Here is a 57,671-nt window from a genome sequence, read left to right on the forward strand (position 1 = left end):
GTAGCCCCTTTGCCTGCTACATGTACGGTCTGTTCATGTCCGGCGTAGAAGTTGAAATCGCTACCGGTAAAGTTCAGGTAGAAAAGATGAAACTCATTGCCGACATCGGTAAGATCAACAACAAACTCGCTGTTGACGGCCAGATGTACGGCGGTCTTGCACAGGGTGTAGGCCTCGCACTTACCGAGGACTTCGAAGACATCAAGAAGCACGCAACCATGGTCGGTGCCGGCTTCCCCTACATCAAGCAGATCCCCGATGATATCGAACTGGTCTACGTTGAGACCGATCGTCCCAACGGCCCCCACGGCGCATCCGGTGTCGGTGAGCTTCCGCTGACCACCCCGCACGCTTCCGTTATCAACGCTATCTACAATGCCTGCGGCGCACGCGTAACCCACCTCCCGGCTCGCCCCGAGAAGGTTCTCGCTGCCATGAAAGGCTAATTAATTGAACTTAAGCCCGGACTCTGGTTTGATGCCGGAGTCCGGGCTTTTCTTGCCTCCGGCGGATCTGCCGACGGCCTCTCCGAGGGCCAGAGAAACTTTTTAAAAAAGCTTCTCTGGACTCTTCAAAAACTTTTAATAGGGCTTCGCCGTTATGGATCAGAAGAATTTACGCGATTGGGAAGCAAAGTGTACTCAGGAAGAGCCGCCTAAATGTAAAGCTCGTTGTCCGCTGCATGTGGATGGACGGGAATTCTGCCGTCTTATGGCTGCGGGACAAATTGACAAAGCTTGGGCAGTACTATGTAAGACCATGCCTTTTCCTTCGGTCAGTGCCAGAATCTGTGACGGGGACTGTCAAAACGACTGTCTGCGTGAACAAGTGGGCGGGGGGATCAACCTTGCCGCGCTGGAACGGTTTGCCGCCGAAAATGCCAAACGCTCCCCCATGATCCGGGCGTTGCCCCCCAAAGGCAAAAATGTCGCTGTTTTCGGTGCCCATCTTTCCGGGCTGTCCGCCGCTTGGGACCTCGGCAAAAAAGGCTTTACCGTTATTGTGTTCTGTGAAGACAAGTTACAGGGTTTCGAGAGTCTCCCGGCGGACCGGGTCAGCAATAAAATTATTGAAAAAGAACTGGCCCAGCTCGGCAAAATGAATGTTTCCTTTGCGGAGCACGGCAAACCAGATCCGCAAACTATTATGGCGGCCAACGAGAGCTTCGACGCTGTTTTTGTCGATCCCCTTGCATACAACAGTACGCAGCTTGGAATAAGTGAAGTGGACCTAGGCACTTTGCAAACCAGCATTGATTTCCTGTTCGCCTCTCCGGATGTGGGCGATAAACCCCCCATTGAACTCATTGCCCTTGGGCGCAAGGGCGCGCTTTCCATTGAACGTAAGCTCCAGAATGCCTCCCTCACTGCCGGACGTGACCGCGAAGCCCCGTTTGAAACAAAACTTTTCACCAACATCAGTAAGACGGAAACAATCCCCCCCGTTGCAGTCCCTGATGAAGGCTACTCACCGGAACAAGCCCTCGAGGAAGCCTCCCGCTGTCTGCTCTGCGAATGCATGGAATGTGTGAATAATTGTGCTTATCTGGAGGAGTTCAAGAGCTATCCCAAAGCTTATGCCCGCCAGATTTACAACAACGCATCCATTGTCATGGGCACCCGCATGGCCAATACCATGATCAACTCCTGCATGCTCTGCGGACTGTGCGAGAAGGTCTGTCCTGAAAATTTCGCCATGCAGGATATCGTCCTTGAAGCACGGCAGGATCTGGTGGAAAAAGGACACATGCCGCCATCGGCTCATGAATTCGCCTTCCGCGATATGGATTTTGCCGATTCTTCCCCCTGTGCGCTGGTTAAACACCAGCCGGGAACAACCCAAAGCAATCAGGCTTTCTTTCCCGGCTGCCAGCTGAGCGCGTCCGATCCCGGTGCAATTGAGCGTACCTACGCCCATCTCTGCTCAGTGCTGGACGGCGGAACCGGACTTCTGCTGCGCTGCTGCGGAGCTCCTGCGGACTGGGCCGGGCAAAAAGAGATGTTCGGACGCAAAATGGAATCCCTGAAACGGGATTGGGAATCCCTCGGTCGTCCGCAGATTATCGCCGCCTGTCCCTCTTGCATTGAAAGCCTGCGCAAAGGATTGCCCGAAGTGGATGTCATTTCCCTGTGGACAGTCTTGAGTTCAGAACTAGGGCAGCTGAAACAGCACCCGGAAATGGCATTGCTTTCCCTGCAAGATCCCTGTTCGGCCCGCAACAATCATGAGCTGATGAATGATGTCCGCCTGCTGCTCAGCGGTCTGGACATTACTTTTGAAGAGCCGGAGCTTTCCGGTACTCACACCGAATGCTGCGGCTTTGGCGGTTTGCTGGCTAATGCCAATGAATCGCTTGCAGACAAAGTTGCCCGGCGCAGAGCTGAAAAGCTGGATTACGATGGCGTAACCTACTGCGCCATGTGCCGGGACATGCTTTCCAAGGCAGGGAAACGTTGCCAGCACATTCTCGATATTATCTTTCCCGACGGCAGCAAAGACCCTGCCGGACGTTTGGCACCCGGCTATTCCGCACGGCGTGAGAATAGAGTTCGCTTGAAGGAAACTCTTCTCCGGAAAACATGGAACGAACAACCGGAATCGCGCAGCGATTATGAATCCATCGCTGTTAAATTCACTGAAGAAGCCCGCAAAATGATGGAAGAGCGGCGCATTCTTTTATCCGATGTGCAGAAAACTCTGCATGCAGTGCAGGATTCAAAGCAAGTGCTGGAAAACACGGAAAACGGACACAATCTGGTACAGTTCCGTCCTGTCACGGTAACCTACTGGGTTGAATACGAGATGAAAGAAAATAACTATCTGGTCCATCGGGTCTGGTCCCATCGTATGCGGGTACTTGGATAAAAATATTTTTTTAAAATGAATTCATAAATATGCTTTTTATAGATGAGTGCTGGAAATAGGAGGTAGTTCATGGGTACTTTAAAAGTTCTGGATGAAGATTTTTCCTCGTGGAAGTGCGCCACATGCGGCAAAGCACTGCATCCCTCTCCTGTAGAGCTGGAATATCTGGACAGCAGATTTAATGTTGAATTGCCCAGCTGCCCGGATTGCGGATTCGTGCTCATTCCCGAAGATCTGGCACTGGGTAAAATGGCCGAAGTGGAGCGGATGCTGGAGGATAAATAATGAAGGGAACCCCGCTCTGGGAAAGATCCATTCTACGTGACGCAGCCGGAAACACTCTGCGCCCCGGAGGATTCACCCTTACCGACCGGGCCGTAACCTTAACCGGACTTCCCGTAAACGCACGGGTACTGGATGTGGGCTGCGGACTGGGCGCAACAGTTGAGCATCTGCGTACAAAACACGGCCTGAATGCCTGCGGCATGGATTACTCCCCGCGCCAGCTTTCGGAAGCCCCGGCAGATTTACCGCTGACCCGCGCAGACGGTGCACATCTACCTTATACAGACTCCTGCTTTGACGCCATTTTTTGTGAATGCGTACTCTCTCTCATGCCGGACAAGGAACAGACCATCAGCGAATTCAAGCGGGTACTCACAGATGGCGGCAAGCTGATCATCAGCGACCTTTACCGTCGCGGCAGCGGACAAATTCAATGTCTGGACGGTTCCTGCGCCAATTCTCCGCTCTATCTCGGGCGGATTGAACAAATTTTAAAGCAACAGGGTATGCACATAACTGCCATAGAGGATTATTCCCGACTATTGGTGGAACTGGCTGCCAAATTGGTCTTTGCAGGAGACCCCCCCCCGGCGTCCGGGGGAAACTGCTGTGACCGCCCCGGCTACATGCTGATGATAGCGACTCAGAACTAACCCACCCTCAAATATTTACACGGCGAAGCCAAATAAAAGGTTTTGGGATTCTTAAACCCTTTTGCAAAAGGGTTTAAGCCCTCGGAGAGCCGCCGGAGGCATCAATAATGACAGACACAGACCTTAGAATAATGCAACTTAACGGCGCGGGTTATTGCTGCGCCCAGATCATGATCATCCTTTGCCTTGATAATTTGCAGCAGGACAATCCGGACCTTGTGCGTGCAGCGCAGGGGCTGTGCATGGGCATGGGCGACTGTGCCGGGACCTGCGGCATTCTAAGCGGCGGACTCTGTGCGCTGGGACTATACGCGGGCAAGGGTACGGACATGGAAACAGCCGAAGACAATTACCCCCTGCTGGTGGAAACTTTTAGGGAATGGTTCAAGGAACGGGTCAGTAGAGAATTCGGCGGTATAGCATGCAGCGATATTCTGGACGGAGAATGCGGTCAGCCACGGGCGGACCGCTGCGGTGTTCTGCTTGGTGAAGCCTATACCCAGCTGGTAAACATTCTGCTGGAAAACGGATATGACCCGGCTGTAGGAAGGGAAGAGGCCGATGGATATTAGCTTTGATATTACTGAGACCGAATCCCTATGCCCGGTCTGTCTGAAAAAAATTTCGGCCCGCAGGGTCACGGAAAACGGCGAAAGCCGCATTGTAAAAAAGTGCCCTGAACATGGGGAATTCAGCACCCCTTTCTGGCGCGGAGAACCGGCTATTCAAGGCTGGTCCCGGCCTAAAATCCCCTCAACTCCCCCGGTGATGGATACAGCTGAAAGCAAAGGCTGTCCCTTTGACTGTGGACTCTGCCCGGACCACAACCAGCACACCTGCACCACTCTGCTGGAGATAACATGGCGTTGCGACCTCAAATGCAAGGTATGCTTTGCCTCGGCAGGACAGAAAGTCCCGGCTGATCCCACGATTCCAGAACTGGATAAACTGCTTGAGAAAGTCCGCAACACTGCCGGACCATGCAACCTGCAACTTTCGGGCGGAGAACCGGCAGTGCGCGATGACCTGCCGCGTATTGCCGAACTGGCAAAAAGACATGGCTTTCCATTTGTGCAGGTCAATACCAACGGTGTACGAGTGGCCCGCGACCCCGGCCTTGCCAAACGCTGGGCAGCGGGGGGTGTGGATTCTGCATTTTTACAATTTGACGGCACCTGTGACCATATTTACAAAACCATCCGTGGTCGCAACCTGCTGGAAGAAAAAATCAAGGCAATTGAGAACCTCACTGCAGCGGGAATCGGAGTAGTGCTTGTTCCTACCATTGTTCCCGGTGTGAATGATGATGATCTCGGAGATATCTTAAAACTAGCGGTATCATATGCCCCGGGTGTACGCGGGGTCCATTTCCAGCCGGTAAGCTATTTCGGACGCTACCCCGCACCGCCATCAGACGATATGCGCATCACCCTGCCGGAAATCATGACCGCTTTGGAAGAACAGAGCGAACATCTGATCCACCGGGACGACTTCATGCCTCCGGGCTGTGAACATTCCCTGTGTTCCTTCCACGCCAACTATCTGGTTATGGAAGACGGAAGCTTGAAAAAACTTTCTGCCAAAAAGGAAGGATGCTGTACCCCGCAACCGGCTTCTGAAGGCGCGGATAAATCCAAGGCTTTTGTACGCCGACAATGGTCCGCCCCGGAAACTGCCTGCGAATGCGAAGAACCGCAGGATGACCTTGACCGCTTTTTAAACAGAGCCAAGACCCATATTTTCGCCCTTTCCGGTATGGCATTTCAGGATGCATGGACACTTGACCTTGACCGCTTAAAAGGGTGTTGTATCCATGTTGCCGCTCCTGACGGCAGACTGATTCCTTTCTGCGCCTACAATTTGACCGCCATGGACGGCTCAACCCTGTACAGGAGAATGATTGATGACTGACCGCCCGCTGGGTAAATGGCTCAATCTACGCATGGGCCGTGCTCCCGATATGAAACCTGTCTCCGTGCAAGAACTTCAGGAATGGCAGTTCGCTTCGTTACGACAAACAATGTTTCAAGCAGTAAAGAACTGTCCTTTCTATCACGAACGACTGGCCGGGATACAAACCGGGGCCGTACACACACCTGCGGACCTTGCTCAAATTCCATTCACAACCGGCGACGATCTGCGCAATGGTCCTGAAAATTTTCTCTGCGTTTCGCAGGATGAAATAGCAAGAGCGGTCACTCTTGCCAGTTCCGGCTCCAGCGGACCGCCCAAAAGGCTGTTCTTCACTGCCGGAGACCTTGAACGGACAATCGAATTTTTCCAGTACGGAATGTCTTCCATGCTGAGGGAAGGAGAAACCATTCTGGCAATCCTGCCCGATTCACGCCCCGGCGGGGTCGGCTCCCTGTTTGCGGAATCCATTTCACTGCTGGGAGGGGAAACCGTACTTCCGGTCAACCCGTCATATATCAGTACCCTGCTCAACCTGCTGCTCGACACCCATGCCAGCTGCATCTTGGGGCCGGCAATTCAAGTACACGCTCTGGCCCGCATGCTGGAAAGCAAGGGCATCACGATCAAACATGTTCGCTCGGTACTGCTCTGCTGGGATGTGCTTCCCCATGCCAGTATGCAAACCATCTCACGTGTCTTCGGCTGCGAGGTTTTTTCCCATTGGGGCATGACCGAGACCTGCCTCGGCGGCGGGGTGGAATGCTGTTCCGGTTCGGGTATGCATCTTCGGGAGCCGGATTTCTTTGTGGAAATCATCAATCCGGCAACGGAAAAACAGGTCCCGGACGGCCATAAAGGCGAAATCGTCATCAGCACCCTTTCGCGAAGAGCCATGCCCTTGATCCGTTACCGCACAGGGGATGTGGGCTGCATCATGCCTGATGAATGCTCCTGCGGGCTGCCCCTGCGCAGGCTGGGTGCGGTGGAAGGCAGACTTGATGACGGCATAATCCTCCCCGGAGGAAGCAGGCTTGACTTAGGTGAACTGAACAACATCATTCTGGCACATAAAGAGATCCTCGATTTCAGAGTAGAATACCAACCTGCTGATCTGGTCCTCTCCTTTAAGCTGGATGTACTGCCCGGAGCAAAACCCAGCCCGGAAGTAAAGCAAATGCTCCTCGGGTATCCCAAAATCCAGCAGGCTTGCGCCAATCACAATTTAAAAATCTCGACCAGACTTGCCAATCAGGACGGAACCATCCACTCCGGTTTCGGCAAACGTTCCATAACAATCAACCCGACAAAGGGTGCTACCCTATGAAAAAACTCATTTCCAATCTCTGTTCCAAACTAGAATCCGGCAACGACCTCATTCTGGCTTCCATTATAAAAAGCTCTGGTTCCACTCCCCGCTCATCTGGCAGCAAAATGATCGTCATGCGTGACGGTTCCATTGACGGTACCATCGGCGGGGGACTGGTTGAAGCACTGGTCCAGAAAGCCGCAGCCAAAATTTTTGACGATCCGGCTAACACCGTAGCTTTCCGTGAATTTGATCTTTCCAACGAGCTGGCTGCCAATGCGGACATGATCTGCGGCGGTCACGTTGAAGTCATGCTCGAACACCTCCCCGCGGATGAGCCGACAATTGCTGTTTTCAACGCTGTGAATGAAGCCTTGCGTAAGGGCAAACATGCCGTGCTATTCACTGTCTCTGAAGGGAGTATGGTCCGGGAGCGGCAGACTGTCCGCCCTTGCTGTCAACTTCCGGCACTGCAATTTGCCGAAGAAAAAGAGGCTACCAGACTTCTTGAAGCCGCCCTAAAATCAGGAACCCCGGTAATAGAAGAGATCGACGGTGCACGACTGACAACAGAAGCCTTCATCCCTCAGCCGGACCTTTACATTTTCGGGGCCGGACATGTTTCCCGGCCCACAGCCGAGCTGGCAACATCAGTCAACTTCCGCACCGTGGTACTTGACGACCGGGCGGAATTTGCCAGTGAAGAAAGATTCCCGCAGGCTGCGGAACTACACGTGTTACCTGACTTTGATGATTGTTTTTCCGCACTGGATGTAAATGATAATTCATACATCATAATTGTCACCAGAGGGCATTTGCATGACAAGACCGTGCTGGGGCAGGCCCTTGCCACCCCGGCCCGCTACGTGGGCATGATCGGCAGTTCCAAAAAACGCAATGCAATCTACGATGCCCTGCGTGATGAGGGAGTTGCGCAAGAAGAAATCGACCGTTGCCACTGTCCCATCGGCCTGACAATCGGAGCGCAGACACCTGAAGAAATCGCGGTATCCATTGTGGGAGAACTGATCCAGAAACGAGCCGGGGGCTGAGCATGAAAATCTACGGACTGATTCTGGCGGCGGGCTTTTCGTCGCGCATGGGAAAACTGAAAGCTTTGCTGCCGCTGGACGGCTGCACCGTGCTTTCACGCTGCATCCGCTCGCTGGTAAATGGCGGAGCTTCCGATGTCTTTGTGGTCACCGGACACAAGGCGGATCAGGTCGGGTCCGAGGCAAATGTGCTGGGCATGCATGAAATTTACAACCCGGATTATGAACAAGGCATGTTTTCCTCGGTGAAAGCCGGGGTACAGGAACTTCCGAACGATGCTGACGCATTTCTGATTCTCCCGGTGGATATCCCGCTGGTGCGGTCCTCAACCATCCGGGCCCTGACCTTTGATTATTCATCCGAACCCGCAGACATTATTTACCCCTGCTTTCGCGGGGAAAGAGGCCATCCCCCGCTGATAAGCGCAAAACTCATCCCCGAAATTATGGCCCATGACGGAAAAGGAGGACTGCGCACAGTCCTTGAAAGGCACGACAAGAATGCCCGAGAGCGAAATATGCCGGATCTCGGTATTCTGCGCGATCTTGATACCCCTGAAGATTATGAACAGGCCCGGCTCATTTCACGCCGCCGCGTTCCCCTGCCTGAAGAATGTGAAGCCCTCTGGGAACTGGCAGAAACCCCGCTCCAGACCCGTGAACATTGTAAAACCGTAGCCGAAGCGGCCTGCTTGATGGCCAAAGCCCTGAACAAGGCCCGCGACAACCAGAAAACCCTTGACCTCAATGTGGTCAAATGCGCGGCCCTGATGCACGATGTAGCCAAGCTCAAACGCAACCATGAAGCCGCCGGCGCGGCCATACTTGCAGGCTACGGCTTTTCAGGCATTGCCGATATTGTGGCCGCCCACCGGGACACGGATATCAAACCAGACTCCCCGCTCACAGAGCAGGAAATAGTTTTTCTGGCCGATAAACTTTTTCAAGGCACCAATCCGGTCTCACTTGACCAGCGTTACGGCAAAACCCTTGCAAGGTGGAAGGATGATCCCGAAGCCGTAGCCGCCATAAACGGCAGGCTGGCACGGGCCAAGGATCTACTTCAAAGATATGAACAGGAAGCAGGACTAAGCGTCCCCGAGCTGCTGCCCGGTATAATGGCAAAGGAACTTGTATGATCATACTCATCCGCCACGGGGAAATTGAAGGCGCAAAAGGTCGGGCTGTGGGTCAAATTGACCTGCCTCTTTCCGCAAATGGATTCAAACAGGCTGCACAACTGGCTGAATCCTTGGAATCCTTCCAACCTCGGCGTATCTATTGCAGTCCCCTGACCAGAACCATGCAAACAGCATCTTTTATTGAAAAGCAATGCGGGCTTGAGGCAATCCCGGTCCCGGAGATTAAAGAGATTAACTTGGGAGAATGGGACGGGCTCGACTTTTCGGAACTAAAAAAACTTTACCCGCAGGACTATAAACAACGCGGGAAAGACATCGCAGGATTCCGTGCGCCCGGAGGTGAAAATTTCACGAATGTGAAGGAGAGGGTCAGTTCTTTTCTGGGACAACTTAATGGGGACAGCCCGATCATGGCAGTAACCCATGCGGGGGTGATCAGGGTCGTTATGCATATTGTGCTGGACTTTCCACTGGATAATATTTTCAGGATCAAACCGGACTACTGCCATGTCACGGTCATCGAAAGTAAAGGAGATGGATTCTTCCTGAAGGCATACAACCTGCCCGCGAGACCGGGGCTTGTTGAAGAACTGGCTGAAATGATGCCGAAACAAGGCTGATTCCCATATCCTTGACTTATTTTGCATGCAGACCGACAATGAAATAATACAATAATTATATAAAGATAGGCATAATTTTAAGCAAAGGAAATATATGCAGGTTACCAAATTCGCCATCCCGGAAGTTATTTTCGGAAACGGCAGTATCACCTATCTGGCTTCATGCGCCCAAAGACTGGGAGCCAAACGGGTCCTGCTGGTCAGTGACAAGGGGCTTGAAGAATCAGGCTGGGTAAGAATTATCATCAATCTTCTTAAGGCCGCCAACCTGGACTGCGTATATTTTGACGGACTGACCTCCAACCCTCGGGCCTGCCAGATTCAGCAAGGCGCAAAGCTTTACCGGGACCACAATGCCGATGTTATCATCGGACTGGGCGGAGGAAGCCCCATTGATGCAGCCAAAGGCATCGCCACCATTGTCAGTAACGGCGGAGAAATCCACGATTACGAAGGAGCCAACCGCATCAGTCGTCCCCTGCCGCCCATGATCCTGATCCCCACCACAGCCGGAAGCGGCTCCGATGTATCGCAATACGCCATCATCACCGACAAAAAGCGCAAGGTTAAAATGGCCATCATCAGCCGTTCGCTGGTGCCCAATATTTCAATCATCGATCCCGATCTGCTGGTGACCAAACCCCGTGAACTCATTCTTGCCTCAGCAGTGGATGCTCTGGCCCACGCCATTGAATCCTATGTTTCAAGACTGGCCTCCCCCTTTACTGAATCACAGGCCTTGACCGCCATCAGGCTCATTGCCGGTAATATCAAGCCGGCAGCCAACTCCAAGGACCATGAAGCATTGAAAAATCTTTCCATAGCCAGCACGGCGGCCGGTATGTCCTTCAGTAATGCCGGACTTGGGGTCGGTCATTCGCTGGCCCACTCCCTGGGCGGACGTTATGACGTGACCCACGGTCTGACGCTGCCCATCCTGCTGCCCAATGTAGTCAGATTCAACAAACCCTGCGCAGAAAGAAAAATGGAAACTATCGCCCGGACCATCAACGAAAGCTGTCCGGCTCCGGCCAAGCAGAAAAAGCACGATTTAAGTGAAATTCTGCAATCAATGTTCGAAGAACTGGGCATCCCCATGCGATTACGGGAAATTGTCCCGGACAACGACCAGATGGAAGAAATCTGCCGACTAGCGGTTAAAGATGCCTGTTCGGTGACCAACCCAAGGGAAGCGGATTGTGACGACCTTCTCAAAATTTGCGGAGAGTCATGGTAATGCCTGAAAAAACAGCACTGCACGATCTGATAGGCATTGAACACCACAAGCTTAATTTTTTTCAGGAACTCCAGAAAAACATCAAAGAGCTGAAAGAAATCAACCGTGAATCCGAAGACCAGCGTTGCGAAATTGCAGCCATTCTGGACGGCATAACCGATGTAATGATGGTTCTTTCCGAGGATATGAAAATCATCTCGGTGAACCGCGTGTTCGAACAGCTTTTTCCCGGCATCAATCCCATCGGAAAGAAATGCTACACCCTGTTCAGGGACAGCGAACACCCCTGCCCGGAATGTCCGGCTTTCAAATCCCTTTCCACCAACACAGTCTGCAAAAATACTGCTATCTTCCGCATTGAAGGCAAAAACCAACAATTTGATATGGTCGCCTCTCCGCTGAAGACTCCCGGAACCGAAGAAGACCGCATCCTGATCTTTAAAAGGGATGTGACCATGGAAAAGGAATATCAGGCAAAATTTTATCAGGCCGAAAAAATGGCTACCATCGGGGTTCTGGCTGCTGGGGTTGCCCATGAAATAAACAACCCCATGGCTGCGGTGGCCGGATTTGCCGAAGGCATCCAACGCAGGCTGACCCGGCTCGACAAAGATATTCCCGCCGAACTGGCGGAAGATCTCTACGATTACACCAATACAATCCTGAAAGAATGTTTACGCTGTCAGGACATTGTAAAGACCCTGCTGTCATTCAGCCGCCCGGTGGCCTCGGAATTCATTCCCGTGGACCTGAATCAGGTGGCTGAAGATACCCTGCGGCTGTTGGATCACCAATTCCGCCGTTATCAGCAGGTGAAACTAGAGGTGAAGCTGACCTCGCCCATGCAGTCCATCCTTGGCAACGAAGCCCAGCTCAAACAGGTCATCCTCAACCTGCTGACCAATGCGGTGGATGCCATTGAACATAACGGGAAAATCAGCATTGAGACTTTCATTGAGGACGAACACGTGGGAGTACGGGTCAGTGATTCCGGCTGCGGTATTCCCGAAGAGAATCGGGACATGCTCTTTGAACCATTCTTCACCACCAAACAGGTGGGCAAGGGAATCGGCATCGGGCTGTCCACCTGTTTTAACATTGTAAGAGAACACAACGGCGAAATCATAGTGGACAGTGAAGTGGGCAAAGGTTCCAGCTTCACCGTACTTTTCCCCCTGCAAAGAGATTAGAGAATGCCTGAATCATACAAAGTACTTGTGGTGGACGATGAAGAATCCATCCTCAAACTGCTCAGCAAAGAACTCGCAAGCCCGGAACGGGTACTGCATACAGCCAACTGCGCCAAAACCGCACGGGAAATGGTCCGCAAGGAACGCTACGAAGTAATTGTTTCCGATATCCGTCTGCCGGACGGGGACGGCCTTGAACTACTCACAGAATTTAAAGATATGGAACCGGACGTGGAGGTCATCCTGATCACCGGGCACGGCAATATCGACAATGCGGTTGAAGCCATCCGCATCGGAGCCTACGACTACATAACCAAACCATTCCGTCTCGACCGGGTGGAACTGGTAGTGGACCGGGCCTGGCAAAGGGTCTGCCTGACCCGTGAAAACCGCAGTTACAGACACTCCCAGCAATGCGAAACAGCAGGCTCGCAACTCATCGGCAGCTCCACGCCCATCAAACAGATTCGCCACCTGATCAATAAAGTCGCGCCCACCAATGTCCCGGTACTGATCACCGGGGAATCCGGGGCCGGTAAAGATGTGGTGGCCCACTCCATCCATTGCGCCAGCCAGCGCGCGGGCAAGCCCATGATCGTCAAGAACTGCGCCACCCTGCAAAAGGAACTTTCACGCAGTGAACTTTTCGGACACACCAAAGGGTCCTTTACCGGGGCCACGGAAAACTGTGACGGATTGATGACCTTCGCCCATACCGGGACCCTTTTTCTTGACGAAATCGGGGAACTGCCCATGGAAGTACAGGCCTCTCTGCTGCGCGTTCTTGAATCACACACCTTCCGCAGGGTTGGGGAAAAAGACGAACGCACCGTGGATATCCGCTTCCTTTTCGCCACCAACCGCAATCTCGCCAAAGAGGTGGAGGAAGGCAGATTCCATGAAGCTCTTTTTCACCGCATCAATGTCTTCAACATCAGCCTGCCGGAACTCAAAGACCGCCGCGAAGATGTACCCCTGCTCATAGACTTTTTCATCAACAAGCTCGGTTTCCAGATGGGACAAGGTGAATACACGGTCAGCGAACGGGCCATGCAATGCATGCTCTCCTACCACTGGCCGGGCAATGTGCGCGAACTGCGCAACGTGCTTGAACGCAGCATCATCCTTGCGGACAACAACAACATTACCTGCGCCTGCCTGCCCAAGGAAATCGCCGACCAGCCGGAGCGCGAAGGCGAGGCCGGGATCCTCTCCCTTGAAAGAATGGAACGCGAACACATCATCAAGGCTCTTGATTTCTTCAACGGTAACCGCCAGAAGGCCGCACAGGCTCTAGGGATCGGCAGAAAAACCCTTTACCGGAAGATTGATAAGTATAATTTGTAAAGATAATCCTATTGCTCATAAATTATGCATGCCGTCCCGGTCCTTCGGGGCGACTTTCTTATTTAAATTCCCTACCACTTTAGTGCCAAATCAACCCCAGCTTTGCTGCAACTGGACTAATCCCCCCATTCAGGCAGGATACACTTTCCACAAACTCCAAAAGGGAAACATCATGCATAAAATCATCTTTGTTTTAATAATTCTTTCATTATTTGTAAGTTCAGCAGCTTATGCTGCCCCGCTCCAGTCCGGCACAAATTTCCCGGATATCCGGCTTGAAGGCAAACTTACCGGGGAGCAAAAAAAGTATCTAGACTTAAAGGGCGACGGCCCATGGAAAATCAGCGACATTGAAGCGGACTATCTTATAATAGAAGTATACAGCATGTATTGCCCTCACTGCCAGAGAGAAGCCCCGGCAGTGAACTCCTTCTGCAACCTGCTCAGCAAATCAAAAGAATGTGCAGAAGTAAAATTTATCGGCCTTGCCGCTGGCAACACTGAATTTGAAATAGATTTTTTCAAAGAAAAATTCGGAGTGGAATTCCCGATATTTGCTGACCCGGAACTCGAAATCCATGATGAAATAGGTCAACCCGGAACTCCGCATTTCTTCATGCTCAAAAATGAAGACGGAAACTTTAAAATTATTCTGTCCCATGAAGGACCTTTTGAATCAGCAGATAAATTTATAGAACTGATCAAGGACAAGCTTTAGGAGAATAGAGATGAAAAAAACTATTCTCTGCACTATTTCCATACTCCTGCTCGCTTGCGCCAATACTCAGGCCGAAGTTGCCAAAGAGCAGATATTCAAATCAGCAAAACTGAAGCCGGTAAACAGTGTCCTGAAAGTCAAAACAGGAGAGATAGCCCCGGATTTCAGCCTGCCCGCTATTTCAGGAAACAAGATCAGCCTGTCTTCATACCGGAGCAGGAAAAATGTTGTTATATCATTTGTGCCCGCAGCATTCACGCCCATCTGCTCCGACCAATGGCCGGGTTACAACCTTGCCCGTGAGCTGTTTGAAATGCACGATGCAGTAATCCTCGGCATCACCACCGACAACATCCCCTCACTGCATGCATGGACCATCCAGATGGGTAAAGACGGTCTGTGGTTTCCGGTTCTGTCCGATTTCTATCCCCACGGGGCCACAGCCGACAAGTACGGCATACTCAGGCCCGACGGTATTTCGGAGCGGGCGATATTCATCATCGATAAGAAAGGAGTGCTGCGTTATATTGACGTACACGACATAAATAAAAGACCGGACCTCGGCGGGATAATTAAAGCCCTTGAAAAATTAAACTGAGTGCCAAAACACAACCAATAAGCTAAGCCGCTCCGCTAAACCGGGGCGGCTTTTTCTTTAGCATCAATGTAAAACAAAACTTAAAAACATAACACACATCACAACAATACACAAAGAAAACTATTTGATTTTACAATCAACAACAAATAAACATCAAATTCCATGCAAAAGACTCCCAACCAAGCCAATTTTCCATCAACATATATGCCCGACAAAGCACAAGTGCCATCTGACACACAGCACTGCATTGCTGGTTCATAATGACACACCCATGCTTCATGCCCTGCAATGTAACGCTTTTGCCACTCTTGTTATATTTTTCACATTAAAAATCGCAAAAATGCATCCCCAAATGGTCCTGAAACGATTCACCACAAAAAGTCTCTCGGCTGCTCAACGGCCTGTAATATAACACTTTACGCATTTGGCACACGTCTTGCCCTATGGAAAGCGTTAATAAGTACACGACTAGGCCCAACCTTCAATAACCTCTTAAGCTACAAGGATGGACTCAAATGGCAGTACGTGAACAAGTAAACGGTTTTTTTATTCCCAGCGTAACCCTTATCGGTATTGGCGCACACAAAGAAATCCCCGCTCGCATCAAGGCTCTCGGCGGTAAAAAACCTTTGCTCGTAACAGACAAAGGTATTACCGGTGTAGGAATCACCCAGCAGATTGTAGACATTCTCAAAGCTGAAGGTATGGACTGCGTAGTCTATGATGACACCATTCCCAACCCCACTGACAAAAACGTAGCTGACGGTGTAAAAGCTTATCAGGACAACAAATGTGACTCCCTGATCACCCTTGGTGGTGGTAGCTCGCATGACTGCGGTAAAGGTGTAGGCCTTGTTGTTGCCAATGGCGGCAAAATTCATGACTATGAAGGCGTAGACAAGTCCACCAAGCCCATGCCTCCTTATGTAGCGGTTAACACTACCGCAGGTACTGCTTCTGAAATGACCCGTTTCTGCATCATCACCGATACTTCCCGCAAGGTTAAGATGGCTATCGTTGACTGGCGTGTAACTCCCGGTATCGCACTTGATGATCCGCTGCTGATGATGGGCATGCCTCCGGCACTGACCGCAGCAACCGGCATGGACGCGCTGACTCACTCCGTTGAAGCTTGGGTTTCCACCATCGCCACCCCCATCACTGACGCTTGTGCTGAAAAATCCATCCGCCTGATCAACCAGTTCCTGCGCCGCGCAGTTGCTAACGGTCAGGATATCGATGCCCGCGAAGGCATGTGCTACGCCCAGTATCTCGGCGGTATGGCCTTCAACAACGCATCACTGGGTCACGTACACGCCATGGCTCACCAGCTTGGTGGTTTCTATGACCTGCCTCACGGTGAGTGTAATGCTATCCTGCTGCCCCACGTTGAACAGCACAACCTGATCGCCAATGTTGAACGTTTCGCAACACTTGCTGAATGGCTCGGCGTTGACACCAGCGGCATGGACCAGCGCGATGCAGCTGACGCAGCACTCGATGCTATCCGCCAGCTTTCCGCTGATGTCGGAATCCCCGCAGGTCTGAAGGCTCTCGGCGAAAAATACGGTAAGAAGGTTTCCGAAAAGGATATCCCGACTATGACAGCAAACGCTCAGAAAGATGCCTGCGGTCTCACCAACCCCAGATGTATGACAGACGAAGCTGTTGCAGCAATCTACAAGGCTGCAATGTAAATATAAAAGTTTCATCCGGCCTGCGAATCTGCAAATCGCAGGCCGGATGTAAAAAATACTTTTGTTCACAGGTATGCGGATCATTTTGCATAACAGAGGTCATGGATTGGCAAAGGTTTGATCCGTTACCTGTAAACATCCGGCATCGGCGCGCAGGTGGAGCTGCAAACTCAATTAGGCCGGATGGACAGCGTATTTACCGAGGGGGACAAAATCCCCCTCAGAAATTTACCCCGCGCAGGCCCGGTTGCTTTGAAAGCCCGCAATTAAAAGCATACGGACCAATGCATAAATTGTTTCAATCACGTGCGGTCCTGACGGACCGTAAACTCCGGCACCTTGGAAACAAATGCAATCGGGCCTGCTCCTTTCTCCTATCCCCACGCATTCTGACATCCTTCCTTTTTTAATTTCTGTATCTTTTCATGCATTAGTCATGTGCCTATTGTGCTTGATCGAGAATATCTTTATTACTTCCGTTGAAAAGAACCCCACCCAAAGGAAAGCACAATGTTCATTCTGGAAAAACCATACGTATCCGATCTGTTAAAAAACACCCTCACAGGACTGGGCAAGCCAGTACTTGAAAATGAAGTCGCCAGCGAAGCATTCAAAAACTCCGGTGCTTCTCTCTGTTCTGAAAACGAGTTCGTAGAAGCATACGATAAAAATACCGCCCAGCCCGTCTATTCCAACTCGGAAAACGCCATTGATTGGATCGACAACAATCTGAACAAGGGCGACTTACCGCAAAAAATAAGATTATTTAAAGATAAAGGGGCATTCCGTGATCTAGTTAAGGACATGTATCCTGATTTCTTTTACCGCACCGTGAAATTTAAAGAGCTGGATATTGTCAAAGCAGAAGAACTGCCCATTCCCTGTGTGATCAAGCCCTGTGTAGGTTTTTTCAGCCTCGGCGTGCATATGGTGGAATCCGTTCAGGGCTGGAATGAGGCTGTAGATGCTATCCAGAATGAAGTTGAGCACATCAAAACCATGTACCCTGCCAAGGTGCTGGAGCTCGATAATTTCATTATCGAAAAATGTATTGAAGGTGAAGAATTTGCGGTAGACGCCTATTATGATGCTGACGGAAATCCGGTCATCATCAATATTCTCGGGCACCTGTTCGCTTCCAGCGATGATGTCAGTGACCGATGCTACATAACTTCCACTGATATCATCAACAAGCATCACGATGATTTTCTCGCGCTGCTGCAGGAAATAGGTAAGCGGGCAGAGCTTAAAAACTTTCCCATCCACATAGAAGTTCGCACCGATGGCCGCGGTAATCTCGGAGTCATTGAAGTCAATCCAATGCGTTTCGCAGGCTGGTGCGTAACTGATCTGGGGTATTACGCATACGGCATCAACCCGTATAAATATTTCATGAAAGGTCTCAAGCCGGATTGGTCCAAAATATCCGGCTGCTGTGATGGCAAAGTCTTCGCCATGGTCATTGGGGAAATCGATTCCGCTGTGGACCGCTCAAAAATAAAATCCGTTGACTACGAAAGATTCAAATCTAACTTCTCCAAACCGCTGGAATTACGAAAAATTGATTACACAGAGCATCCGGTGTTCGCCTTTATCTTTGCAGAAGTTGCTGCGGACAATATGGATGAATTAAAAAAGATGCTGCATGCGGATTTTACGCCGTACTTGAATTTTTAACCTGCCTTTGACAACGAAAGCCATTTGCGGCAAATTCCGGATATTAGATATCAACCTCTCAAGGAGAAACCATGAGCGAAACAATCGAAGATTTGACTATACATTACGAAGAAGACGGCCAGGTAATCGTTAAGGAACTGGACAAGGCCGTGCTGACCAAAGGCGCATGGACCACCATCATGTTCCGCTATAAACAGCTGGACCGCAAAAGCGGTGAATACGGCAAAGATATGTACACCATCCGCCGCTTCCGCAAGATGAAAGGCGAATATCGCCCGCAGTCCAAGTTTAACATTTCCAGCCCTGATCAGGCCCGTAAGATCATTGATGCCCTTGAAGGCTGGATCAAGGATGTTGAAGCTTAATTTACGCTGATCAATATTGCCACAGGGCAATAAAAAACTCCGCCCGGACAACCGGACGGAGTTTTTTTTGTTCACTCAAAGAAGCATATCTTCTACGGATTACTCTTCAAAAAAATCACCATAATATTCAAACACACCGGGATAATATTTTAAAACCATTTCCCGATATTCACCGCTATTCTTCAATCCGGCAAAAAATATATTGAATTCTCCCAGCAAGTCGGAAGAACCCTTGCGAAAAGCAACCCCCATGCGTTGTTCTTCTGAAACGGGCCCGATAACCTTCAGCGAATCTCCCCACATATCAAGAGCTACAAGGGCATCAGGAACATCGATAAGCGAAACATCGGCCAGCCCCTTAAGCAGTGCCGGGGCAAGATCGTTCACTTCACCGGGAAAATTAAGGACATCAGAGGTTGTGTGCTTAAAACCGTAAAGAGCCGGGTCGAGGCAGGTTTTCTCCTTACCCATAACCAAATGCCCCTTTATGGCAGCTTTGACCTTTTGGATAGCTTCATCAATATTGCCCCCACGCTTAATGGGGGACATGGGAAAATCTTTACGGGCAAGACACAGGATCTGAGTAGGGAATGTCGGCGTAGAATAATCAACTATTTTTTTCCGCCATTTGAGGATGGTCAGCCCGGTGGCAATCACATCCCCCCTGATCTCTGCCCGACCAAGAAGTTTTACATCATCACCAACGGGGTAAACATGGCTCCCGGTCAAATCCCCGAACACCCTTGCCCAATTGGAGGGCACAAATTCATAACCGACACCCAGATGGCGGGCAAAACGCTGCATCAGCTCTACATCAAGACCGGATTGCTGTGCAGTTACAAAGTTTGCATAAGGGATACCGAGATGACGCAATGCACCTCTTTCTTTAATCTCACTTAGGTCAGAGGCAAAAACATGCGAAGCTGAAGCTGAAAAAAGAAAACAAAGAGCGCAAAGTAAATTTAAAACCAGCACTGAGTTTCTTGACCGCATAGCCCAAGTATATGACAAATTTAAGTCCCCTCTCAATTTATATACTCAGCTCTCGCTAACGTTATACGGAGAACTTATCAACACAAACATTCGCACTTTAGAAACTCAAGCAGCATTATAAATACATTAATTTTTTAAAAGTCAACTCGTTACTCTAAAGATCAAAAAAGCAACATCAATTCACTGTGTACGCCCCGCCAGGCTCAACTTTCTGTACTGTAGAATTAGAAATGGTAAACCAGAGGAATTCACTGAATTTAGTACCAGCCTCGTTTTTTTCAGTATATGTGCAGCCCACCAGCCAGCCGGCATCAGTGTAATAACAATCGGTAGCAGATTCCATCTGCAATGTTTCCGGATACATGGAATTCTTACGCAGATATGTTTCTACTTCAGGATAAAATTTACTATCCGCTGAAAGTTTCGGTTTGGGACCGAATTTTTCTAATTCCTTCATGAAATCATCATACTTTTCCCGGTAACGCTCATATTTACTTTTATAGAGCTTCTCTCCGGGATTGAGCTGCATCAACTCCTCATAAATATCCATATTGGCCTTGAAATCTCGGACCGGAAGGACTTGCGCCTGAGCATACAATTTACGCTCCAGCCTTTTGCGCAATTTCTTGTCGTATCCCTTCAATTCCTTATTGTACTTGCTGTTCTCAGGATTAAGATCAGCTAATTCGCCATAATACTTGGCAAGTTCGGCATAGTTCCACTTGGAGGTCCTTTCAATGCGTTCAAGCAGGTCCTTTTCCGTGGCAAGATGAATCATGGCCCGCAACTCATCGTTCATGAGTTCCTTGTTCTGCTCGGCAACGGTCAGGGCAGTTTCGGCATTACCGGTTTCAATAAGCCTTTTCATGGACTCAATTACTTTGGCCCTCTGCCCGTCCTGTTTTTCAGTAAGGATACGTTCCTGTTCAACCCTGTTCTGCTCGGCAATTCGGGCTTTTTCCTCAGCAACAGACTGCTGCACAGTAAAAACAGTGTACCCGGCAGCAATAAGGAGAATCCCTCCGGCAATACCGCCCAGCAAAATCTTCCGCGACTGAATAAATTCTTTGATGGTTTCCATGTTCATGGCAGCAAAGATACGGATAGCGCATTTACCCGTCAACAAAACATCCGTCCAAATCCAGTTTTTTGTTTTATCCTCTAAACAATTCTTAAGGTAAGCCGATATGATTCATATGGAAGGAAAACGGTCATGCAAATAAACGGATCAGCACTAAAGAGCAATTACGGAGCTCCGACTTTACTGGACAACGGTCCTCCGCTTTTGGGCGGGAGCCGGACTTCGGGCGTTAGAGCGACGCGCCTGAATGTTTCGGCCTCGCCCGTAAATACTGCTGATCAATTTGCAGAACTGATCGCTCAAAAGGCCGTTAATCCGGACAAAACAGGCGAAAATCAGAAAGGGGCCGAGGGAGATTTTCAAAATCCCAAGGACCCTTCTGATCTGGCCGGAGCACTCGCCAGTGCTGCCGACTTCATAGAAGGAAAATTCGGCCACGAAGCCGCAACCGCTTTCAAAGGTATTGTCATTGCCAATTCAGGGGACCAGATTACTGAGGAATCTCTGAGTAACGGCTTGTTGAAATCCGTCCAGTTCATTGACCGCAACTTCGGCTTTGCCGCCGGAGATCAGGTTATGGATAATTTCAACTCCAATCTCAACAATGCCATGAATGAATACTTTGAGAACGGGTTGCAGGAACACTTTTTTGCAGTTAGTCCCGATTCCGGAGTACAGACCACCCTGCAAAACACTTTTGCACAAGTCAGCGAACAATTCGGGGAAGCCACAGCTGAAAGCATCAAAAGCCTGATTAAAGAAGTTCTCGAAGATGAAGGAAAGAGCCTTGATTCCCTTAAAAAAGGACTTGATAAAGGTTTATCCGAAGCAGAGAAGAACAATCCCGGCATCACAGACCTCACCGCTCCACTTGCTGCCGGTGAAATCATGGATAAACTGCAATCAGGCAGTTCTGTCGCAGCACCTCCACCCGGCTCCGTATTGAATATTTCTGTTTAAGGGATAGCAATTTTAAAAATATACTTGAATTTATTTTGGTATCCGCTAAATCATTTCGTATAATCCTCTCTCGTATTCCCTCTGTTTAGCTGTCAAAACCGGACTAAATCGGTCTTATTTACTGTTCAAGACTGTTTTTTTTTGCTAACAAAAGGAATCCAGTTCAATAAGCACTAAACGGAGGAGTAAGGATATGAGCTTTTTCTGGTTTTTCTTCGGTCTCGCGATGACTATTGCTGCTATTGCCTTTATTAAAGCAGGTAGCACTGAGGACTAGTCATTACGATTAACGGGGTTGCCCGTTACCATTTTTTAAAAGCCCGCTTTGTGCGGGCTTTTTTTATGCTCTACTTTCAGGTAATTGTTCATATATTCTTAATGGCAAAAGAAACACTACGGAAAAAACGTGAGCAGACAGAACATACTTGACCAATTAAATAAACACAGCCATGCATGGCGGGTTGTGCCCAGCTTCATTAAGAATGATCAGGGCGAACCTGAATTCGAAATGCTGCTGGCAAATGCGGAAATGAAGGACCCCGGAACAGCTTCCCTTAATTTCCGGGAAACCCGTTGCGGGGGCTTTGAATATGCATCAAGAGCCTTTTTGCACGCCCACCTGCAACCGGGAGACCTGTTCATTGATGTTGGTGCCCATTTCGGACTCTACACCCTGACCGCTGCCAAAAAATTCCCGGACCAAATCAAAGTACTGGCCATTGAACCGCACCCGGACAACCTTAAACGACTGGCCATGTGGTGCGAATTTAACGAGTGCCAGCAGAATGTAAAGATTGCCCAATGCGCTGCATCATCACAGAGCGGACAAAGTAAGCTAATCCAGAATTCATCCATGGGCCACAGTCTTGTCCCCCAGCCGGGCAACAGAAGTCAGGGGGAGCCTATCCCGGTCCGGCTTGAAACATTGGACAACATTACCCGTCAAGCCGGTTACATGGATTCCGGGGAACGTATTTTCCTGAAAATCGACACCGAAGGACATGAACTGGCAACCCTCATGGGTGGATTGGAACTGCTAAAAACAGGCCGGGTAGCCGCCGTCATCTGGGAAAAAGGACACTTCCACAACTCGGAAAAAGGCATCAAGGAATTCACAGCCATCATGGGACTGCTGCGCGACATGGGCTACGAATCGTACCGCTTCCCCCACGAGGATATGGGCGGACCGCTGGTTCCCTATTCCCCAAGCCATGAGCTGTGCAACGTCATCAGTATCGACAAATCACTGACCCCGCTGCCGGTGTATGAACAACCGTGGAAAGCACACGCAGTGATGTCCTCCAGCATGCGTCCCCCTGTTTCTGAAAATTTCATGATCGGCTTCACTCAGCAGCTGATCAAAGAAAAGAAAACCGACTGCGGACGCTGGTCCAGCTGGAATATGCTGGGCAATGAAGCTGATTTACGGGCAGGTATGGCCGGGCAGCTGGTTCCTGAAAACAGTTCCGTGCTTGATGCCGGGGCAGGAGTAATGCTTTTGCGGGATTATATTCCGGAAAGCAGCACCTACATTCCACTGGATATTGTGGCCCGCAACCGCAAAACCATTGTGGCCGACCTTAACCAGCAGCAATTCCCGGAACAGAATTTCGATGTAATCTGCGCACTGTTCCTGCTTGAGTTTATACACGAACCGCAGATATTTTTTGATTGGGCTTTCAGCCATGCTGAAAAAATGATCTTCACCTACCATCCGTTTATGCCGGGCAAGGATGTCAGCAAACGCAGGGCTGCGGGATTCTTTAATGACTTTAACATCAATGAATTAAAACTTATGGTTGAAAAATCGGGCTGGAAAAATGTCCTGATCACTGACATCACTTTCGGTCAGGTCTGTTTTGAATGTTTAAAATAAGGACAGGATATGAAAATATACTCATGGAACGTTAACGGATACCGGGCTGTAATCAAAAAGAATTTCAACGAATGGTTCGATCAGAGCAACGCGGATGTGGTCATGGTTCAGGAAACCAAAGCCCACCCGGACCAGATTCCCGATACCCACCGCGACTACGCGGGATATGAATCATTCTGGAACTGGTCCAAGGTAAAAAAGGGTTACTCCGGCACGGCCTGTTTCTCCCGCCAGCCGGTGCTTTCCCACTCTTTCGGCCTTGCGGAAGAAAAGTACCAAGGCGAAGGCAGGGTTGTACTCATGGAATACGACCAGTTCTACCTTTTTAATATATACTATCCCAACGGTCAGATGAACGAGGAACGGCTCGAATATAAGCTGGGTTTTTACGACAGCTTTCTCAAATATGCCGAAGAACTGCGCAAAAATAAGCCCATAGTGGTCGGCGGGGACTTCAATACCGCACATACGGAAATCGACCTCAAAAACCCAAAAGCCAACTCGGAAAGATCAGGTTTCCTGCCCATTGAACGGGCCTGGCTCGATAAATTCATCGAACACGGCTATGTGGACACCTTCAGGATGTTTGATGACAGCCCCGGCAAATATTCGTGGTGGAGCTACCGCTTCAATGCCCGCAAAAATAACGCTGGTTGGCGCATTGACTATTTCTTTGTATCCGAAGAGCTGAAAGACAATGTAAAAAACGCATGGATTGAGTCTGATGTACTGGGTTCTGACCACTGCCCTGTCGGCATTGAACTGGCTTTCCCTTGAACATAAGCGCATTTTTTTTGGGAGGGGGAGTTCTACCCTCTCCTATTATATATTATTAAGAATAAATCTTATTTAAGCCAATATTTGCATTAAACATGGCTTCCTATCTTGAAATATTGTATTGTTGTAACAATTGGGGTTGGACACTGTGAGTGAACACACACGCTAACAGCCTTTAAAAATTGACAAATACCAAACGATACGTGTCTCAAACAGGATGGAGGTTTACTATGTTTAAAAACATGCGGATAGGAACTAAAATCGCGCTCAGCATCAGCGCGTTGATGATTGTCATCTTTGTGGCCTTCACCAGCTTAATTGTCAGTAAGGCACGAGAATCCTCCATTGAGCAGGCCCAGAATCTTGCCGAAGAAATGGCCGGGCGATACGGCAATGAAGTTAAGGGAATCATTGAAAAAGCCCTTGACGCATCGTGGGCAGGGGCTGCGGCCATGCAAAGCATCTCCGATTTCAAGGCGAATGTTGACCGCGAAATGGTCAATGACTTCATTAAAACCCTGACCGAAGCCGACCCCATGTTCTTCGGAACCCAGATAGTAATTGAAGCCAACGAACTTGATGGCCGGGATTACGACTTTGTCGGAAATGAAAAATACGGCCCTAAAGGGGAATACGGCCAGTACGGTTGGTACGATGGCGGGACGTGGAAACTTGCAGAAATGCACAAAAACGATCCTAACAATACCCGCGCATGGTACATGGTTCCGCGAGACACCCAAAAAGCCGTCCTGACTGAGCCTTATACCACTTCAGTTGTTCCCGAAGTTATGGCCACAGTCAGTGTACCCATCCTTAAGAGCGGTAAGTTCATCGGGGTTGTGGGTATTGACTTTGTCCTCGGGTCATTTGAAAAAATGATTAAAGATATCCATCCCATGGAAACCGGGTATGCCTTCATTACCTCCAACAAAGGTTATTGCGTAGCCCACCCGGACAAAGACATTGTTACCAAGAACATCACCGACGCCTTCCCGGAGGCAGACCGCAGGGATATCCTGAATGCCATTGAAAATGGAAAACCTTACCACAAGACCATAGTTTCCCCGAAATCCGGGAAAGAATTCTACTATGTATTTGAACCAGTCGTAATCAGTGGAACAACCACTCCCTGGTCCATCGGGCTGGCTATCCCCACCGATAAAATCTACGCCGAAGCAAACAGTTTTTTCAAACTGATCGTCACTATTTCGATACTGGCTATCTTGCTGGTTATCGGAGCGATTCTGCTTATTGCCAGAAGTATTTCCAAACCTATCGGCATCATGGCTGATGCTGCGGAAAAAGTTGCTGGCGGCGATTTTAATGTAAAGCTTAAGGCTGAACTGTTCAGCGGAGAATTGCTGACTCTGCACACAGCAATGGATTCCATGGTCGCGAACCTAATCAAATTCATTTCCACTGCTGAAGAAAAATCCAAGGAAGCTGAGCAGCAAACCGAAGCTGCAAACAAAGCCCTTGAGGAAGCACGGGTAGCAAAAGAAGCAGCCGAACGGGCCAAGGCTGAAGGTATGCTTCAGGCTGCAAGACAGCTTGAAGGTATTGTTGAGCAGGTCACTTCCGCTTCCGAAGAGCTTTCATCCCAGATTGAAGAATCCGCACGCGGATCTGAAACCCAGCGCGAGCGCACTTCTGAATCAGCGACCGCCATGGAACAGATGAACGCATCCGTACTGGAAGTTGCCCAGAATGCTTCACAGGCAGCGGAAAGTGCCATGGATGCCAAGCAGAATGCTGAAAACGGCGGCAAAATTGTCGCCAACGTTGTCTCTTCAATTGACTCAGTCAACAAAGCCTCCACTAAGATGGTCAGCGGACTGAACGAATTGGGAACGCAGGCTGAAGGCATCTCACAGGTCATCACTGTAATCACCGACATTGCCGACCAGACCAACCTGCTGGCCCTGAATGCAGCCATTGAAGCTGCCCGCGCAGGTGAAGCCGGACGTGGATTCGCAGTTGTTGCAGATGAAGTCCGTAAGCTGGCTGAAAAAACAATGCAGGCGACTCAGGAAGTTGAGCAGGCTGTTCACGCCATTCAGTCTGAAACCCGCCGAAACATCGAAGAGATGAACAACGCTGCAAACATGGTTGCCAAGAGTACCGAGTATGCAGGACAGGCAGGTGAAAGTCTTGAAACCATTGTTGAAAATGTTGATTCCACAGCGGATCAGGTCCGGGCCATCGCCACTGCCAGTGAAGAGCAGTCCGCAGCCAGTGAGCAGATCAACCGCGGAACCGACGAGGTTAACCGCATTGCCATGGAAACAGCCGAAGCAATGCACCAATCCATGACCGCAGTATCTGACCTTGCAAGACTCTCAGGAGACTTGCAGAATCTCATTGAAGACTTGAAAGACGTATAAAAATTATACTGCAAAAAAAACACAAGACAAAAATGGCTTCTCCATACGGAGAGGCCATTTTTATTTTATACATCACTCAACCGTGCAAATCGAAATTATGACAATTAAACATTCGAAAGTTTGGTTTACAATAAAACACGAAAAGTGATAACAACACAGCTATTCAACAAGGCGTTTTTCACACCGCAACGACAAAGACACTTTTCAAATCACTCTGGAGGAATGATGAAAAAAATGATTTTAACTTTGGCACTGGTTCTTCTACCCACTCTTTGCTTTGCAGGGCCCATGGAAGACTTTGTGGAGGAGTGCACAAAAGCTACACAAAATGAAACGGCATGCATGAAAATTTATGCCGATGCCATGAGCAGCCATATTTTCGATGGAGCAAATTTTTCGGCCGGACAAAGAGTAAAATGCGGTGCAGGCCTTGAACTTCGTGTTGCTGCCCATGCCTGTGAATTCCTGCCCATAGGCGGTGGAGCCTGTGTTGAAGCAGCCAAACGCCAATGCGCCCGTATGTGCGGCGGATGTCCGTCCATTGCTGACAGATTCTGTCAGTCCGATCTGCCACTTACCGACATGATCAAACAAATTAAAAACGGCAAATTCGCTTGTAAACAATAAATACTCACATACTACCACTCTGCTTAGAAGAAAAAGCTGCCGGAAATATGTTTCCGACAGCTTTTTTTATTAAAACTCACTTTTTTACTTGAAATCGATTCTCAAGTTCATTAAGACTAATTTCAGGCAAACAAAAAAAGGAGATATACCATGACCCAGACAGCCAGTATTTCTTCACTCGACAAGAAAAAATTTCTGAAAAGTGCATTTAAAAATTTTTGCGGCTCCAGCGCAAAAAAAACAATGGAGACGGACAATCCCCCCTTTCCGAATCCTGAAAAAAACAAAGCCCAATCCTGACCAGAATTGACCATGCTGAGTTCAGGCAGTTCTGAAATTTTCTGAAATTTCCTCAAATAAAAAAATCAGCGGAGTATAAAATGGCAGATGTTATCAGAGAAGCAGCTCGCATGAGACAGCAATACGGTTGGAAAACATATCTTATAAAATTTAAAGACTACTACTCATACACTTTTGACCCCAGCCTTTTCCCGGATTTTGAATTACTTGGTGAAGTAGGAACTGATGGAGCGATCATCCCCTCCTCCAAGGTGAAATAAACAACCCGCATACTCTCCCAAGGTTGTAACACCCATGCTTTAACCTGACTTCACCTTCCCGGCTTCGTATCTCTCCCCGTAGACGAAGCCGGGATTATTTTTTTAGAACTAATCTTCAGCACAGTCCTCAGAAAGCGCATCCCCAATCCGTCCAAAAACTTCCTGCAATTTTTCGGGAATGGCATCCCCGCCGCTTAAAAGTTCCTGCACCTCTTGCGAGGAAAGTCCTGCCGATTCGGCAATAGCTAATATTTTTTCCGATATTTCAGTCTTGTTCATAGCTTTCTATTTACACTCCCCGCACTCGGTTTGCAAAAAATGATTTTGTGCAAAAAACGAAACTGGACATCAATAAAAGATGGCTCTATTAAGGCTATCGTCTGCCCTGAACAAGAGATATTCAGATCAGCGGACACCAAAATCATTTTTCTGGAGCTAACATGCTGGACAACCTGAGCATTGTACTTTTCGGTACCAAATACCCTGAAAACGTCGGATCATCGGCCCGAGCCATGACCAATATGGGCTGCAACAACCTGACTCTGGTGCGCCCTGCATCATGGGACATGGACAAGGCCCTGCCGCTGGCAACAGTGAAAGCCCGTGACATTGTGGAAAAAGCGGTAGTCGCAGACGACCTTTCCGAAGCCTTAAAAGGACATACCAGAGTATACGGAACAACCGCCCGCACCGGAGGCTGGCGCAAAGGTGTAATGACCCCGTCCACCGCGGCTCCGCTTATGGTTGAACAGCTTCGGGCAGGTGAAAAAATAGCAGTGGTATTCGGCCCGGAAGACAGAGGACTGACTAACGATGAAACCCAGCTCTGCTCAAGACTGATCAACATCCCCACCAGCCACGACAACAGCTCCCTGAACCTTTCTCAAGCAGTACTCATCATTTTGTATGAATGCTTTAAAAACGCTCTGGATAAACCCTACACTCCCGCAGGCCCGCCAGAAGAGCGTTCTACATCATTTGAAGAGCAGGAAATTCTGGCTTCCAACCTGCAAGAAACCCTGCTGGCAATTGATTTCCTGAAGGCCGACAACCCCGACTACTGGATGATGCCGGTCCGCAGGTTCATGTCCAGACTCGACATCAAACGCAACGAATTCAATCTGCTTATGGGAATATGCCGTCAGATCAAATGGATAGCCGGACAGGCAGGTAAAAAATAATCAGATAGCAAGCTCAGCCCCTTCTCAATTTAAAGAAAGAAAGCTACAGTACAAACCAAATTTAGATATGCGGAGCCTGTAAATGTCCGAAAAAAATACCATTCAAGACCTAAGCGGAGTATTCTCGCGCCAGAGAATCGCCAAGGTCGGAACCGGAACCACCACCCGCCGAGTGGCTCAGATCGGTTACTATTTTGTTGAACAAATGGCCGAAGACCTTTTTCAGGTCCGTCCTTTGAACAGTAATTTCGTCCCCACCGGTGATCCGGAAGGAATCACCCGCGACGAACTTCTTGAGTCATATACCCCGGAACCTGAAATGTACCACAAGCAGGTTCTGCCCAACATGAAGGATTTGCAAAAAACCCTCGCCCGTGCGGACCGTCACCGCCAGCAGGGAAATTCCTTCAGTGCCGAGATGGAATACACCAACGCCATCAAGGTTGATGAACTGAACGTACGTGGCAACTTCGGGGTTGGACTCTGCCTTATGCAGAGAGGTGAAAATGACCGGGCAAATGATGTTTTCGCCCGCCTTGTTTCCATGGATGCCCCCTTTGCCCCTGAACACAAGCATATGTTCAATGATTTCGGCATCAACCTGCGTAAATCAAAAATGATCCCGCAGGCCATTGAATATTACTCCAAAGCCATTGCCCTCAGCCCGGAAGATGAACACCTGCGTTACAATCTCGCCCGTGCCTACTTTGAAGACAAGCAGTACGAAAAAGTACGTGAGGAACTGACTAAGTGTCTGGAACTTAATCCTGATTTCGCTGAAGGCAAAAAATTTGTCGCTTATCTGGACAAAAATAAGCTGGGCTGATCCGAAAAAAAACATTATAGAGTTCCAATGAACTCCATCAAAGGCTTCATTGTAGCAGGAACCCACAGCGGTTGCGGCAAGACCTCGGTAACACTGGGGCTTATGGCTGCGCTCGCCCGTCGCAATATCAAAGTCCAGCCCTTTAAGACCGGGCCGGACTTCATTGATCCGGGGCACCATAGCCGTGCAGCCGGACGGACCTGCCACAACCTTGACGGCTGGATGCTTTCGGGCAAAACCCTGCGCGATATATTTTCCCGCTACTCACAGGACGCTGACGCCTGCATTGTTGAAGGCGTCATGGGCCTGTACGACGGCTATTCCGCGCTGGATGAAACAGGTTCCACCGCCCATCTTTCCAAAGAGCTGAACCTGCCGGTAATTCTGGTTGTGGATGCCGGGTCCATGGCCCGTTCCGCAGCTGCGCTGGTGCAGGGATTCTGCAATTTTGATCCTGAAACCCCTGTGGCGGGGGTTATCTTCAACCGCGTTGGAAGCAGCAATCACGCCCAGATCCTGACCGAAGCCATCTCACTTACAGAGGTCCCCCTTGTGGGCTGTCTTCCCCGCAGGGAAGAAATAGCCACGCCCTCCCGTCATCTGGGACTTGTAACCCCGGAACACCTTGAAGACCTTGAATTCAAATACAATGCCCTTGCGGACTGGGTTGAAGAAAACCTTGATCTGGACCAGATAATCGAAGCCCTGCCTGACATTCCCCTGCAACCGCGTTTTGATGAAGTACCCATGATCCCTCGAACCCGCATCGGGATTGCGCAGGATGATGCCTTTTCATTTTACTACGAAGAAAACCTGCGTCTGCTGCGCGAAGCAGGAGCGGAGCTTATCCCCTTTTCCCCCATAGAAGACAAAGCCCTGCCTGAAGGTATTTCCGGACTTTATTTCGGTGGCGGCTACCCGGAACTGGCCGCCTTTGATCTGGCCCAGAATACCAAGCTGCGCCGGGCCATTGCTGAGTTTTCTGCGGCAGGCCATCCGGTATATGCAGAATGCGGCGGTTTCATGTATCTCATGGAATCCATTTGCAAAGATGACCGTGTTTTCCCCATGTGCGGCATATTCCCCTTCCGCAGTGCCATGCAGTCCCGTTTCCAATCCCTTGGGTACCGCGGTGTTGAACTTTCCCATGACACAATCCTCGGTCCGGCTGGAACTATGATCCGTGGTCATGAATTCCATTATTCCGCATTGGAAGATATGCCGGAAAATCTGCGAAAATCCTATCAGGTGACCTGCAAGAAAAAAATTTCCGCAAGCGAAGGATTCATTGCCAATGAAAACACGCTGGGCAGTTATATTCATCTTCATTTTGCCAGTAATCCGCAGGTTGCAAAGAATTTTGTAGAAGCCTGCATGGCCTCTTCACACGCGGAAGAAATTTAAGCAGACTGCATTTACTCCAAAACGGGCAACTCAATGCAGAAGTACATCATGCACATAGACATGGACGCCTTTTTCGCGTCCGTGGAACAACTGGACAACCCGGCCCTGCGCGGAAAACCAGTGGGCGTCGGCTCCCTGCACGAACGTTCGGTCCTAAGCGCGGCCTCTTACGAAGCGCGTAAATTCGGGGTCCGCTCAGCCATGCCCGTGCATCAGGCCCTGAAACTCTGCCCGCAATTACAGGTGGTTTCAGGAAGCAGACATCGGTACAAGGAAATTTCGCGCAAAGTCATGGAAGTACTATCCAACTACTCTCCGGTTGTGGAAAAAGCATCCATTGACGAAGCCTACATCGATATCACCGGAACGGAAAAGCTGTTCGGCACCCCGCTGCAAATTGCCCAATCCATCAAAGCCGATATCCAGAAAGCCACCGGGCTGACTGCATCAGTAGGCATTGCCCCGGTTAAATTTCTGGCCAAAATAGCCTCCGACCTCAACAAACCGGATGGCATCTCCATCATCGAAGCTGAGCAGGTGCAGGTTTTTCTGAAAACCCTGCCGGTGGAAAAAATTCCCGGTGTAGGCAAAAAAGCCCTGCCCCGACTGCGCTCCTACGGCATCACTTATGCTGCCGACCTTCGCCGCTACCCCCCGGAATTTTGGAGAGAACATTTTGGGGAGCGTGGTCCCGTCCTCTACGATAAAGGCGCAGGAATTGACCCCACCCCGGTGACCAAAGGTGGGGCCATGAAATCATCCAGCGCGGAGAACACCTTCGGCAAGGATGTTTCAGATATCCATACCCTGAAAACCCTGCTGCTCAAGCAGTCCGAACGCATTGCAGCAGATATTAGAAAACATGGGGTCAAAGGCCGGACCATCACCCTGAAAATCAAATTTCCCGATTTCCGCCAGATCACCCGCAGCCGGACCCTTGATTCACGCACCTCCCATGGTGGAACAATCTACAAAACAGCATGCCAAATACTGGATGCGGAGCTGCCAATCGGCAAAATACGACTGATTGGGGTCGGCATTTCCAATTTCGAAGAACGCAACAGGCAGCTATCCCTGCTGGATGATCCTGAAAAGCCTCGCAAAAATAAAAAACTGGACCAGCTGGACAAAGCCATGGATCAGGTACGCCTTAAATTCGGTAAGGATATCCTCACCAAAGGGAGGCTGCTGGAAGATGAGTAAAAGAGATCTGAGTAAAGAACAGCTCCGCGAGGGCTATACCACCGGATCTTCAGCAACCGCAGCAGCCATGGCTGCTATCCGGGTTTTGTTTAGCGATGACACGCCGGAACAAATTGAAATTCCTCTTCCGGTCAAAGGGACCTTGAACATTCCTATTGCACGGGTGGAAAAAGAAGGTAAGTGCGCACGCGGTGTGGTCATTAAAGACGGCGGAGACGACCCGGACGCCACCCACGGGCATGAAATTCATGCGCTGGTGGAAATAAGCGAAGCCGAAACCCTGCGAGTTGAAGTTGAAGGCGGCATTGGCGTTGGCCGGGTAACCCTGCCGGGACTGCCTGTCCCTGTTGGCGAAGCTGCCATCAATCCCGTGCCCCGCAAACAGATCATTTCCGGAGTCATCAAGGAGACCAACGAAGTGACGCCGGATTTCGCAGGACTAATTAGAATCACCATTGAAGTGCCGCAGGGCGAAACAATCGCCAATGAAACCATGAATGCCCGGCTGGGCATTCTGGGAGGAATCTCCATACTGGGCACCCAAGGAATTGTGCGCCCCTTTAGTCATGCTTCGTGGAAAGCATCAATCGCCCAGTCTTTAAACGTGGCCCGAGCCAGTGGTCTGGATGAAATAGTATTCACAACCGGAAGGCGCAGTGAGCAGTTCTATCTGGAACAATTCCCCGAAACCCCGCCCATCGGTGTGGTGCAGGCTGCTGATTTTTTTAAATTTTCCATGCAACAGGCCAGACTGAAAGAAATGCGCACGGTACGTTGGTCCATTTTCATCGGTAAGGTGGTCAAACACGCCATGGGTTTTCCCTACACCCACGCCAAAGACTGGGCCATTGATTTTGACCTTCTGGCCGATTGGTGCGCGGAACTGGGCATGCCAGAGGAATTGACAGAAAAAAACCGGGCCGCGATAACGGCCCGGCATATATATGAAATGGTCCCCGAAGAATCACGCGAAGCTTTCATCCGCATGCTGGTCCGTAAAGCACGCGAAAGTGCCTGTGGATTCAGCGGGAACTCGGAGGTAGCAATAAAGTACGTCCTTTTTGATTTTGAGGGCAAAATGATCTATTCCCCCGAAAATCAGAAATAATCTTCTTCGTCATGGTCACTGAGGGTATAGAGTACGTAGATTCCCACGGCACCGGCAAGTAAAGACACCACATAAAAGGGTGTACAGCGATTCTCTGTACCGGCTGTATAATTGTTCACCTCGTACTCGATACGCATGTTGCCCATAATGTCATTAACATCGGACATGGTTTTTCCGGCCAGCATGGGAGCGGTGAGGGAGAATCCGTAGAAAGCAGTAAGAATGGAGCCGACCAAAAGAGCTATGGCAATTAACCTTTTCATATCTCATCACCTCCGCAAAAAGCATGGAAGGGGTCAAAATCATAATAACAGATTCTTATTTTTTTGGTAACTAATATTGAAATAAAATTCAGGATTGAAATCTTCCTTTAATATCCAAGCAATACATTGTATGAAACATAACATGATACATCCTCTGCAAATAATCGGACTCCATCCGGGCAGCCTTGAGCCGTCGCAAAAGGCAGCAGAAAACATTTCCAAAGCCGATATACTCAGCGGAGGAAAAAGGCTGCTGGAAGCATTTCCAAAGTTCAAAGGAGAAAAGATCCCCTTCAGTTCCCCGGTAAAGGAATATGCAAAGACTCTTGAAAAATTACTCGCCAAGGGTAAAAAAGTAGTCTTGCTGGCTGATGGCGACCCACTGCTCTTCGGCATTGCCCAGTCCCTTATTCCCATGCTGGGTGAAGAAAACGTAACGATCACGCCCTCGCTATCCACAATTCAGCTCGGAGCGGCAAGATTGGGATGTAGCTGGAAAGATTTTGAAATTATTTCCCTGCATGGAAGAAACGACTTTTCCCCACTTTTCGGAGCCATGCAGCGCAAGAAAGATTGCGCCGTCTACACGGATCAAACCAATACCCCGCAAGCCATTGCCAAGCGGCTGCTAGAAAAAGGGGTTGATAATTACTTCATGGTCGTGCTGGCCCGGCTTGGCACCCCCGAAGAGAAAATCACCCGAGGCAGGCCGGAATCTTTCCTGAATTTCACCTGCGCGGACCTGAACATCGTCATCCTTACTGTGGACAACAAAGAAAGCAGCACCAAAATCTTCGGGCGTGAAGACGATTCATTCACAAGGGAGAAGGGATTGATCACCAAGCTCCCGGTCCGTTCCACCGGAATCGCACTGCTGGATATCAGGCCGAACCAGACTGTCTGGGACCTCGGCGCGGGCTGCGGCTCGGTTGCCATTGATGCTTCTTTCATCACCACTGGTTCACGTTTTTTTGCAATTGAGCAGAAGCCCGAGCGGGTTGAAATGATCAAAGAAAATATCCGCAGATTCAAAGCTTGGTCCGTTGAGCCGACCTGCGGAACAATGCCGCAAGCCCTGGCTGAACTCCCGGACCCGGAACGTATTTTCATGGGCGGGGGCATCGGGCGTGATGACTCGGTTATCCGCGAAGCAGCCAAACGCCTTAAACCGGGCGGCAGACTGGTGGTCCACGCCATCCTCATGGGCAGCATCCAGCGCAGCCGCGACCTGTTCGAAGAACTGGGCTGGAACTGGCAGTCCATGCAGATTCAGGCCTCAACTTCAGATAAACTGGCCGGGGACATCCGCTACAAGGCGCACAATCCGGTAACCATACTCTGGGCCGACAAGCCCGAAGGATAATATAATGGGTAAAGTATATTTTATCGGAGCCGGGCCGGGCGACCCGGAACTGATCACCGTAAAAGGGCAGCGCATCATCCGCGAAGCCGGGCTGGTTCTCTATGCCGGATCACTGGTTCCTGAAGCTGTCATTGCCGAAGCACGCGAAGATGCTCGCATTGAAAACTCAGCCTCCATGTCTCTGGAAGAAACAGACCGCATCATGCAGGAATATACAGCCAAGGGTGAAATCGTGGCCCGCGTGCATACCGGTGACCCCGCGCTTTACGGAGCAGTGCAGGAGCAAGCCCGGTTACTGCAAGCAACGGACATCGAATATGAGGTCATTCCCGGTGTAACTTCAGCCTGTGCAGCAGCGGCAGCGTCCGGCGCATCCTTCACCGTTCCCGGAGGAACCCAGACCCTAATCCTGACCCGCATGGCCGGGAGAACCCCGGTGCCTGAATCCGAAAGTTTGCAAAAACTGGCCGCCCATAATTCCGCCATGGCTATTTATCTTTCAGCGGGAAACCCCATGGGCATTCAGGAACAGCTTCTAGCCGGGGGCATGGAACCGGCCACCCCGGTCATCCTCGGCTACCGTATCGGCTGGCCCGAAGAAAAGTCCGTACCGACCACCCTTGAAAATCTGGCTGAAACAGCAGAACAGAACGATTTCAAACGGCAAACCATTTTCATGATCCTGCCCGGTAAGGACAATGACAGCGAATCCCTGCTTTATGATTCAGGATTCAGCCATATGTTCCGCAAAGAAGACACATAAGCACTCAAAAGAATAGCACTCCTGCGACTATAATGGTAATCTCTTATTTTCAAAGATTACTAATGCAGGAGTGCTGTTAATGCATAATCTTTTCGTTCCAAAAACTATCAGCAGTCGGATCAAATGCTACTCTTTCTTCATGGTCGGAGTGCCCCTTATTTTTATCTGTATAATGCTCCTTTTCTTCATCAAATCAGCCATCTTCAAAGCCGCGAAAAAGGAGCTGGCTGAACAGGTTACCTCTCACAAAACAGTCATTGAGGAATGGTTCCGCGAACGACAGAACAATGTAAAATTCCTTGCCGAGACAGAGGCACTGCGTAGTGGAGACCTGAAACGGATCAGCCCAATTCTGCAAAAATTCGATGACACCCATGATGACATATCCATAGTGATTTTGGTCGGAAAGGATGGCATTGCAGGAAAACATCCGGCCGGGCCGCTCATTGATGTCTCCGACCGGGAATATTATATTAAGGGCCGAGCCGGGAAAGCGCATGTAACCAAAGTCCTGACCGGGCGCGGCTCCGGGAACCCCATAATTATTTTCTCGCATCCCGTAACCATGGAAGACGGGAGTTTCGGCGGAGTTGTTATTCTGGGTTCACGGCTGACAGCCATAGACAAGCTGATGAAGAATCTCAGATTCGGCGACACCGGAGAGACATATATCCTCAACCGCGATGGATATATGCTCACAGAATCCCGCTACGCAACACAGCTGAAAACGGAAGGCAGAATAAAGAACACTGCTATTCTGGAGATCAAAACCAGCACCAAAGGATTTGAAGCCGCCCTTACAGGCAGCCAACATCAAGGACCATACCTTGATTACCGGGGAGCAAAAGTTCTGGGTGCCAGTCAGTGGATCAGAGACGGCAGATGGCTTCTGGTCTCTGAAATTGATTACAACGAAGCCCTGAACCCGCTCTATTCCTTCATGTTGACAGCTTTCAGCGGAGCGGCTCTGACTCTGCTGGTCCTGACCCCTTTTGCAGTCAGGCTGATCCGCTCCATAAGTATTCCTTTACTGCAACTCAATAATGTTGCCCGCCAGATGACCTTGGGAAAATTCGACTGTAAATGTGCCGAGGCGAATATGCCTTCGCCTCCAGATGAAATAAAACAACTAATGGAAGTCTTCTGCTCCATGCAGGAAAAAGTGGACAGTACAGTGCAGGAATTGCAAAAATCAGCGGTAACCGACCAACTTACCGGACTGCCCAACCGACGCTACTTGATGAAGGAAGGGGCAAGATTGGTGGATATAGCCATTCGGGCAAGGCAACCCTGCTCGCTTATGATCATGGATATTGACCATTTTAAAGTTATCAATGACACATACGGGCATACTATGGGAGATGTTGTGCTCCAACAAATGAGCAGATCATTTCAGGAAATTGTGCGCACCTCGGATATCATAGCCCGTTACGGCGGGGAAGAATTCGTGGTTGTAGCACCGGGTTCCGACATTGATTCCGGGAAAATCCTCGCCGAAAGATTGCGTCAGGGCATAGAGGCCCGCACGTTCAATAACGAAGCACAGCCTCTAGCCTGCACCATTTCTATTGGAGTGGCCCATTACGCCACAGATATCAAGTTCGGGGCGGATGCCTATGAAGACATGCTGGCCCGGGCGGACACTGCCCTTTACGATGCCAAAAATACCGGGCGTAATAAAATATGCATAGCCGAACCGCATAATAAACTTACCGACTCCCCAAAAGGAGATAATTAGTGGAAACTTTACAGATCAGAACTAACAGCCGCGAAGAAATGATCGACATAACTGAATCAGTGCGCAAGCTGATCAGAGACAACGGCTGGCAGTCCGGCGCGCTGCTGCTCTACTGCCCGCACACCACAGGTGCAATAACAGTCAACGAAGGAGCAGACCCGGACGTTGTCCGCGACATCACCGTGAACATGCGCAAACTGGTGCCCCATCAAGGGGACTACCGGCACATGGAAGGTAACTCCGATGCCCACATCAAAACCAGTATGTTCGGGCCGGAACAGATGCTCATCGTTGAGAACGGAGATGTCATGCTCGGCACATGGCAGCGTATCTTTTTCTGTGAGTTTGACGGGCCGCGAAGCAGAAAGCTTTGGGCGCAGTGGTTGGGAGCAAGTTAATTATAAGCGACAAAAAAGGTAATAATTTTGGTTGCTCTTTTGCCCGTCTTACGCCACATTCCAGCAAAAGACATAGACTAAAAATAACAACCTTAAAGCTTAGTACAGGATCTCCATAATGTCTGAGAAAAAGTCCCCCAAAACCGAAAGACAATTCAATAGCCATTTCATACGGAGACTTTTTTGTTTTGCTTCACTGGCAGGTATCGCAATATTGGCGGTTATTCTTTCCAATATATATACGCAAGACCTCTACCGGGAACTGGCAGATAAAAATACGCAGATCTCAGAAAATCTGATTGTGGAGAAAAAACGATTTCTACGCGAGGCAATTGCCTTGAACGAACCACACAACAGGGCAACAGCCACAGAACTACACCTCGATAAAGTGGATAAGATCATCAAAGAAGATGCTGGCATAACAAAGGGGACATACAGGTCTCAGTTGAAAATGACCATTTCCATTTCTCTTCTAGGGATCATCCTTGCAGCACTGATTATCATATTTCTTGAAAAATATATTTCAAAGCTTATCTTAGACTACGAGACTCGCATCAACGAACTGGAAAGCCTTTCAAGCATCGACAAACTCACCGGGCTAGCGAACAGAATCAAGCTGGATGAGATGTTCAATTACGAAATAAGCAAGGCGCAGCGGCACGGCAATTCCTTCTCCATTCTGCTGCTCGATCTGGACAGGTTCAAGAATATTAACGACAATTTCGGCCATGATATCGGGGACATGGTTCTTCAGCAAACAGCACAACTATTGAAAAACAACCTGCGCAAAACAGACACCATCGGTCGATGGAGCGGAGAAGAATTTCTGATTATTGCCCCTGAAACAGGAAACGAGAAGGCCATTCTGCTGGCAGAAAAAATACGTAAAATTATTGCCGGACACTACTATACACCGGTCGGGACCGTCACCTGCTCCATAGGCATCGGTTCTTTTAACGGAGAAGACAGCAGGGAAAGTCTGACCGAACGAGCCGACCGGGCACTATATATGGCAAAAGACAACGGACGAAACAGGGCCGTATACGGAGAAATGTAATTTCTGTCAGCCGAGCACAAACGGACAACGCGCGTAAAAGCAGATATCAGGAAGAACGAGCCGCCCGCCCCTTCAAGCTGGCAAAAGCCAGAATAACCCCGAGTGCCCCGCCGAGAAGAGCGGCAAAGATGATCCGCAGGTCCGGCGGCAGCATGAAGGTTATTGTATGCGCGGGAATCCAGAAGATGGGAATGGTTTTTTTCAAGACGAATCCCCACATGCTGTCCCAGTCAATGGCTGAGAGTCTGGCTGCAACATCCACCGGAGCTATCAAGGAACTTATGCGCCCCTGATGAACCTGAATGTGGTCGTCGTAAATTTTGTGCAGAATCATGAGCACCGGAGCAAAGACGGTGTTGAGCATGACGCTGGTAATGAACGAGATGAGCAGAGAAGCAAAAAAACCGTCATCTGCACTAACATTCAGGCCGAGGGAAGTAAGCACAGCCGGAGAGCCTACGGCAAAGACAGCGAAACAGGCCTTTATAAACAGTCCGATGAATCCCCACATGACCGCTCTGGCAATAAGACCGAATCCGGGCCGCCAATAACGTCCATCCACAATGCGCAGAGCAACGCATTCCCCGAAAGTAGCCAGAATAGCGAATTTTAAAAAGCTTAAAATATAGCCATGCTCTTTAGTGTAGAGCTTAAATGTTTCTATAGGATGCGGCTGGCAGGCAACCCAGATAAGCAACAATGCAATAACGCAGAGAGTGATATAGTCCGATCTTTTCATGGAAATTTTATTCATAATCCTGTTATCGCCTTAACCCTGTTCTTTTGTAAGATTGACCTGTGACATATGGGTTGTGATTCCTTTCTCTTTAAAAACTCTGATCAATCGCATGGAGACATCACTTTTCAGGCTCCACGCCTCGGCAGGAGAATCGGCCCAAGCAGCCACCCAACAAACAACACTCTCCCTGTCCATGCTCCGTATCCAGAATTGCGGGGTGTCCAATTCGTTATGATGTTCACTCCGGGAGGCCACATCAATGGCAATATCTCTGATCTCATCAATATCCGCATCATATGAAACTGAAAATTCAATGTAAGACCATTGCAGACTGTCATTGAGGGTCAGATTGGAAAATTCTTTGTTCAACATACGACTGTTAGGAATAATGTAACGTTTCCAGTCCCATGTCTTGATCTTTGTGTGGGTAATGGAAATATCCTCGACAGTACCGTACTGACCGTCAACCACCAGAGTATCACCGACCCTGAGCTGCTTTGAAAATGAAATGACGATACCCGAGATCATGTTTTCCACCAGAGGACGGGCCGCGATACCTACCACCGCTGTTGAGATAGCGATCAGTATCGAAATCATCGTACTGGGAAGCTGCCCTACAAAAGGCATGACCATCGCCAGTATCCAGATCATCACGAGAAAAAGTATTAATGTGCGGCGTATGACCGTAAACCGGGTCTTAACGCCTTTGACCATGTCCTTTCGTTCCTGCCGCTCTTCCTTATCAGTCAGAACGTCAGTAGGAATGGCCGCAGTGGTTTCAGGATCTTTCTTGATCAGCTTTTCAATGCGATCAACACGACTCTTTCTGAAACGTGTGACACGGTAACTTATCCAGATATAGATGATCGCGGCAACTGCGGTTATGCAAGCGACGTAGATGTACGGATCGATTTCAGTAAGCATGCCTCACCCTTTAACCACAATATCCGATACCGTAAACAGATATACACATGCTCTCACCGGGAGATAACCAAAAGTTCTCCCCGGACAAAAGTCCCTACATCCCCACACACCTGTTTATGGGCTGTCTTTTGTCCCCCTCCGAAACTGAACAGCCGCAACTCTCCGGACTGAGCCGCTTTTTGGCACCGTTCAAAACCATGCGCAAACAAAAACGCGACCCATGTCCGCCGCTTCCGGCAAGACAGTTGAAAATATCATCCCCGGCGCGATCCAGGGCCTCGGCTACAGTCAAGCCACGGTTTTGCAGACGCTCGGCCTTCTTCCTGAGCAGTTCTTCCAGCAATGCGGTGTTCATATGCCACCCCCGAAGTGTTCTTGATCCTGTTCATGAATGCCGGATTTCCGGCATATCCATTCCCCGTACAAGTACTGATGCAATTTCCAATCCTTCGTTGCCGTCCGGCAATAAAGCAGCTACAATGCAAAGCAAAACAAGCGGTAATAATTGCGGAAGTCATTTACAGTATAGCACTATAAACATGTGCAAGCGACATGTTTCCGCTTTTTTAATTATTGACCGTCAATATCCACAACGGAGCAAACCGTGAGCAGGACAGCACAAAGTCGTATAGACATCGTAAAATCAACGTCTTCCACTGACATAGACTACTCCTAAATAAAAATGAGCATACGTATAAAACTTTTCGCCCTGCTGCTGATATTCAGCCTTATCCCCCTGCTGGTGGTTTCCGTCATCAGCAGGCAGGGAATTCAGGAACTTGGCCAGATCCAATCAGACAACCTGCGCGCGGACATGATCAAAATCCTGACGGATGAAATGCATCAGTCCGCCAAAGACTCAGCCAAACTGGTACAGCAACAGGCGGTATCGCTGGAGTTTGCCCTTAAAGCCATAGGGGCCGAAGCCGAAGATGTGCTTAATGACCCGGTGGGAACTCCACCGAAAGTATACTTCGCCGAGGACTTCAACACTGAAGGACGTCAGCCGGCCGATTTCGGGCCATCCCCGCAGTATTTCGTACTCAGTGAAAAAGGCCGGAAAAATCCCTCATCGGTGAGTCTGGAAGAACCTGTTTTTTTCTGCCCGGAAGGAAAGGAACACCTGAAAGAGAGTCCTGATCTTGTCCGGCTCTGCCTGCTCAAGCCTGATTTCAAATCTTTTTTCAATGAAGCCGGAACCGCCCTGCACCGAATCTACATAACCCTTAATTCCGGGCTGCACATGGCCTACCCCGGCCACGGCAACTACCCGCCCAACTATGATCCCCGAAAAAGGGAATGGTTTACTGAAGCGGTTAAGCAAGGCTCCATTGTCTGGGATAAATTCATTGACGCCAGCACCGGGCAACAGGTCTACACCCTTTCCAAGCCCCTCCGGGACCGTGATGGAAACATCATCGGTGTAGCCGCCATTGATATCCAGTTGGTGGAACTGTTGCGCAAGGAAGACCTGACCTCCCAATGGTCAAGCGCGATTCAGGCCTTTGTGGTCGGTCCGGTCAACACAAATAACGGAGTCGAGCTGCGCATCTGGGCCGAGGCGGGACACAAAGAAACCAATATTTCATGGAAGACCGGACTACCAAACGAAGTCCGCTATCTGCAATCAGCCGACAAGGATTCACAGGACAAGCTGATCAGCTCTATCTCCAAAAGTAAATCCGGGGTCATGCGGATGCCCTACAACGGAGTTAAATCGGTCTGGGCCTTCGCTCCCTTTCGTGGCGATGGCAGCTACGTGCTGATCACACCGGAAAAAGTTATCACCAGAGTTCCGGACCGAGCCGCCAGACAGGCCCTTACCCTGAGCAAAGACCTTTACGTGGCAGTCGGGGCGGCCTCATTTTTCACCTTGATCACCATCGGACTGGTAGCCTTTGTGGGTAGCCGTAAAGTGATTAAACCGCTGCTGATAATGACTGACGCTGCCGAAAAAATATCCGAAGGTGACCTTTCAGTACACGTTGATGTCAGAACCGGGGATGAACGGGAAACCCTTGCCAATGCCTTCAACCACATGATTCCCAAATTGCAGGACCATCTGCGCATCAGCAAATCCCTTGAGCTGGCGCAGGAAGTTCATACCAGCCTGCTTCCGGAAGAGCCGCCGCAGATCAACGGGCTGGATATCTCCGGTATCAGTATTTCCTGCGATGAAACCGGAGGCGATTATTTCGATTTCTACACCCCGCCCATCAACGGGGGAACCGGAATCCTCCTCGGAGATGTCACCGGGCACGGGGTTTCCGCAGCCCTGCTCATGACCACCGGGCGTGCGCACCTGAAACATACTTCCGGGCACATGGAGCCGCTGGCCAACCGCATTGACGAGGTCAACAAGCTGCTCTGTTCGGACATCGGCGATACCGGAAGATTCATGACCCTGTTCTGTCTTGAACTCTCCCCGGATAACTCCAAAGGCACATACGTGCGCGCTGGACATGACCCGGCAACCATCTACAATCCTGCCAGCGGAGAAAAACGCGACCTCATGGGATCGCCGATGCTGGCTCTGGGTATTTTTGATGAAAGCAAGTACGATGAATTTGATATTGAAATAAACGAAGGAGAGATCATCTTCATCGGCACAGACGGTATCTGGGAGGCCCGCAACACCAAAGATGAAATGTTCGGACGCGACCGTCTAGACCGGATCATATTCGCCAATGCCCAGCGCAGTGCCGCTGAAATCCAGCAGGAGATCATTGCCGAAGTCTACAAGTTTCAGGACGGTATGGAACAGGAAGACGACATCACTCTGGTCATCATCAAAGTTAACGAATTTAACAAAAACAAATCATGATGCGCTATCGCGCGTTTGATAAAAAGATTTCGCCTCCGGCGGCTTAAACCCTTTGAAAAGGGTTTAAGAATTCCCAAACTTTTTTATTAGGGCTTCGCCACTTCGTTTGAAAAACCATACGCGAACTTTAAGGAATAAATATGGAAAACAGTCATCGTTTTTTCAGGAACATAGATTGTCGCTATTTCCCCTGCCATCAGGTCAGCGACGAAACATCCTTCAACTGCCTGTTCTGTTTCTGTCCGCTCTACCTTGTGGAGGATTGCGGCGGACGCTTTAAAACAACTGCCAAGGGCGTTAAGGACTGCACAGACTGTAAGATTCCGCATCGGCCCGAAGGTTACGATTACATCATCAAAAAACTTAAAGAAGCAAACGAGCGTTAGCCGGAGTTCCCCATGTCAGAAAATTTTACCTTCGCCCTTACCCAGGAAGAAAAAGATTATCTAAAAAGCCTCGTCCACAAGTCCATCATGTGCAGACTGAACAAACAGGAGGAACCTACTCCCGAACCTGTAACCGAGCACCTGCGTGAGAACTACGGGGCCTTTGTGACCCTGAACAAGGGCGGACATCTGCGCGGTTGTATCGGAAATGTACAGGGAACCGGGCCGCTCTACAAAACCATCTGGAAGATGGCCCGCGCCGCCGCTTTTGAAGATCCGCGTTTCCCGCCGCTGTCTATGGAAGAATTCGGGGAAATCGAGATTGAAATATCCATCCTCAGCCCCATCAGCCTTTGTCCCGATACAGATAAGATCAAAATCGGGCGGCACGGCCTGATCATGCAACGCGGACAGCAAACCGGGCTTCTTTTGCCGCAAGTCGCCGTGGACTGGAAGTGGGATCGTGAACAATTTCTAGCCCAGACCTGCCAGAAAGCAGGCATGGAACCGGATGCATGGCAAGACCCGGCAACCAATATTTTCTGGTTCGAAGCTGAAGTATTTTAAAGATGCCTCCGGCGGCTGGGGAAGGGAAACTCTTGCAAGAGTTTCCCTTCCCCAGACCCCATCCCTTCAAAACCTTTTAATATGGCTTCGCCGCTGGAGACAGCTTCTTTTGCTGTAACGGACAGCACATTTTCCCACTTAAAATGACGTTATTTATACATAAGCATATTTTTTAATACTAAATGGCGAAGCCCTAATAAAAAGTTTTGGGATTCTTAAACCCTTTTCCAAAAGGGTTTAAGGCCCCCGGCAGGGCCGCCGGAGGCAAAACATGATAGACGCCCTCTCTCCTTGGGGACTTGAAACCCTCGAACGCCATAATGATAAGAATATTCCCGGTAGCACGGAGCGAACGATCTCACGCTCTGTAATTGAAGATACTGAAAACAGACTTTGGCTCATGGAGCGTATTGCCGGAACACAGGTGAATAAACGTTCCGCCATTGCTGAGAATCTGCTGACTTTGCAGAAATCAGGCATGGACTGGCTGCTTCCCTATCAGGAAACCAAAGATGGGCAGGTTATCGCAGAGGTAATGGGCCTCCCGTGGCAGCTCTCGCCCTTTTATGCGTCAGACGAACTGCCACGCCCGGAATATGTTTTTGATGCCGAGAGAGGCACGGAGCTAGCGAAATTCATTACACAGTTGCGTGAGCATACAAAGGGTAAAGAAATGCAGGGACAGGATCAATCCTTTGCGCTGATCGAGTATGCCCGCAAGCTGGTCGAGACCGTTAAAGAACGGGAGCCTACTGTTTACAAACGCCTCGAGCCGATCTGCGCACGCCTGTTCCCAAAGATGGAGCAATTCCCGCAATTGCCCAAAGCTTTCTGCCACGGCGATTTCCATCCCCTGAACGTACTTTGGAAAGGTAAAAAAGTTGGCGCAGTAATCGACTGGGAATTTTCCGGTATGCGCCCTGAAATCTATGACGTAGCCAACATGATCGGCTGTGTGGCTTTTGAAAATCCCGGCGCACTGGGTGAAGGCTTAATCCCGGCCTTCATGGACGGGCTTTACGATAACACCGATATCAGCGACGACAGTTATGAATCACTGCCCGCCTATATTCCAGCCCTGCGCTTTGCATGGCTTTCCGAATGGCTGCGCAAAAAGGATCATGAGATGATTGAGATGGAATTAGAATTTATGGAGCTGCTATTGGCGGTAATGGGGTAATTTTTCTACTGGGATCATTTTCCTGACGCCACGAAAATGATCCCTTAATTTTTTTTAAAAACCTTTTTCCAGCGGCGGATTAACCAGACTAAATCCGTTCGTCTTCGCCAGCTCAATATCAGCTTCAGCCAGTTTCACAAAACGGTCCGTGGCAGATAAACGCCCTGTTGCCAGCCATTGCACAGCCTGCGGCAAAATACGGTGTTCCTGCTTGAGGATACGCTTGCGCAACTCATCTTCATCTTCACCGGGGTAAGCGGGGACTGCGGCCTGAATGACCACCGCCCCGTGGTCCATTTTTTCATCCACAAAATGGACGGTACAACCGGCCAGTTGCACGCCGTATTTGGCGGCATCGCCCTGCCCGTCCACACCGGGAAAACTGGGCAGAATCGCCGGATGGATATTGATAATCTTACCGGGGAAGGCATTCAGAAATACCGGAGTAATAATGCGCATGAATCCGGCCATGATCACGGCTTCGACTCCGGCATCTTTAAGAATACGCACCATCTCGGCATCAAATTCCTCACGAGAACCGAAATCCTTATGGCTCAAAGCCGCAGTAGGGATGCCGTAAGCTTCAGCCCGTTTCAAACCGTAAGCATCAGCTTTATTGGAAAGAACCATCCTGATATCAACATCAAGAATGTTATCTTCCATTTTTTCAATAATGGATTGCAGATTAGATCCACCACCTGAAATAAGAACAGCAATAGGTAAACTCAAGTCACTCTCCATGAGAACAAGAGGCGAAGCCCTAATAAAAGGTTTTGGGATTCTTAAACTCTTTTGCAAAAGGGTTTAAGCCGCCGGAGGCATAAAAAAAGGAGGACCTCGTAGGTCCTCCTTTTGGTAATTACTCAGAAGCTTCCTGCACCAGTACATCGACCAGTGCGGGGATGGTGTAATCTTCGGGCTGGATATCCGGCTCATAACCGAACCCTTCGAGGGTCTTGGCGGTGATGGGTCCGATGCAAGCGATTTTCACACTCTCTTTGTATTTGTGGAAAACTTCCGGCTCAATGAGGTTGAAGAAGTTTTCAACTGTGCTGGAGCTGGTGAAAGTCAGGTAATCGATCTTTCCGGCTTCGAGAGCCTCGGCAATGGGACCGGGATCGTTCTCGGAAAGTCCGGTCTCGTAGACGGGCAGGATCTTAACTTCTGCTCCGGCCTTGCGCAGCTCTTCGGGCAGCACTTCGCGGGCGATCTTGGCGCGCGGGATGAGCACCTTCTTGCCTTTGATGCCCTTTTCGAGCAGTCCGGCAACCACGCCCTCGGCAACGTACTTCTCAGGTACGAAATCAGGCTTGATGCCTTTTTCGACCAACGCGTCAGCAGTGGCGGGTCCGATGGCGGCGATTTCGATTCCGGCAAAAGCGCGGGCGTCGAGACCTGCTTCGTCCATCTGCTTGAAGAAATGTTTTACACCGTTCACGGAAGTGAAGATCAGCCAATCCCAACTGGACAGACCTTTGATCTCAGCCTGAACGTCGGAGTAGTCGGCAACAGGTTCGATGTTGATGGTCGGGAACTCGTGTACGCAGGCACCGAGTTTGCCGAGAGTGGAAACAAGGCCGCTGGCCTGTTCACGGGCGCGGGTAACAACCACGCCCTTGCCGAGCAGGGGCTTTTTCTCAAACCATGCCAGCTTATCGTGCAGGGAGCAGACACCGCCAACAACAATGATGGATGGAGCTTTGAACTTGCGCTCTTTTGCTTCCTCAGCAACATTTTCAAGTGTGGAAACGAAAGACTGCTGGTTACAGCGGGTCCCCCAACGCACAAGAGCGACCGGGGTTTCGGGATCGCGACCATTCTTGATCAGGTTCTCCGCGATCATGGGCAGATTTTTCACGCCCATGTAGAAAACGAGGGTGCTGGTGGATTTGGCGTACACAGCCCAGTTATGACCGGTCTTTTCCTTGGTGGGATCTTCGTGTCCGGTAATGAAGCATACGGAGGTGGTGAAATCGCGGTGGGTCACCGGGATACCCGCGTAAGCAGGAGCAGCAACACCTGCGGTGATACCGGGAATGACTTCAAAGTCGATTCCGGCTTCGACCAGCTCTTCAGCTTCTTCGCCGCCGCGACCGAAAACATAGGGATCGCCGCCTTTGAGACGGGCAATTACTTTGCCTTCGTTGGCTTTTTCAACGATAAGCTCGTTGATTTTATCCTGCGGCAGGGTGTGGTCGCCGCCTTTTTTACCTACGTACAAAATCTCGCAATCAGATTTGCAGTAGTTCAGAAATTCGATATTTGCCAGATAGTCGTAGATAAGTACATCTGCGGTTTCCAGCACTTCCTTAGCTTTAACAGTCAGCAGACCGGGATCACCGGGACCCGCACCAATCAAGTATACCAAACCCATATATCCACCCTCTCTAGTTAAAGGCAATTTTGATACGCTTCGCGTTTTGACGAAAGGATTTCGCCTCCGGCGGCCAAAGAACCCTTTTGGAAAAGGGTTCTCTGGACTCTCCTAAAACTTTCATTAAGCTTCGCTGCTAGCAACGGCGAAGCCTTACTAAAACGTTTTGGGATTCTTAAACCCTTTTGGAAAAGGGTTTAAGGCCCCCGGCAGGGCCGCCGGAGGCTATAAACTATTCCATGACACTGACGAGACGATCTTTCAGCTCGGTCAGCTTTGCTTTCTTATCGTTGATCTCTTCCAGACGGGCTTTTTCCTTCTCAACAACTGCTGCGGGAGCGTTGCTGACAAAGCCTTTGTTGGAGAGTTTCTTTTCTATCACTGTGAGATCTTTGTCCAGCTTGGCGAATTCCTTGTCCAGACGGGCAAGCTCGGACTCGAAATCCACTGCGCCTGCCAACGGTACAAAGAGTTCGTTACCCTGTACAACTGCGGTACCGGATGCGCTGGGACCTTCTGCGTCAGGACCTGCGGTTACGCTGTCCAGACGGGCCAGAGCCTTGAACAGATCAATGTTGTCATTGATCAGCGCGGCAGACTTGTCATCGACAGTGCGTACGATGAGCTCCAGCTTCTTGGAAGGAGCAATGATCAGCTCGGTACGGATGTTACGTACAGCGGAAACAAGACCCTGAAAAAGTTCCATATCTTCGATGGCTTTTTCATTGCGGCAGTTGTCGCGCTTTTCGGGGTAGGCAACAGTTGCAATGTCGCCGTTCTCAATGCCGGGCAGTACGGACCAGATTTCCTGAGTTACAAAAGGCATGGTCGGGTGCAGCAGGACCATGGTCTCAGAAAGAACGGTCCAGAGTACCTTGAGAGTTGCGTCCTTGCGGGTAGCATCGTCGCTGTAAAGGTCCGGCTTAATCATTTCCAGATACCAGTCGCAGAACTCGTTCCAGATAAATCTGTACATGGTCTGGGCCACTTCGTTGAAGCGGTAGGCTTCCACTGCCTCACGCATGGTGTCCTTAACTTCTTCAAGGCGGTGCAGAATCCACTCGTTGGCGAGGCCTGTTGCATCATCGAGAGATGCTTCGGGTTTCTTGCCGTCGAGGTTCATGAGCGCGAAACGTGCGGAGTTCCAGATTTTGTTAACAAAGTTGCGGTAACCGTCAATGCGCTGCTCGGAAAGCTTGATATCGCGGCCCATGGCAGCAAAAGAAGTCAGGGTGAAACGCAGGGCGTCAGTACCGTACTTGTCGGACATTTCCAGCGGATCAATAACGTTTCCGGTGGACTTGGACATCTTCTTGCCATGCTCATCACGCACAAGGGCGTGGATGTAAACATGATGGAAAGGAATTTGATCCTGAAAATGGATACCCATCATCATCATGCGTGCAACCCAGAAAAACAGGATGTCAAACCCGGTGATCAGCACAGATGTGGGGTAATACTTGGCCAGTTCAGGAGTCTCATCAGGCCAGCCCAGTGTGGAGAAAGGCCAGAGAGCGGAAGAAAACCAGGTATCCAAAACGTCTTCTTCCTGAATAAGCTTGGAAGAACCGCACTTGGAACATTTGGTGGGATCGTCATTGGAAACAATAAGTTCTCCGCATTCTTCACAGGTCCAAGCCGGGATGCGGTGTCCCCACCAGATCTGACGGGAGATACACCAGTCGCGGATGTTGTCCAGCCACTCGTAGTATACCTTTTCCCAGTTGTTGGGGAAAATCTTGGTTTCGGAAGGCACAGCGGCGCGGGCTTTTTCAGCCAGCGGCTTCATGGCCACAAACCACTGTTCAGAAACATGCGGTTCGATGACGGACTTACAGCGGTAACACTCACCAACGGAATGCTCATGGTCCTCGATGGAAATGAGGTAACCTTCAGCCTTGAGGTCCTCGACGATTACCTTGCGCAGATCATCCTTGAACATGCCACGGTATTTTTCAGGACCGTTCTCATTGATGTTGCCGTCTTCATCAAACACGGAAAGAACTTCGAGGTTGTGTTTGCGGCCCAGTTCCCAGTCATTCATGTCGTGGGCGGGGGTAACTTTCAGGGCACCGGTACCGAATTCCATGTCTACGTAGGAATCACCGATGATGGGCAGCTCGCGGCCTACGATGGGCAGGATGGCGGTCTTGCCGATGAGGTGCTTGAAGCGGTCATCTTCGGGGTTAACGCAGATGGCGGTATCGCCGAGCATGGTTTCGGGACGGGTGGTGGCAATGATCAGTTCGCCGGAGCCGTCGGAAAGTTTGTACTTGATGTTGTAGAAATGGCCCGGTTTGGGGGAATGTTCCACTTCATCGTCAGCAAGCGCGGTATGGCAGCGGTTACACCAGTTGATGATGTAGTTGCCCTTGTAAATGAGGCCTTCTTCGTAAAGCTTTACGAAAACCTTGCGGACAGCCTTGGCGCGCTGCTCGTCAAAGGTGAAACATTCGCGATCCCAGTCAACGGATGCGCCCATGCGGCGGATCTGCTTGAGGATGTGACCGCCCTTTTCTTCCTTCCATTCCCAGACGCGCTCGATAAATTTTTCACGGCCGAGATCGTCACGGGTCTTGCCTTCGGTCTTCAGCTGACGCTCAACAACGTTCTGGGTGGCGATACCCGCGTGGTCGGTGCCGGGAACCCAGAGAACGTTCTTGCCCTGCTGGCGCTGGTAGCGGCAGAGGATATCCTGAAGGGTGAGGTTCAGGGCATGGCCCATATGCAGCACACCGGTAACGTTGGGCGGCGGAATCACGATAGAGTAAGGATCGCCGTCTGCTTCGGGATCGGGGGTGAAAGTTTTATTTTCTTCCCAGTGGTCAAGCCACTTTTTTTCTACATCCCAAGGTTCATAACCTTTGGGGAGGTTTGATTCCGCCATGTAAGGACTCCTGTCTAAATATAAATTCTTAAGCAAAAAGATACGTAGCGGGTCACCGTAATCCGGCTTCCCGATGCGCATAGGATTGCTAAGTTGGTTTCATAATAATATTTTTTGAAAAAGATGTGCTTTGCCTGCCCTGATTTTCCGTGTATTTACGGGACAGGGGTCAGAAGCAAAACACTCGCCTCGTCAACTTGCGCTACACACACTTATAAAGAGACACGAACATGTCAAGTATCTATATACTATGGGATGACTCCCACATCTGGGGGCTGCTGATCAAAAGAGCCCTCGAAGCATGGAACATCGACCACGAATTAGTGCGTGGGCATCAAATAGCGCAAGGACTGCTTTCAGGCAAGCCTCCGGCAGCACTTATCGTTCCCGGTGGCTGGGCAAAAGGCAAAGCCATGCATCTGGGCGGACCGGGAATCCTTGAAATCCAAAAATATGTCGGTGAAGGCGGCAACTATCTCGGTTTTTGCGGCGGCGCGGGACTCGGGCTTTCCGATGCCGGAGGCTTAGGCTTAAGCTGCTGGCATCGCAAAGGATTCGAAAACAGGCTGCATCATTTTTTAAGCGGACACATCAATGTTAAGCTGGACCAGTCCAGTCCGCTGGTCCCGGACAGCCTTGGAGAAAGCGCACTGATTCCGGTCTGGTGGCCGGGGCAGTTTTCTCCCAGCAAGTGCGACTCAACCAGTGCACTGGGCCGTTACCGCGAACCGGGCAATGACTTCTGGGTCGCCGACCTGTGCATCAGTTCCCTCCCTGAAGGAACCCTCAACGATTGGCGCAACATGTACGGGATTTCGCTTTTGCCTGGATTCCTGCATAACCGTCCTGCGGTTATTACCGGGCAAACCGGGAAAGGTAATTTCATCCTCAGCTATCCGCATCTTGAAACCCCGGCCTCAGCCGAGGCCAACATATGGCTCTCACACATCCTGGACCACATGTTAGGGCAGGAAGCACAAAACCGACCGACTCTCCCGGCATGGGAGCTGGCTGATACTCCCACAAAATGGAATGACCCGGACCTTGTCGCTGTACGCAAATCCATTGAAAAAATCATCGCCACCGGACAGGGCCACTTTCTGCTTTTCTGGCGCAACCCATGGCTGCTGGGCTGGAGACGGGGAATCCCCGGAGCAGCTCTAAACAGCTTATATGCACTTATCTGTAAAGTAACATCACATGAGCCTGATGATGCTTCCATTAAACAATGGAACTCCTGCAAAGATGAATTTATGAAATACATGGAGGTCTTTGAGGAAGGAGTAACCGGATATTTATTAGCGGAACGTTTTGCTATGACTATGCGCACTCTTGAACCGGATACGATCTTTCCCAAGGCATTGCAGGAGCAGCGCAACGGACTTTTCGGTCCTCCTCCCGGAGCTGGTGGAATATACGCAAAGCTTCTTTCCATATTGGAAGAATTAGTCTGGGTAATGCATAAAGCAGAATAAACAAAATGCCGAATAAGCACCTATCAGTAATATTTGAACATTACCGTAATCTAATATAGAGTTGATTTGCATATAATTATTTTTTCCAATTCCGGCACAACGGCAAACGCCGCATACACGGGTAACATAATCCATGACTGACCAAGCGACATCTGCACGGGGAGCAGACCTTCGCAACAAGCGTGATGACACTGTTGTTGATAACAGCAATGCTGTGCTGGAATTCAAAGTTACCCCAGATAAAATGGCGGCCTTCATATCCTCCTACACCCCGGCGGAAGGAAACGGAAAGACTCTATCATTAGAGCTGATGCAGTCCGAGCTGGAACGTTCCGGCATAGGCGGAGAACTGGACCACGATGGAGCCATGTTCGCCCTCAAAAGAGCCGGGGAAGGGAAAAGTATTCTCAATGTAGCCCTTGTGCGGGCTCTTTATCCGCAAAACGCTGAAGACGGTCAGATCATAACCGATGCAGATCTTAACTTTCCGGTGCTTCCGGGAATGGAATTCGGAAAACTCAGCAAAGCATTGCCCGCCTCTCCCGGTAAAAATCTGGACGGAGAGGAAATCCCGGCAGAAGACACCCATACTCCCAAGCCCATCACTCTCGCTGACGCAGAGGACCGCAACTGCACCCTTGATCCGGAAAGTGGAAAACTGGTCGCCAGCACATACGGATTAGTAAAAATCAAAGACCAGCAGGTCATGGTTGAACCGCTCATCAAGGTTTCTGCCAACATGATGAAGGTTTCCACCAAACTCTTCCCCCGTAACTGCTTTGGACTCAGGTATGACCTCGGTGCCCTTGAACCGGCTCTTGAGGCAATGGAAATTTCACGCCCTCTGCAACATGTTGTGGGGCAGACAGCCATAAAAAAAGCCCGCGAAACAGGTGCGGCTCAAGAAGCGGTCATCGTGTACGGAACAGAACCGGTCCCCGGTCGGGACGGATATTTTGAATACGCCCGTGAAGATCAAGTCTCCAGCTCCATCGGTACCACCGGAGAAGATGACCGTGTTGATTTTAAGGACCGTGGGGTTCATCCCATGGTCAGCCCCGGAGACATTATCGGCAAAATCCACCCTCCGGTGGAAGGTAAAGCCGGGGAAGATGTCTACGGCAGGTTAACTCCCCCTCCCGGCGGCAATCCCCTTGAAATAAAAACCGGTGCGCACGTAGCCCCCATGCCGGACGGCATTACCTACAAAGCCACAGCCACCGGGATTGTCCATTTTCAGGACAACACCCTTGCAATCAAAGATGTGCTGGAAACAAAGGGTGATGTGAACTACTCCACCGGAAACATCAAGCTGGAGAAAGGATCGGCACATGTAAATGGCTCCATCAGAGAAGGCTTTACTGTGGAGGCCCCCGCTCATATTGTAGTCAAGGAATCCATTGAAGGAGCTGACGTTACCGCCGGAGGAGATATTGAAATCAAAGGCGGGCTGGTCATGTCCGGAAAAGGGCTGGTCAAGGCTGAAGGCACCATAACAGCCCAATTCGCCTCCAATGCCCGTATCGAATGCGGGGATGAAATCATCATCAAGCATGAAATGAGCAATTGCATGGTCCGCTGTAAAGGTCCTGTGAGCGCTCTTGGCGGTAAGGGTATTATTCAGGGGGGGGTTGTCAGCTCTAATGTCAGCATTGAAGCCAATGAAATCGGCTCGGAAATCGGCGTAAAAACTGTAGTAGGCATCAGTGCAAAACAGACAATCAACAGAAAACTGATCAAAGAAAGGGACGATTTGCGGGCGCGGTTGCTGAAAATCAATTCCACCATCGGGCAAGGGGACAACGAATCCATCCTCAAATCCACCCCTGCGGCCAAGCAGGAACAGATGAAGCAGATTCTCATACTTCGCGGACGCATCAAGCTCAAACTTAAGGAAATCCGCAAGCAACTTTCCAAGGAACTTAACGATTACTATAAGTCCCTTGAACAGCTTTCAATCCGGGTCCACCGCAAAATTCACCCCGGCGTAGAAATAAAGATCGGCGGCAAAACCGTGCAGATCAGCAAACCTACTCCAAGGATGAAATTCCGCTTTGATGCTGAGGAGCGGACCATTATTGCTGCTAAATTTTGATCACCCTTTAGTGGAAACAAGCCGTCCGGTATCGTCGGCAGGCTCATCAAAATCGAAATCAAAACTGTCTTCAAAAGTATCGACCAGTTCCTTTTTCACTTCCAGTTCCAGCTCAGTACGCGGTGAAGGTTCAGGCAGCCAAGGTCCGGGCAATGATGTTTCCGGAATCAGGTAGGAGCTGACTTTGTTCTCAATCACCTCATCATTCACTTCCTGCCAGCGGGTAAACAGACCTTCCTCTTCATCTTCCAGCAATTCGCGGACCTTCTCAGGGTCAGCCAGCAAGGCATCGTAGAAAGTATCTGAATCAAACCAGAGCAACCTATCTTCTTCCGCTTCCTTGAGGCCTATCCATTCCAGATCAACCGCATTATCAGTGACCGGGTCACGCCATAGATCAGCAAAGCCTTCACGAAAAAGATCCTCAGCAGGAAGGATGGATTTACGCAGGTCGTTGTATCCGTCAGTGATCAAACCGACATTCTTCTCCATCTCAGCGACCGCATCAACCACCCGTAAGGGCAGGCTCTCCCCGAAATTTCCATCAAGCTCTACTGTAACCCTCCCCCGATCAAGGGCGAACTCACCGGGAGCACGCACTTCGGTGTAGCCGTTGACGGTCAGCTGAGCGTCTCCCCCCGGATGGGCAGTAACATTCAGGCCCAGCACATCAAGCCCGGAACCGGGTTCCAACTCCAGCCGTTCCCCGATCTTGGGATTGACCGCAGTTATGCTCACCGCCTTACCGTCAATCAGATAGTAATCGTCCCCGGTGTAAACAGGGGAAACCAGCTTGGCATCAACCACTTCAGCACTGATTTTATCTGACGTTGAGGCTGCGGAGTTGGCAATACGGCTCAAAACCGTATCCCATGTTTCCCCATCTTCAACATAGAAATCGATGGTCCCGGACTCGGCACCGATGGTGTAGTCAATGGAATGATCCCCGGCAGTCAGGGTTGTTTCGGCATTGATATCAAAAGACTTACTCAGGAATTGTGACGGACCTCCGGCAACGGCATTGGAAAGATCATAACGGCCCTCTTCTGCCGGACCGATGGGCAGTTGCGTGGCGTAAAGTTTCAGGTTGGAAATAAGATGTCCGCTACTGTCACTGAAAGAAAGCTTGTTGGCAGCATCCAGTGCCTGCGTGCTGTCACCGCGATTCTCTTCGGTAACCACATAAGCTGTATTTACGGAAAAAGCTAAAGCCGAACCAGTGCCCAGCAGATCATCCGGGTTGGAACCGACTGCATTCTGTTTAAAAATACGGGCCTGCACAGGCAAGGAACTGTCATTGACCACATCGCGGACCGCTTCAAGCAATTCGTCATTGGTCATGCCATCGCTGACCTCAACTTCAAGCTGTTTTGAAGCTGACCCCAAAGCCATATCAAATTTATACGTCCCGGCTGTGAGGGAGGTTTCTGTTTCGCCGCTGAAACCACGCGAATAATAGCGGTAGTAACGCTGGAAATCGTCTTTGTGAGTAAGGGATGAAGAAATATTTTTATCAAGGAAGGGGTCATTGACTACAAGGCGGGAACTGCTCAGACCGAAACCCTGATCAGGCCAGCGGAAAGCTGCAAGGGTCTCGCTTAAGGATTTAACCCTGGACTGCACTTCCATGGCCACGGAAGGCGCGGTTAATTCATATTTATTCTTGAGCGCGGCACGGCTGAACCGTTCTTCCCAGTACGATCCCGGAAAGACTCGTTGCAGTGAATCAGACTTATCCGTCGATTCCGCTATTCTGAGCTTGGTTCCGTCCAGTGTCAGTTCCGCCACAACCCGTTTCTCCATAGTAAACACCGGCCATGCACAACCCCTGTGCTGGAGCTGTGGCCGGAGCCATAGTTCTGTCCTTTATCTGTAATAATGATCGGACAGTTTCGGGTTCGGCTTTACCCCGCCCTATGCGCACAAGACAGCCGACCATGTTGCGAACCATCTGTTTAAGAAAACCTGAACCGCAGACTTCAAGAATCATCTCCTGCTCGGTCTGACCGGGATAACGCTTAAAATCATGGATAGTACGAATAGTGGACTTGATCACAGTGCCGGTATTCTGGAAGGATGAAAAATCGTGCTCACCCAAAAAAAGCTGCATCCCCTGATCAAGAGCGGAAAAATCAAGAGGACCGCATTTCCAGACATAATGCCTGCGCCACGGCAGAAAGAAGCTGTTTTCCAGCCACAAGGTGTAAGTGTAGGTCTTGCGGATAGCACTATAACGGGAATGAAACTCGGAAGAAACAAGCTCTACGTTCAACACGGTGACATCGTCAGGCAGCAGGGAATTGAGTGCCCGCTGCCAATTCACTGCAGCAAAGCTTTCATCCACATCAAAATGGGCGACCTGTCCAAGGGCATGCACGCCGCTGTCAGTACGTCCGGAACCATGAACCCGCACAGGGGTTCCGGTGACGCGTATTATGGCTTTTTCCAGCACGCCCTGCACAGTGCGCAGCCTGGGCTGCAACTGCCAGCCGCAAAAATTGGTGCCGTCATAGGCAAGGGTAAGTTTGATTCTTTTCAATTTCAAAAAATATTATTCGTCAAGAGGAGTCTGTAACTTGGTGAGTTCTTCGGAAAGTTTGGCTGCTTTCTTGGGTGTCACAAAACCGAGGATTGCCCCGGCACTGCGGCCGCGCATGCCTGACAAAATCTTGACAGCAAGATCAGTATCAAGGGACTCAATGACCTGAGCTGCCTGCTTGGCTTTCATGGCGGTATATACGCCCACCAGATGCTTGATCTTCTTATCTTTAAGTACATCAGCATCGGCTATCATTTTCTTAAGCCTCTTCTCAAGGCTATTCAATTCGGCAAGTTTCTTATCCAGATTCTGCTCAAGGGTACGCAGAGAGCGTTCCTTGCGGGCCAATTCATCTTCCTTGGCCTTGAGAGCCTTCCAGTCTGCTTCGGGCATGTTGGAAGGCTTGGAAGCTTTGGCAGCGGGCTTGGCTGTATCCTTGGCCTGCACTTCTGC

General features: G+C 50.0%; 53 protein-coding genes (2 of these 53 running past the window's edge). 40 read left to right on the forward strand and 13 right to left on the reverse strand.

Going from position 1 to position 57,671, the window contains the following annotated elements:
• The 18 genes from FMS18_RS16715 to FMS18_RS16800 all read left to right on the forward strand — a co-directional run.
• Positions 1-446: the 3' end of a molybdopterin-dependent aldehyde oxidoreductase gene (locus FMS18_RS16715; protein ID WP_163295821.1), read on the forward strand. It extends 2,278 nt beyond the left edge of the window; only the last 446 of its 2,724 coding nucleotides appear in the window; the start codon falls outside the window, past its left edge; its stop codon occupies positions 444-446.
• Between the two features lie 154 nt (positions 447-600).
• Entirely contained in the window at positions 601-2,865 is a 2,265-nt protein-coding gene (locus FMS18_RS16720; RefSeq protein WP_163295822.1) for a pyridine nucleotide-disulfide oxidoreductase/dicluster-binding protein, read from the forward strand.
• 69 nt (positions 2,866-2,934) lie between these two features.
• Positions 2,935-3,150 (forward strand): DVU_1557 family redox protein, encoded by a 216-nt coding sequence (locus FMS18_RS16725; protein ID WP_163295823.1) that lies wholly within the window; start codon positions 2,935-2,937, stop codon positions 3,148-3,150.
• The gene (gene trsM, locus FMS18_RS16730; protein ID WP_163295824.1) at positions 3,150-3,803 is read left to right on the forward strand and encodes a DVU_1556 family methyltransferase; all 654 of its coding nucleotides are present in this window, start codon (positions 3,150-3,152) and stop codon (positions 3,801-3,803) included. Before FMS18_RS16725 ends, trsM begins: the two co-directional genes overlap by 1 nt.
• Before the next feature lie 107 nt (positions 3,804-3,910).
• Complete coding sequence (locus FMS18_RS16735) at positions 3,911-4,375, forward strand: DVU_1555 family C-GCAxxG-C-C protein (protein ID WP_163295825.1); 465 nt, start codon at positions 3,911-3,913, stop codon at positions 4,373-4,375.
• Positions 4,365-5,714 carry a radical SAM (seleno)protein TrsS gene (gene trsS / locus FMS18_RS16740; RefSeq protein ID WP_163295826.1) on the forward strand — a complete coding sequence of 450 codons (1,350 nt, stop codon included), beginning with the start codon at positions 4,365-4,367 and terminating at the stop codon, positions 5,712-5,714. The genes FMS18_RS16735 and trsS overlap by 11 nt, the downstream gene beginning before the upstream one ends.
• Positions 5,707-7,041: a DVU_1553 family AMP-dependent CoA ligase gene (locus tag FMS18_RS16745; RefSeq protein WP_163295827.1), complete on the forward strand. Its 1,335-nt coding sequence runs from the start codon at positions 5,707-5,709 to the stop codon at positions 7,039-7,041. Before trsS ends, FMS18_RS16745 begins: the two co-directional genes overlap by 8 nt.
• Complete coding sequence (locus FMS18_RS16750) at positions 7,038-8,075, forward strand: XdhC family aldehyde oxidoreductase maturation factor (protein ID WP_163295828.1); 1,038 nt, start codon at positions 7,038-7,040, stop codon at positions 8,073-8,075. Before FMS18_RS16745 ends, FMS18_RS16750 begins: the two co-directional genes overlap by 4 nt.
• Before the next feature lie 2 nt (positions 8,076-8,077).
• Entirely contained in the window at positions 8,078-9,214 is a 1,137-nt protein-coding gene (locus FMS18_RS16755) for a DVU_1551 family NTP transferase (protein WP_163295829.1), read from the forward strand.
• Positions 9,211-9,837 (forward strand): histidine phosphatase family protein, encoded by a 627-nt coding sequence (locus FMS18_RS16760; RefSeq protein ID WP_163295830.1) that lies wholly within the window; start codon positions 9,211-9,213, stop codon positions 9,835-9,837. The genes FMS18_RS16755 and FMS18_RS16760 overlap by 4 nt, the downstream gene beginning before the upstream one ends.
• A 94-nt stretch (positions 9,838-9,931) precedes the next feature.
• On the forward strand, positions 9,932-11,074 hold the full coding sequence (locus tag FMS18_RS16765; RefSeq protein ID WP_163295831.1) for an iron-containing alcohol dehydrogenase: 1,143 nt from the start codon (positions 9,932-9,934) through the stop codon (positions 11,072-11,074).
• On the forward strand, positions 11,074-12,264 hold the full coding sequence (locus FMS18_RS16770; RefSeq protein ID WP_163295832.1) for a nitrogen regulation protein NR(II): 1,191 nt from the start codon (positions 11,074-11,076) through the stop codon (positions 12,262-12,264). Before FMS18_RS16765 ends, FMS18_RS16770 begins: the two co-directional genes overlap by 1 nt.
• Positions 12,265-12,267: 3 nt before the next feature.
• Positions 12,268-13,611, forward strand: a complete 1,344-nt coding sequence (locus FMS18_RS16775) for a sigma-54 dependent transcriptional regulator (protein WP_163295833.1) — start codon at positions 12,268-12,270, stop codon at positions 13,609-13,611.
• 172 nt (positions 13,612-13,783) lie between these two features.
• On the forward strand, positions 13,784-14,329 hold the full coding sequence (locus FMS18_RS16780; protein WP_163295834.1) for a peroxiredoxin: 546 nt from the start codon (positions 13,784-13,786) through the stop codon (positions 14,327-14,329).
• A 10-nt stretch (positions 14,330-14,339) separates the two neighbouring features.
• Entirely contained in the window at positions 14,340-14,927 is a 588-nt protein-coding gene (locus tag FMS18_RS16785) for a peroxiredoxin (RefSeq protein ID WP_163295835.1), read from the forward strand.
• Between the two features lie 515 nt (positions 14,928-15,442).
• Positions 15,443-16,624 carry an iron-containing alcohol dehydrogenase gene (locus tag FMS18_RS16790; RefSeq protein WP_163295836.1) on the forward strand — a complete coding sequence of 394 codons (1,182 nt, stop codon included), beginning with the start codon at positions 15,443-15,445 and terminating at the stop codon, positions 16,622-16,624.
• Between the two features lie 510 nt (positions 16,625-17,134).
• Entirely contained in the window at positions 17,135-18,301 is a 1,167-nt protein-coding gene (locus tag FMS18_RS16795) for an ATP-grasp domain-containing protein (protein ID WP_163295837.1), read from the forward strand.
• Positions 18,302-18,372: 71 nt separating this feature from the next.
• Positions 18,373-18,666: a hypothetical protein gene (locus tag FMS18_RS16800; protein WP_163295838.1), complete on the forward strand. Its 294-nt coding sequence runs from the start codon at positions 18,373-18,375 to the stop codon at positions 18,664-18,666.
• A 99-nt stretch (positions 18,667-18,765) separates the two neighbouring features.
• Here FMS18_RS16800 and FMS18_RS16805 read toward each other — a convergent pair whose 3' ends face one another.
• Positions 18,766-19,539: a transporter substrate-binding domain-containing protein gene (locus FMS18_RS16805; protein WP_239061076.1), complete on the reverse strand. Its 774-nt coding sequence runs from the start codon at positions 19,537-19,539 to the stop codon at positions 18,766-18,768.
• A 295-nt stretch (positions 19,540-19,834) separates the two neighbouring features.
• Entirely contained in the window at positions 19,835-20,782 is a 948-nt protein-coding gene (locus FMS18_RS16810) for a hypothetical protein (RefSeq protein WP_239061077.1), read from the reverse strand.
• A gap of 90 nt (positions 20,783-20,872) precedes the next feature.
• Between FMS18_RS16810 and FMS18_RS16815 the strand changes: the two genes are divergently transcribed.
• From FMS18_RS16815 to FMS18_RS16840, 6 genes are all read left to right on the forward strand, one after another.
• Positions 20,873-21,700, forward strand: coding sequence for a hypothetical protein (locus FMS18_RS16815; RefSeq protein WP_163295839.1), 828 nt, complete (start codon positions 20,873-20,875; stop codon positions 21,698-21,700).
• Positions 21,701-22,106: 406 nt separating this feature from the next.
• Positions 22,107-23,576, forward strand: a complete 1,470-nt coding sequence (locus FMS18_RS16820) for an FkbM family methyltransferase (protein WP_163295840.1) — start codon at positions 22,107-22,109, stop codon at positions 23,574-23,576.
• Between the two features lie 9 nt (positions 23,577-23,585).
• Positions 23,586-24,353 carry an exodeoxyribonuclease III gene (locus FMS18_RS16825; protein ID WP_163295841.1) on the forward strand — a complete coding sequence of 256 codons (768 nt, stop codon included), beginning with the start codon at positions 23,586-23,588 and terminating at the stop codon, positions 24,351-24,353.
• A 230-nt stretch (positions 24,354-24,583) separates the two neighbouring features.
• Positions 24,584-26,737, forward strand: a complete 2,154-nt coding sequence (locus FMS18_RS16830) for a methyl-accepting chemotaxis protein (RefSeq protein WP_163295842.1) — start codon at positions 24,584-24,586, stop codon at positions 26,735-26,737.
• 225 nt (positions 26,738-26,962) lie between these two features.
• A complete protein-coding gene (locus FMS18_RS16835; protein WP_163295843.1) occupies positions 26,963-27,364 on the forward strand; it encodes a hypothetical protein in 402 nt (133 codons plus the stop codon).
• 380 nt (positions 27,365-27,744) lie between these two features.
• The gene (locus tag FMS18_RS16840; RefSeq protein WP_163295844.1) at positions 27,745-27,924 is read left to right on the forward strand and encodes a hypothetical protein; all 180 of its coding nucleotides are present in this window, start codon (positions 27,745-27,747) and stop codon (positions 27,922-27,924) included.
• A gap of 108 nt (positions 27,925-28,032) precedes the next feature.
• Here the strand turns inward: FMS18_RS16840 and FMS18_RS16845 are convergent, their stop codons facing one another.
• Positions 28,033-28,203, reverse strand: coding sequence for a hypothetical protein (locus FMS18_RS16845; RefSeq protein WP_163295845.1), 171 nt, complete (start codon positions 28,201-28,203; stop codon positions 28,033-28,035).
• 161 nt (positions 28,204-28,364) lie between these two features.
• Between FMS18_RS16845 and FMS18_RS16850 the strand changes: the two genes are divergently transcribed.
• The 5 genes from FMS18_RS16850 (at position 28,365) to cbiD (ending at position 33,646) form a co-directional block, all read left to right on the forward strand.
• Entirely contained in the window at positions 28,365-29,105 is a 741-nt protein-coding gene (locus tag FMS18_RS16850; RefSeq protein WP_163295846.1) for an RNA methyltransferase, read from the forward strand.
• An 82-nt stretch (positions 29,106-29,187) separates the two neighbouring features.
• Positions 29,188-29,931: a tetratricopeptide repeat protein gene (locus tag FMS18_RS16855; RefSeq protein ID WP_163295847.1), complete on the forward strand. Its 744-nt coding sequence runs from the start codon at positions 29,188-29,190 to the stop codon at positions 29,929-29,931.
• Positions 29,932-29,958: 27 nt separating this feature from the next.
• Entirely contained in the window at positions 29,959-31,335 is a 1,377-nt protein-coding gene (locus tag FMS18_RS16860; protein WP_163295848.1) for a cobyrinate a,c-diamide synthase, read from the forward strand.
• Between the two features lie 33 nt (positions 31,336-31,368).
• Entirely contained in the window at positions 31,369-32,538 is a 1,170-nt protein-coding gene (gene dinB, locus FMS18_RS16865; RefSeq protein ID WP_163295849.1) for a DNA polymerase IV, read from the forward strand.
• On the forward strand, positions 32,531-33,646 hold the full coding sequence (gene cbiD, locus FMS18_RS16870; protein WP_163295850.1) for a cobalt-precorrin-5B (C(1))-methyltransferase CbiD: 1,116 nt from the start codon (positions 32,531-32,533) through the stop codon (positions 33,644-33,646). The genes dinB and cbiD overlap by 8 nt, the downstream gene beginning before the upstream one ends.
• On the opposite strand, the gene FMS18_RS16875 is transcribed toward cbiD, so the two are convergent.
• A complete protein-coding gene (locus tag FMS18_RS16875; protein WP_163295851.1) occupies positions 33,637-33,909 on the reverse strand; it encodes a hypothetical protein in 273 nt (90 codons plus the stop codon). The two genes, cbiD and FMS18_RS16875, sit on opposite strands and share 10 nt — an antisense overlap.
• A 130-nt stretch (positions 33,910-34,039) precedes the next feature.
• Between FMS18_RS16875 and cbiE the strand changes: the two genes are divergently transcribed.
• From cbiE to FMS18_RS16900, 5 genes are all read left to right on the forward strand, one after another.
• Entirely contained in the window at positions 34,040-35,272 is a 1,233-nt protein-coding gene (gene cbiE, locus FMS18_RS16880) for a precorrin-6y C5,15-methyltransferase (decarboxylating) subunit CbiE (protein ID WP_163295852.1), read from the forward strand.
• Positions 35,273-35,276: 4 nt separating this feature from the next.
• Entirely contained in the window at positions 35,277-36,035 is a 759-nt protein-coding gene (gene cobM, locus FMS18_RS16885) for a precorrin-4 C(11)-methyltransferase (protein ID WP_163295853.1), read from the forward strand.
• Between the two features lie 79 nt (positions 36,036-36,114).
• Positions 36,115-37,773 carry a diguanylate cyclase gene (locus tag FMS18_RS16890; protein WP_163295854.1) on the forward strand — a complete coding sequence of 553 codons (1,659 nt, stop codon included), beginning with the start codon at positions 36,115-36,117 and terminating at the stop codon, positions 37,771-37,773.
• A complete protein-coding gene (locus FMS18_RS16895) occupies positions 37,773-38,171 on the forward strand; it encodes a secondary thiamine-phosphate synthase enzyme YjbQ (RefSeq protein WP_163295855.1) in 399 nt (132 codons plus the stop codon). Before FMS18_RS16890 ends, FMS18_RS16895 begins: the two co-directional genes overlap by 1 nt.
• Positions 38,172-38,289: 118 nt before the next feature.
• Positions 38,290-39,228, forward strand: a complete 939-nt coding sequence (locus tag FMS18_RS16900) for a GGDEF domain-containing protein (RefSeq protein ID WP_163295856.1) — start codon at positions 38,290-38,292, stop codon at positions 39,226-39,228.
• A gap of 46 nt (positions 39,229-39,274) precedes the next feature.
• Here FMS18_RS16900 and FMS18_RS16905 read toward each other — a convergent pair whose 3' ends face one another.
• From FMS18_RS16905 to FMS18_RS16915, 3 genes are all read right to left on the reverse strand, one after another.
• Positions 39,275-39,982: a hypothetical protein gene (locus FMS18_RS16905; RefSeq protein WP_203544681.1), complete on the reverse strand. Its 708-nt coding sequence runs from the start codon at positions 39,980-39,982 to the stop codon at positions 39,275-39,277.
• A gap of 15 nt (positions 39,983-39,997) precedes the next feature.
• Entirely contained in the window at positions 39,998-40,891 is an 894-nt protein-coding gene (locus FMS18_RS16910) for a mechanosensitive ion channel family protein (protein WP_163295857.1), read from the reverse strand.
• 94 nt (positions 40,892-40,985) lie between these two features.
• Positions 40,986-41,246, reverse strand: a complete 261-nt coding sequence (locus FMS18_RS16915; RefSeq protein WP_163295858.1) for a hypothetical protein — start codon at positions 41,244-41,246, stop codon at positions 40,986-40,988.
• Positions 41,247-41,573: 327 nt separating this feature from the next.
• Here FMS18_RS16915 and FMS18_RS16920 point away from each other — a divergent pair, with 327 nt between their 5' ends.
• The 4 genes from FMS18_RS16920 (at position 41,574) to FMS18_RS16935 (ending at position 45,848) form a co-directional block, all read left to right on the forward strand.
• Complete coding sequence (locus tag FMS18_RS16920; RefSeq protein WP_163295859.1) at positions 41,574-43,715, forward strand: SpoIIE family protein phosphatase; 2,142 nt, start codon at positions 41,574-41,576, stop codon at positions 43,713-43,715.
• 140 nt (positions 43,716-43,855) lie between these two features.
• Positions 43,856-44,101, forward strand: a complete 246-nt coding sequence (locus FMS18_RS16925) for a cysteine-rich small domain-containing protein (protein WP_163295860.1) — start codon at positions 43,856-43,858, stop codon at positions 44,099-44,101.
• A 12-nt stretch (positions 44,102-44,113) separates the two neighbouring features.
• A complete protein-coding gene (gene amrA, locus FMS18_RS16930; RefSeq protein ID WP_163295861.1) occupies positions 44,114-44,668 on the forward strand; it encodes an AmmeMemoRadiSam system protein A in 555 nt (184 codons plus the stop codon).
• A gap of 271 nt (positions 44,669-44,939) precedes the next feature.
• Positions 44,940-45,848: a phosphotransferase gene (locus FMS18_RS16935; RefSeq protein WP_163295862.1), complete on the forward strand. Its 909-nt coding sequence runs from the start codon at positions 44,940-44,942 to the stop codon at positions 45,846-45,848.
• A 54-nt stretch (positions 45,849-45,902) separates the two neighbouring features.
• Here FMS18_RS16935 and purN read toward each other — a convergent pair whose 3' ends face one another.
• The 3 genes from purN to FMS18_RS16950 all read right to left on the reverse strand — a co-directional run bounded on the left by purN (position 45,903) and on the right by FMS18_RS16950 (position 51,109).
• Positions 45,903-46,577 (reverse strand): phosphoribosylglycinamide formyltransferase, encoded by a 675-nt coding sequence (gene purN, locus FMS18_RS16940; RefSeq protein WP_163295863.1) that lies wholly within the window; start codon positions 46,575-46,577, stop codon positions 45,903-45,905.
• 130 nt (positions 46,578-46,707) lie between these two features.
• On the reverse strand, positions 46,708-48,222 hold the full coding sequence (gene cobA / locus FMS18_RS16945; RefSeq protein WP_163295864.1) for a uroporphyrinogen-III C-methyltransferase: 1,515 nt from the start codon (positions 48,220-48,222) through the stop codon (positions 46,708-46,710).
• A gap of 232 nt (positions 48,223-48,454) precedes the next feature.
• A complete protein-coding gene (locus FMS18_RS16950) occupies positions 48,455-51,109 on the reverse strand; it encodes a valine--tRNA ligase (RefSeq protein WP_163295865.1) in 2,655 nt (884 codons plus the stop codon).
• Positions 51,110-51,339: 230 nt separating this feature from the next.
• Here FMS18_RS16950 and FMS18_RS16955 point away from each other — a divergent pair, with 230 nt between their 5' ends.
• Positions 51,340-52,584, forward strand: a complete 1,245-nt coding sequence (locus FMS18_RS16955) for a BPL-N domain-containing protein (RefSeq protein WP_163295866.1) — start codon at positions 51,340-51,342, stop codon at positions 52,582-52,584.
• A 133-nt stretch (positions 52,585-52,717) separates the two neighbouring features.
• Positions 52,718-54,679: a FapA family protein gene (locus tag FMS18_RS16960; RefSeq protein ID WP_163295867.1), complete on the forward strand. Its 1,962-nt coding sequence runs from the start codon at positions 52,718-52,720 to the stop codon at positions 54,677-54,679.
• Here FMS18_RS16960 and FMS18_RS16965 read toward each other — a convergent pair whose 3' ends face one another.
• The 3 genes in view from FMS18_RS16965 to FMS18_RS16975 are tightly spaced (at most 12 nt apart) and all read right to left on the reverse strand, a layout consistent with a single transcriptional unit that may run on beyond the window.
• Positions 54,680-56,482: a hypothetical protein gene (locus FMS18_RS16965; protein WP_163295868.1), complete on the reverse strand. Its 1,803-nt coding sequence runs from the start codon at positions 56,480-56,482 to the stop codon at positions 54,680-54,682. It lies immediately after the preceding gene.
• On the reverse strand, positions 56,412-57,218 hold the full coding sequence (gene truA, locus FMS18_RS16970) for a tRNA pseudouridine(38-40) synthase TruA (RefSeq protein WP_163295882.1): 807 nt from the start codon (positions 57,216-57,218) through the stop codon (positions 56,412-56,414). The genes FMS18_RS16965 and truA overlap by 71 nt, the downstream gene beginning before the upstream one ends.
• A 12-nt stretch (positions 57,219-57,230) precedes the next feature.
• Positions 57,231-57,671, reverse strand: partial view of a MotE family protein gene (locus tag FMS18_RS16975; protein WP_239061078.1) — the 3' portion only. It continues 240 nt past the right edge of the window; only the last 441 of its 681 coding nucleotides appear in the window; its start codon lies off the right edge, out of view — the gene reads right to left on this strand; its stop codon occupies positions 57,231-57,233.

The sequence above is a fragment of the Desulfovibrio sp. JC022 genome (assembly GCF_010470665.1).
Lineage (GTDB): Bacteria > Desulfobacterota > Desulfovibrionia > Desulfovibrionales > Desulfovibrionaceae > Maridesulfovibrio.

Coding starts and splice junctions, on each gene's coding strand:
- FMS18_RS16845 (WP_163295845.1), bottom strand. CDS start 28,203: ATGAACAAGACTGAAATATCGGAAAAAATATTAGCTATTGCCGAATCG.
- FMS18_RS16905 (WP_203544681.1), bottom strand. CDS start 39,982: ATGAATAAAATTTCCATGAAAAGATCGGACTATATCACTCTCTGCGTT.
- FMS18_RS16855 (WP_163295847.1), top strand. CDS start 29,188: ATGTCCGAAAAAAATACCATTCAAGACCTAAGCGGAGTATTCTCGCGC.
- FMS18_RS16950 (WP_163295865.1), bottom strand. CDS start 51,109: ATGGCGGAATCAAACCTCCCCAAAGGTTATGAACCTTGGGATGTAGAA.
- FMS18_RS16720 (WP_163295822.1), top strand. CDS start 601: ATGGATCAGAAGAATTTACGCGATTGGGAAGCAAAGTGTACTCAGGAA.
- FMS18_RS16840 (WP_163295844.1), top strand. CDS start 27,745: ATGGCAGATGTTATCAGAGAAGCAGCTCGCATGAGACAGCAATACGGT.
- FMS18_RS16815 (WP_163295839.1), top strand. CDS start 20,873: ATGCAAATAAACGGATCAGCACTAAAGAGCAATTACGGAGCTCCGACT.
- cobA (WP_163295864.1), bottom strand. CDS start 48,222: ATGGGTTTGGTATACTTGATTGGTGCGGGTCCCGGTGATCCCGGTCTG.
- FMS18_RS16955 (WP_163295866.1), top strand. CDS start 51,340: ATGTCAAGTATCTATATACTATGGGATGACTCCCACATCTGGGGGCTG.
- FMS18_RS16925 (WP_163295860.1), top strand. CDS start 43,856: ATGGAAAACAGTCATCGTTTTTTCAGGAACATAGATTGTCGCTATTTC.
- FMS18_RS16795 (WP_163295837.1), top strand. CDS start 17,135: ATGTTCATTCTGGAAAAACCATACGTATCCGATCTGTTAAAAAACACC.
- FMS18_RS16890 (WP_163295854.1), top strand. CDS start 36,115: ATGCATAATCTTTTCGTTCCAAAAACTATCAGCAGTCGGATCAAATGC.
- FMS18_RS16825 (WP_163295841.1), top strand. CDS start 23,586: ATGAAAATATACTCATGGAACGTTAACGGATACCGGGCTGTAATCAAA.
- FMS18_RS16760 (WP_163295830.1), top strand. CDS start 9,211: ATGATCATACTCATCCGCCACGGGGAAATTGAAGGCGCAAAAGGTCGG.
- FMS18_RS16910 (WP_163295857.1), bottom strand. CDS start 40,891: ATGCTTACTGAAATCGATCCGTACATCTACGTCGCTTGCATAACCGCA.
- FMS18_RS16965 (WP_163295868.1), bottom strand. CDS start 56,482: ATGGAGAAACGGGTTGTGGCGGAACTGACACTGGACGGAACCAAGCTC.
- amrA (WP_163295861.1), top strand. CDS start 44,114: ATGTCAGAAAATTTTACCTTCGCCCTTACCCAGGAAGAAAAAGATTAT.
- cbiD (WP_163295850.1), top strand. CDS start 32,531: ATGAGTAAAAGAGATCTGAGTAAAGAACAGCTCCGCGAGGGCTATACC.
- FMS18_RS16850 (WP_163295846.1), top strand. CDS start 28,365: ATGCTGGACAACCTGAGCATTGTACTTTTCGGTACCAAATACCCTGAA.
- FMS18_RS16830 (WP_163295842.1), top strand. CDS start 24,584: ATGTTTAAAAACATGCGGATAGGAACTAAAATCGCGCTCAGCATCAGC.
- FMS18_RS16920 (WP_163295859.1), top strand. CDS start 41,574: ATGAGCATACGTATAAAACTTTTCGCCCTGCTGCTGATATTCAGCCTT.
- FMS18_RS16735 (WP_163295825.1), top strand. CDS start 3,911: ATGACAGACACAGACCTTAGAATAATGCAACTTAACGGCGCGGGTTAT.
- dinB (WP_163295849.1), top strand. CDS start 31,369: ATGCAGAAGTACATCATGCACATAGACATGGACGCCTTTTTCGCGTCC.
- FMS18_RS16935 (WP_163295862.1), top strand. CDS start 44,940: ATGATAGACGCCCTCTCTCCTTGGGGACTTGAAACCCTCGAACGCCAT.
- trsS (WP_163295826.1), top strand. CDS start 4,365: ATGGATATTAGCTTTGATATTACTGAGACCGAATCCCTATGCCCGGTC.
- FMS18_RS16835 (WP_163295843.1), top strand. CDS start 26,963: ATGAAAAAAATGATTTTAACTTTGGCACTGGTTCTTCTACCCACTCTT.
- FMS18_RS16785 (WP_163295835.1), top strand. CDS start 14,340: ATGAAAAAAACTATTCTCTGCACTATTTCCATACTCCTGCTCGCTTGC.
- cbiE (WP_163295852.1), top strand. CDS start 34,040: ATGAAACATAACATGATACATCCTCTGCAAATAATCGGACTCCATCCG.
- FMS18_RS16750 (WP_163295828.1), top strand. CDS start 7,038: ATGAAAAAACTCATTTCCAATCTCTGTTCCAAACTAGAATCCGGCAAC.
- cobM (WP_163295853.1), top strand. CDS start 35,277: ATGGGTAAAGTATATTTTATCGGAGCCGGGCCGGGCGACCCGGAACTG.
- FMS18_RS16790 (WP_163295836.1), top strand. CDS start 15,443: ATGGCAGTACGTGAACAAGTAAACGGTTTTTTTATTCCCAGCGTAACC.
- FMS18_RS16915 (WP_163295858.1), bottom strand. CDS start 41,246: ATGAACACCGCATTGCTGGAAGAACTGCTCAGGAAGAAGGCCGAGCGT.
- FMS18_RS16860 (WP_163295848.1), top strand. CDS start 29,959: ATGAACTCCATCAAAGGCTTCATTGTAGCAGGAACCCACAGCGGTTGC.
- FMS18_RS16775 (WP_163295833.1), top strand. CDS start 12,268: ATGCCTGAATCATACAAAGTACTTGTGGTGGACGATGAAGAATCCATC.
- trsM (WP_163295824.1), top strand. CDS start 3,150: ATGAAGGGAACCCCGCTCTGGGAAAGATCCATTCTACGTGACGCAGCC.
- FMS18_RS16960 (WP_163295867.1), top strand. CDS start 52,718: ATGACTGACCAAGCGACATCTGCACGGGGAGCAGACCTTCGCAACAAG.
- FMS18_RS16745 (WP_163295827.1), top strand. CDS start 5,707: ATGACTGACCGCCCGCTGGGTAAATGGCTCAATCTACGCATGGGCCGT.
- FMS18_RS16755 (WP_163295829.1), top strand. CDS start 8,078: ATGAAAATCTACGGACTGATTCTGGCGGCGGGCTTTTCGTCGCGCATG.
- FMS18_RS16800 (WP_163295838.1), top strand. CDS start 18,373: ATGAGCGAAACAATCGAAGATTTGACTATACATTACGAAGAAGACGGC.
- FMS18_RS16900 (WP_163295856.1), top strand. CDS start 38,290: ATGTCTGAGAAAAAGTCCCCCAAAACCGAAAGACAATTCAATAGCCAT.
- FMS18_RS16770 (WP_163295832.1), top strand. CDS start 11,074: ATGCCTGAAAAAACAGCACTGCACGATCTGATAGGCATTGAACACCAC.
- FMS18_RS16875 (WP_163295851.1), bottom strand. CDS start 33,909: ATGAAAAGGTTAATTGCCATAGCTCTTTTGGTCGGCTCCATTCTTACT.
- FMS18_RS16780 (WP_163295834.1), top strand. CDS start 13,784: ATGCATAAAATCATCTTTGTTTTAATAATTCTTTCATTATTTGTAAGT.
- FMS18_RS16725 (WP_163295823.1), top strand. CDS start 2,935: ATGGGTACTTTAAAAGTTCTGGATGAAGATTTTTCCTCGTGGAAGTGC.
- FMS18_RS16765 (WP_163295831.1), top strand. CDS start 9,932: ATGCAGGTTACCAAATTCGCCATCCCGGAAGTTATTTTCGGAAACGGC.